This is a genomic window from uncultured Psychrobacter sp. (assembly GCF_947500265.1).
Lineage (GTDB): Bacteria > Pseudomonadota > Gammaproteobacteria > Pseudomonadales > Moraxellaceae > Psychrobacter.
Genome location: NZ_CANMRN010000001.1, coordinates 115,344 through 173,014 on the forward strand (window position 1 = coordinate 115,344; position 57,671 = coordinate 173,014).

The 57,671-nt window shown below is 43.0% G+C and carries 52 protein-coding genes (2 of these 52 cut by a window edge); 24 read left to right on the forward strand and 28 right to left on the reverse strand.

The features are described from left to right. A protein-coding gene (locus Q0788_RS00490; protein ID WP_298807194.1) for an MFS transporter crosses the window boundary here: on the reverse strand, window positions 1–415 show its 5' end (the start). The gene continues 758 nt to the left of window position 1, outside the view; only the first 415 of its 1,173 coding nucleotides appear in the window; it begins with the start codon at window positions 413–415; the stop codon falls past the left edge of the window. 108 nt (window positions 416–523) lie between these two features. Between Q0788_RS00490 and Q0788_RS00495 the strand changes: the two genes are divergently transcribed. The 4 genes from Q0788_RS00495 to Q0788_RS00510 all read left to right on the forward strand — a co-directional run bounded on the left by Q0788_RS00495 (window position 524) and on the right by Q0788_RS00510 (window position 3,864). Then, window positions 524–1,426, forward strand: a complete 903-nt coding sequence (locus Q0788_RS00495; protein WP_298807195.1) for a LysR family transcriptional regulator — start codon at window positions 524–526, stop codon at window positions 1,424–1,426. A 39-nt stretch (window positions 1,427–1,465) separates the two neighbouring features. Next, the gene (locus Q0788_RS00500) at window positions 1,466–1,876 is read left to right on the forward strand and encodes a DUF2177 family protein (RefSeq protein WP_057760908.1); all 411 of its coding nucleotides are present in this window, start codon (window positions 1,466–1,468) and stop codon (window positions 1,874–1,876) included. A gap of 151 nt (window positions 1,877–2,027) precedes the next feature. After that, window positions 2,028–2,588, forward strand: a complete 561-nt coding sequence (locus tag Q0788_RS00505; protein WP_057760906.1) for an acyl-CoA thioesterase — start codon at window positions 2,028–2,030, stop codon at window positions 2,586–2,588. A 187-nt stretch (window positions 2,589–2,775) separates the two neighbouring features. Further along, a complete protein-coding gene (locus Q0788_RS00510) occupies window positions 2,776–3,864 on the forward strand; it encodes a cation diffusion facilitator family transporter (RefSeq protein ID WP_298807196.1) in 1,089 nt (362 codons plus the stop codon). 158 nt (window positions 3,865–4,022) lie between these two features. On the opposite strand, the gene dps is transcribed toward Q0788_RS00510, so the two are convergent. Then, window positions 4,023–4,505 (reverse strand): DNA starvation/stationary phase protection protein Dps, encoded by a 483-nt coding sequence (gene dps / locus Q0788_RS00515; protein WP_114700342.1) that lies wholly within the window; start codon window positions 4,503–4,505, stop codon window positions 4,023–4,025. A 482-nt stretch (window positions 4,506–4,987) separates the two neighbouring features. On the opposite strand from dps, the gene uvrB reads away from it, so the two are divergent. The 3 genes from uvrB to Q0788_RS00530 all read left to right on the forward strand — a co-directional run bounded on the left by uvrB (window position 4,988) and on the right by Q0788_RS00530 (window position 9,139). Beyond that, on the forward strand, window positions 4,988–7,099 hold the full coding sequence (gene uvrB / locus Q0788_RS00520; RefSeq protein WP_298807197.1) for an excinuclease ABC subunit UvrB: 2,112 nt from the start codon (window positions 4,988–4,990) through the stop codon (window positions 7,097–7,099). Window positions 7,100–7,405: 306 nt separating this feature from the next. Further along, window positions 7,406–8,458 (forward strand): histidinol-phosphate transaminase, encoded by a 1,053-nt coding sequence (locus Q0788_RS00525; protein ID WP_298807198.1) that lies wholly within the window; start codon window positions 7,406–7,408, stop codon window positions 8,456–8,458. 303 nt (window positions 8,459–8,761) lie between these two features. Next, a complete protein-coding gene (locus tag Q0788_RS00530; RefSeq protein ID WP_101206413.1) occupies window positions 8,762–9,139 on the forward strand; it encodes a hypothetical protein in 378 nt (125 codons plus the stop codon). Window positions 9,140–9,237: 98 nt separating this feature from the next. Here the strand turns inward: Q0788_RS00530 and Q0788_RS00535 are convergent, their stop codons facing one another. Both Q0788_RS00535 and Q0788_RS00540 read right to left on the reverse strand, forming a co-directional pair. Beyond that, on the reverse strand, window positions 9,238–9,627 hold the full coding sequence (locus Q0788_RS00535; protein WP_298807199.1) for a hypothetical protein: 390 nt from the start codon (window positions 9,625–9,627) through the stop codon (window positions 9,238–9,240). Window positions 9,628–9,811: 184 nt separating this feature from the next. Continuing rightward, the gene (locus Q0788_RS00540; RefSeq protein ID WP_057760892.1) at window positions 9,812–10,327 is read right to left on the reverse strand and encodes a hypothetical protein; all 516 of its coding nucleotides are present in this window, start codon (window positions 10,325–10,327) and stop codon (window positions 9,812–9,814) included. Between the two features lie 332 nt (window positions 10,328–10,659). Between Q0788_RS00540 and recJ the strand changes: the two genes are divergently transcribed. Then, on the forward strand, window positions 10,660–12,498 hold the full coding sequence (recJ, locus tag Q0788_RS00545; RefSeq protein ID WP_298807201.1) for a single-stranded-DNA-specific exonuclease RecJ: 1,839 nt from the start codon (window positions 10,660–10,662) through the stop codon (window positions 12,496–12,498). Between the two features lie 89 nt (window positions 12,499–12,587). Here the strand turns inward: recJ and Q0788_RS00550 are convergent, their stop codons facing one another. The 6 genes from Q0788_RS00550 to Q0788_RS00575 form a co-directional block, all read right to left on the reverse strand. Beyond that, window positions 12,588–13,253, reverse strand: a complete 666-nt coding sequence (locus Q0788_RS00550; RefSeq protein WP_057760888.1) for a trimeric intracellular cation channel family protein — start codon at window positions 13,251–13,253, stop codon at window positions 12,588–12,590. Window positions 13,254–13,324: 71 nt separating this feature from the next. Beyond that, on the reverse strand, window positions 13,325–13,960 hold the full coding sequence (locus Q0788_RS00555; protein WP_298807202.1) for a trimeric intracellular cation channel family protein: 636 nt from the start codon (window positions 13,958–13,960) through the stop codon (window positions 13,325–13,327). A gap of 96 nt (window positions 13,961–14,056) precedes the next feature. Then, window positions 14,057–15,214: a multidrug resistance efflux transporter family protein gene (locus tag Q0788_RS00560; RefSeq protein ID WP_298807203.1), complete on the reverse strand. Its 1,158-nt coding sequence runs from the start codon at window positions 15,212–15,214 to the stop codon at window positions 14,057–14,059. Between the two features lie 61 nt (window positions 15,215–15,275). After that, a complete protein-coding gene (gene queE / locus Q0788_RS00565) occupies window positions 15,276–16,007 on the reverse strand; it encodes a 7-carboxy-7-deazaguanine synthase QueE (protein ID WP_298807204.1) in 732 nt (243 codons plus the stop codon). Window positions 16,008–16,232: 225 nt separating this feature from the next. After that, window positions 16,233–17,054 (reverse strand): 2,3,4,5-tetrahydropyridine-2,6-dicarboxylate N-succinyltransferase, encoded by an 822-nt coding sequence (dapD, locus tag Q0788_RS00570; RefSeq protein ID WP_298807205.1) that lies wholly within the window; start codon window positions 17,052–17,054, stop codon window positions 16,233–16,235. A 224-nt stretch (window positions 17,055–17,278) separates the two neighbouring features. Next, on the reverse strand, window positions 17,279–18,235 hold the full coding sequence (locus Q0788_RS00575; RefSeq protein ID WP_298807206.1) for an alpha/beta fold hydrolase: 957 nt from the start codon (window positions 18,233–18,235) through the stop codon (window positions 17,279–17,281). Window positions 18,236–18,594: 359 nt separating this feature from the next. Between Q0788_RS00575 and Q0788_RS00580 the strand changes: the two genes are divergently transcribed. The 6 genes from Q0788_RS00580 (at window position 18,595) to Q0788_RS00605 (ending at window position 24,793) form a co-directional block, all read left to right on the forward strand. Then, a complete protein-coding gene (locus Q0788_RS00580; RefSeq protein WP_298807207.1) occupies window positions 18,595–19,791 on the forward strand; it encodes an FAD-dependent oxidoreductase in 1,197 nt (398 codons plus the stop codon). A 231-nt stretch (window positions 19,792–20,022) separates the two neighbouring features. Beyond that, window positions 20,023–21,015: an arsenosugar biosynthesis radical SAM (seleno)protein ArsS gene (gene arsS, locus Q0788_RS00585; RefSeq protein ID WP_298807208.1), complete on the forward strand. Its 993-nt coding sequence runs from the start codon at window positions 20,023–20,025 to the stop codon at window positions 21,013–21,015. Window positions 21,016–21,150: 135 nt separating this feature from the next. Then, window positions 21,151–21,972, forward strand: coding sequence for a DUF547 domain-containing protein (locus Q0788_RS00590; RefSeq protein ID WP_298807209.1), 822 nt, complete (start codon window positions 21,151–21,153; stop codon window positions 21,970–21,972). A 36-nt stretch (window positions 21,973–22,008) separates the two neighbouring features. Next, window positions 22,009–22,722 carry a TIGR04283 family arsenosugar biosynthesis glycosyltransferase gene (locus tag Q0788_RS00595; RefSeq protein ID WP_298807659.1) on the forward strand — a complete coding sequence of 238 codons (714 nt, stop codon included), beginning with the start codon at window positions 22,009–22,011 and terminating at the stop codon, window positions 22,720–22,722. An 84-nt stretch (window positions 22,723–22,806) separates the two neighbouring features. After that, entirely contained in the window at window positions 22,807–23,469 is a 663-nt protein-coding gene (locus Q0788_RS00600; RefSeq protein ID WP_298807210.1) for a TIGR04282 family arsenosugar biosynthesis glycosyltransferase, read from the forward strand. A gap of 280 nt (window positions 23,470–23,749) precedes the next feature. Then, a complete protein-coding gene (locus Q0788_RS00605; RefSeq protein ID WP_298807211.1) occupies window positions 23,750–24,793 on the forward strand; it encodes a methyltransferase domain-containing protein in 1,044 nt (347 codons plus the stop codon). Window positions 24,794–24,954: 161 nt separating this feature from the next. Here the strand turns inward: Q0788_RS00605 and mtnP are convergent, their stop codons facing one another. Further along, a complete protein-coding gene (gene mtnP, locus Q0788_RS00610; protein WP_298807213.1) occupies window positions 24,955–25,848 on the reverse strand; it encodes an S-methyl-5'-thioadenosine phosphorylase in 894 nt (297 codons plus the stop codon). A 467-nt stretch (window positions 25,849–26,315) separates the two neighbouring features. Between mtnP and Q0788_RS00615 the strand changes: the two genes are divergently transcribed. From Q0788_RS00615 to Q0788_RS00625, 3 genes are read left to right on the forward strand one after another with little or no spacing between them, the layout of a single operon-like run. After that, window positions 26,316–27,335, forward strand: coding sequence for a TAXI family TRAP transporter solute-binding subunit (locus Q0788_RS00615; protein ID WP_057760864.1), 1,020 nt, complete (start codon window positions 26,316–26,318; stop codon window positions 27,333–27,335). Further along, window positions 27,313–27,876: a DUF1850 domain-containing protein gene (locus Q0788_RS00620; protein ID WP_102092890.1), complete on the forward strand. Its 564-nt coding sequence runs from the start codon at window positions 27,313–27,315 to the stop codon at window positions 27,874–27,876. Before Q0788_RS00615 ends, Q0788_RS00620 begins: the two co-directional genes overlap by 23 nt. A 10-nt stretch (window positions 27,877–27,886) precedes the next feature. Next, the gene (locus Q0788_RS00625; RefSeq protein WP_298807661.1) at window positions 27,887–29,890 is read left to right on the forward strand and encodes a TRAP transporter permease; all 2,004 of its coding nucleotides are present in this window, start codon (window positions 27,887–27,889) and stop codon (window positions 29,888–29,890) included. A 143-nt stretch (window positions 29,891–30,033) separates the two neighbouring features. Here Q0788_RS00625 and lipA read toward each other — a convergent pair whose 3' ends face one another. Together lipA and Q0788_RS00635 are read right to left on the reverse strand one after the other, a co-directional pair. Next, window positions 30,034–31,077 (reverse strand): lipoyl synthase, encoded by a 1,044-nt coding sequence (lipA, locus tag Q0788_RS00630; protein ID WP_298807214.1) that lies wholly within the window; start codon window positions 31,075–31,077, stop codon window positions 30,034–30,036. 148 nt (window positions 31,078–31,225) lie between these two features. Then, window positions 31,226–31,636 (reverse strand): carboxymuconolactone decarboxylase family protein, encoded by a 411-nt coding sequence (locus Q0788_RS00635; RefSeq protein WP_057760859.1) that lies wholly within the window; start codon window positions 31,634–31,636, stop codon window positions 31,226–31,228. A 419-nt stretch (window positions 31,637–32,055) separates the two neighbouring features. Here Q0788_RS00635 and acnB point away from each other — a divergent pair, with 419 nt between their 5' ends. The 3 genes from acnB (at window position 32,056) to Q0788_RS00650 (ending at window position 35,957) form a co-directional block, all read left to right on the forward strand. Continuing rightward, a complete protein-coding gene (acnB, locus tag Q0788_RS00640) occupies window positions 32,056–34,659 on the forward strand; it encodes a bifunctional aconitate hydratase 2/2-methylisocitrate dehydratase (protein ID WP_298807215.1) in 2,604 nt (867 codons plus the stop codon). A gap of 219 nt (window positions 34,660–34,878) precedes the next feature. Beyond that, window positions 34,879–35,322, forward strand: a complete 444-nt coding sequence (locus Q0788_RS00645; protein WP_227676897.1) for a DUF805 domain-containing protein — start codon at window positions 34,879–34,881, stop codon at window positions 35,320–35,322. Window positions 35,323–35,513: 191 nt separating this feature from the next. Then, window positions 35,514–35,957 (forward strand): PACE efflux transporter, encoded by a 444-nt coding sequence (locus tag Q0788_RS00650; protein ID WP_298807216.1) that lies wholly within the window; start codon window positions 35,514–35,516, stop codon window positions 35,955–35,957. 69 nt (window positions 35,958–36,026) lie between these two features. On the opposite strand, the gene Q0788_RS00655 is transcribed toward Q0788_RS00650, so the two are convergent. Further along, window positions 36,027–36,824, reverse strand: a complete 798-nt coding sequence (locus Q0788_RS00655) for an enoyl-CoA hydratase-related protein (protein ID WP_298807218.1) — start codon at window positions 36,822–36,824, stop codon at window positions 36,027–36,029. Between the two features lie 338 nt (window positions 36,825–37,162). Between Q0788_RS00655 and Q0788_RS00660 the strand changes: the two genes are divergently transcribed. Continuing rightward, window positions 37,163–37,975, forward strand: a complete 813-nt coding sequence (locus tag Q0788_RS00660; RefSeq protein ID WP_298807219.1) for an alpha/beta fold hydrolase — start codon at window positions 37,163–37,165, stop codon at window positions 37,973–37,975. A 154-nt stretch (window positions 37,976–38,129) separates the two neighbouring features. Here Q0788_RS00660 and Q0788_RS00665 read toward each other — a convergent pair whose 3' ends face one another. The 5 genes from Q0788_RS00665 to Q0788_RS00685 form a co-directional block, all read right to left on the reverse strand. Further along, window positions 38,130–39,194: an HpcH/HpaI aldolase/citrate lyase family protein gene (locus Q0788_RS00665; RefSeq protein WP_298807220.1), complete on the reverse strand. Its 1,065-nt coding sequence runs from the start codon at window positions 39,192–39,194 to the stop codon at window positions 38,130–38,132. A gap of 65 nt (window positions 39,195–39,259) precedes the next feature. Then, a complete protein-coding gene (locus tag Q0788_RS00670; protein ID WP_298807663.1) occupies window positions 39,260–40,441 on the reverse strand; it encodes a cysteine protease StiP domain-containing protein in 1,182 nt (393 codons plus the stop codon). A gap of 52 nt (window positions 40,442–40,493) precedes the next feature. Further along, window positions 40,494–41,324, reverse strand: a complete 831-nt coding sequence (locus Q0788_RS00675) for an HAD hydrolase family protein (RefSeq protein WP_298807222.1) — start codon at window positions 41,322–41,324, stop codon at window positions 40,494–40,496. A 42-nt stretch (window positions 41,325–41,366) separates the two neighbouring features. Next, entirely contained in the window at window positions 41,367–42,683 is a 1,317-nt protein-coding gene (locus tag Q0788_RS00680; RefSeq protein ID WP_298807223.1) for a phosphoribosyltransferase domain-containing protein, read from the reverse strand. A gap of 42 nt (window positions 42,684–42,725) precedes the next feature. Further along, a complete protein-coding gene (locus Q0788_RS00685; RefSeq protein WP_298807224.1) occupies window positions 42,726–43,952 on the reverse strand; it encodes a trypsin-like peptidase domain-containing protein in 1,227 nt (408 codons plus the stop codon). 722 nt (window positions 43,953–44,674) lie between these two features. Between Q0788_RS00685 and Q0788_RS00690 the strand changes: the two genes are divergently transcribed. Both Q0788_RS00690 and Q0788_RS00695 read left to right on the forward strand, forming a co-directional pair. Further along, window positions 44,675–45,382 (forward strand): hypothetical protein, encoded by a 708-nt coding sequence (locus tag Q0788_RS00690; RefSeq protein WP_298807225.1) that lies wholly within the window; start codon window positions 44,675–44,677, stop codon window positions 45,380–45,382. Between the two features lie 122 nt (window positions 45,383–45,504). Further along, entirely contained in the window at window positions 45,505–46,245 is a 741-nt protein-coding gene (locus Q0788_RS00695) for an MHYT domain-containing protein (RefSeq protein ID WP_165596807.1), read from the forward strand. Window positions 46,246–46,372: 127 nt separating this feature from the next. Here Q0788_RS00695 and Q0788_RS00700 read toward each other — a convergent pair whose 3' ends face one another. Next, complete coding sequence (locus tag Q0788_RS00700; protein WP_298807229.1) at window positions 46,373–47,512, reverse strand: ATP-grasp domain-containing protein; 1,140 nt, start codon at window positions 47,510–47,512, stop codon at window positions 46,373–46,375. A 288-nt stretch (window positions 47,513–47,800) separates the two neighbouring features. On the opposite strand from Q0788_RS00700, the gene Q0788_RS00705 reads away from it, so the two are divergent. Next, complete coding sequence (locus tag Q0788_RS00705; RefSeq protein ID WP_298807230.1) at window positions 47,801–49,075, forward strand: TerD family protein; 1,275 nt, start codon at window positions 47,801–47,803, stop codon at window positions 49,073–49,075. 122 nt (window positions 49,076–49,197) lie between these two features. Here Q0788_RS00705 and Q0788_RS00710 read toward each other — a convergent pair whose 3' ends face one another. The 8 genes from Q0788_RS00710 to Q0788_RS00745 all read right to left on the reverse strand — a co-directional run. Then, a complete protein-coding gene (locus Q0788_RS00710) occupies window positions 49,198–49,806 on the reverse strand; it encodes a TerD family protein (RefSeq protein WP_057760836.1) in 609 nt (202 codons plus the stop codon). A gap of 76 nt (window positions 49,807–49,882) precedes the next feature. After that, window positions 49,883–50,635: a TIGR00266 family protein gene (locus Q0788_RS00715; protein ID WP_057760834.1), complete on the reverse strand. Its 753-nt coding sequence runs from the start codon at window positions 50,633–50,635 to the stop codon at window positions 49,883–49,885. Window positions 50,636–50,841: 206 nt separating this feature from the next. Beyond that, a complete protein-coding gene (locus Q0788_RS00720) occupies window positions 50,842–51,417 on the reverse strand; it encodes a TerD family protein (protein WP_057760832.1) in 576 nt (191 codons plus the stop codon). Between the two features lie 454 nt (window positions 51,418–51,871). Then, window positions 51,872–52,792, reverse strand: coding sequence for a glutaminase (locus tag Q0788_RS00725; protein WP_298807231.1), 921 nt, complete (start codon window positions 52,790–52,792; stop codon window positions 51,872–51,874). A gap of 249 nt (window positions 52,793–53,041) precedes the next feature. Then, window positions 53,042–54,109 carry a DUF475 domain-containing protein gene (locus Q0788_RS00730; RefSeq protein ID WP_057760827.1) on the reverse strand — a complete coding sequence of 356 codons (1,068 nt, stop codon included), beginning with the start codon at window positions 54,107–54,109 and terminating at the stop codon, window positions 53,042–53,044. Window positions 54,110–54,336: 227 nt separating this feature from the next. Beyond that, complete coding sequence (locus Q0788_RS00735; protein WP_057760825.1) at window positions 54,337–54,912, reverse strand: TerD family protein; 576 nt, start codon at window positions 54,910–54,912, stop codon at window positions 54,337–54,339. Between the two features lie 279 nt (window positions 54,913–55,191). After that, window positions 55,192–57,498 carry a bifunctional 23S rRNA (guanine(2069)-N(7))-methyltransferase RlmK/23S rRNA (guanine(2445)-N(2))-methyltransferase RlmL gene (gene rlmKL, locus Q0788_RS00740; protein ID WP_298807233.1) on the reverse strand — a complete coding sequence of 769 codons (2,307 nt, stop codon included), beginning with the start codon at window positions 57,496–57,498 and terminating at the stop codon, window positions 55,192–55,194. A gap of 150 nt (window positions 57,499–57,648) precedes the next feature. Further along, window positions 57,649–57,671: the 3' end of a mechanosensitive ion channel family protein gene (locus Q0788_RS00745; protein ID WP_298807234.1), read on the reverse strand. Its footprint extends 1,162 nt past the window's final position; only the last 23 of its 1,185 coding nucleotides appear in the window; its start codon lies off the right edge, out of view — the gene reads right to left on this strand; it ends in the stop codon at window positions 57,649–57,651.

Sequence of the window (57,671 nt, forward strand, 5' to 3'; positions counted from 1 at the left end):
CCACGGTAAGTCCTGTAAACATAATGGCAATCGCGCTGGCTTCTTTTTCTTTACTGACAAGGCTAGTAGCAATCATGGAACCAATAGAGAAAAACACACCATGCGCCAGACCGGTCAGGATACGGGCAATTATTAAGGTTTCATAGCTGGGTGCTTGCCAAGCCAGCAAGTTGCCGATGACAAACAGACCCATTAGGCTCATCAGTACGATTTTGCGGTTCCAGCGGCCAGTGAGTGCGGTAAGTATAGGGGCACCGATAGCGACACCGACGGCATATAGACTAACGAGCAACCCTGCTGAAGGTAAGCTAACGCCCAGATCGGCGGCAATAGTTGGTACCAATCCAACGATGACAAATTCGGTTGTCCCAATTGCAAATGCGCTTAGAGTAAGCGCCCATAAAGCGAGTGGCATAACGACATCCTAATAATTAAATGATGCGCGTAGTTTGACCGATTTATAGTTTGCAAAAAACAGCACAAATGACAAAATACCTTTGTCAATTTTGTAAAGGTAATCATGATGATGGGACATGCTAAAACAGAAGACATAGAGATATTTTTGACAGTAGTAGACACGGGCAGCTTTACTGGCGCTGCCAACCTACTGAATCAGCAAGTAGCTAAGGTATCTCGTGCTGTGTCCAGACTCGAAGATACGCTGCAGTGCACGCTGCTAAATAGAACGACACGGCGCTTGGAGCTGACGGAGGAGGGGCATGTCTTTATAAGATATGCGCGTGAGAGTTTAAATACGTTATATACCGGTGAAGAGGCGATTAAGCTGTTAAAACAAGCGCCGAGCGGGCATCTACGGATTGACGCTGCCAGCCCGTTTGTGTTGCATCAACTGGCGCCTTTAGTTGGTGATTTTGTGGCGCAATATCCACACATTACGCTCGACCTTACCTCGCATGACAGTATTATTGATTTGCTTGAGCACAAAACGGATCTGGCTATCAGAATTGGCGATTTAAAAGACTCAAATCTGCATGCACGTCTATTAGGTAACAGTAAGCTGCGGCTAGTAGCCAGTCCTGAATACTTACACCAGTATAATGAAGTGACTCATATTGATGATTTGAATGTTGATGATTTGAGTACTCATAAATTGATTGGTTTTAATGATGCCTCCAAGTTGAATAAGTGGCCTTTGACAAAGTCTGTCATGCTTGATTTCCACATGACAGCCAGTAGCGGCGAGACGTTACGCCAGCTATGTTTAAAACATCAGGGTATCGCTTTACTGTCACATTTTATGATTGGTGAAGATTTGGAGTCTGGACGGCTCATTGAGGTGTTGCCTGAAGCGATAGTCAGACCAAATAACCGTGAATCAATACAGGCGGTATATTACAAAAACAGCGCCGTATCATCACGCATTCTGGCATTTTTAGACTTTATCCAACCAAGACTAACACTATAAATTTTATCCGTTTTTATTCATTTTATAAGAGGTAATATCATGGGTTACGTTTTTATTTATCTCGCTGCTGTGGTTATCTTTTTGGGTGTCGATGCTGTATGGCTAACGACTATGAAAGGCGCCTTTTATGAGTCGCGTATCGGGCATCTATTGGCTGATGAGCCAAACATGATGGCCGCTGGCGTGTTTTATATGTTTTATATATTGGCACTTTGTATTTTGGTTTTATATCCGCAAATCAAAGCTGGCGCATCCGTTGGTCATATCTTCTTACTCGGCGGGCTGATTGGCTTGATGGCTTACGGGACATATGACTTTACCAATTTGGCACTGTATAAAGGCTTTACGCTAGATACAGCGTTGGTTGACTTTGTATGGGGTGGTATTTTGACCGGTTCAGTGAGTGCGATAGTGGCATGGCTTGCGTATCGCTTTCATTGGTTAAGCTAATGCTTATATCTTGGCCTATATAACGCTGTTTAAATAGCCCTGATTTACACAATTTAGACTGTCCAATGACAGAGGTCTGTTTGTGCTATACGGCGACCTGCTGTATAAATGGTAGACATAATAAATAAGTGTCAAACCATTAAGGAATATTATGCCGCAATACAATACCAGCTCCACTGCCAAAAAAGCCCCGTTAAACCACGAGCTATACATGTCAGTACTGATGACGCCTGATATGGCGAATTTCATTGGCAATGTGCATGGTGGGGATTTGCTCAAGATGCTTGATCAGGTCGCTTATGCTTGTGCCAGTCGCTATAGTGGTAATTATGTGGTGACACTGTCTGTCGATCAGGTGATGTTCCGTGAGCCGATATATGTAGGTGAGTTGGTTACTTTTGCAGCCAGTGTCAATTATGTTGGTAATACTTCAATGGAAGTAGGTATCCGCGTCGAAGCAGAAGATGTACGTGGTCGTACCGTCCGTCATACCAACAGTTGTTACTTTACGATGGTGGCTATCGATGACAATGGCAAACCAACCTCCGCACCGCCACTCGATATCAAAAATAAGATGCAGCAATGTCGAGCCGATGCAGCTAAAGAGCGAAAGAAGCTGCGTATGGAAAGCTCGCATCGTCCTAGTTGCGACTTCGAAGAGATTAACAAGCAGTTTGGCGAGAACGAAGAAAATGCTGAGGTAGAAAAATAGCCTAAGTTATTCAAAGCTATCTAAAGTTATTTAAAGCTATTTAGTTTTATTGAATTAATAATTCATACAACGACTCACTAAAAAGACACTGAGATTGTAGAGCGCTTATTTTAAGCTGATGTATGTTTCAAGCCATTTATCTACGGCAAAAATTCTACTATCAATACGTTATTTCAGTGAGTCTAGCATGAATCTAAAGCCATCTATTGCTAATCCCCAGCGCCATTTGCCAGCCTCTCCTAAATCGCAAACACCTCGCGCGCGTGGGGCAGGTAATCCTAAAATTTCAAATGACCCTGAACTAAAACATACCCTTAATCAAAGCCCTGAAACCAATGATGAGCATTCAGGATCACTTATCACTGTGTTAATTGCAGTTGGAGCCAATCTGGTTATTGCAATCGCAAAAACTGTTGCCGCCTTTATGACAGGCTCAGCCTCTATGATTGCGGAAGCAGCTCATTCATGGGCGGATGCTGGTAATGGTACATTGCTAATCGTCGCAGAAAAGAAATCTATCAAACCTGCTGACAAAAGCCATCCGTTAGGCTACGGCAAAGAGTCTTATGTTTGGTCGATGATTGCGGCTTTCGGTGTATTTACGGCAGGCTCGATTGTCTCTATCTATACCGGTATTAAGGAATGGAACGCTACTGAGTCTGAGGCTAATTATACGATTGGCTTTATCGTATTGGCAGTGGCGTTTGTGCTTGAAGGGATCTCATTGGTTCAGGCATACAGACAAAGTAAGAAGCATGGCGAAGCACTTGATATCAGTGCGCTTGGCTATGTCGTAGATACGTCTAACCCAACGTTGCGCGGTGTATTCTTTGAAGATTTAGCAGCGGTTATCGGCTTGGTGATTGCCGCTGCTGCTATGGGTATGCACGCTTATACGGGTGAACCGTATTGGGATGCGTTAGGGTCTATCATTGTCGGTCTATTATTGGGCGTCGTCGCCATATTCTTGATTAGTCGTAACCGAGATTTCTTGGTCGGGCATAGAGTTACTGACCGTATGCATGAATACGTTTTGAGTGAGCTGCTAAATCATCCAGATATCGACAGTGTGTCCTATCTGCACCTAGAGTGGGTTGGCCCAAAAAAGATATTTATGGTAGCGGCAGTAGATATCGCCGGCAATCAAAAAGAAGAGCATATCGCTCAGAAATTTGAAGAGATTGAAAATTTATTTAGAGGTAACCCAGTCTTTCAAGAGGCTATCTTAACGCTGTCAGAACCTAACGCTGAGCTACTAAGTTTAGAGAATATTTAATTTAACGGTTTAATAGATTAAGTATGCGGTAGAGAAATCCTATTGAATGCTTTTAAGTACGCTTTCTAAATCCAAAAACGCCAAACACAAAAAAGCCGTCAATTATGACGGCTTTTTCTATAGTTCTAGTACTTAATAACTAGTCAAATTAAATGCTATTATTTCTTTGGTGCGTTTGCGCCGATAAACCATGCATCTTTATCGATGATACGGCTAGCTTCTGTAAATAAGTCAGCAGTGTCTTCATCACCTGCGTCACCAGCAGTAGCAATTGCTTCACGTAATGTCTCTGCAACTTTTTTATAGCGACTAGTTAACTCACGCACATGCTGATCTACTTCAGTGATGTCAGTTGGATAATCATCTAAGATAGACTCTTTGACTACGCGACTTGCCAAACCGTTTGGTTGACCCCCTAAAATCACAATGCGCTCTGCGATAGTATCTGATACTTCGAGGATACGATCTGATGTCTCATCTAATAATTGATGCACACCGATAAAACCAGTGCCTTGTAGATTCCAATGGCACTGTTTGCCATCTAAGGTTAAATCAATAACGTTTGCTAGGTTAGCGTTTAGCAAATCAATCATTTTTTTCGCAGTTTCGTCTGAAATACCACTTGCGTAACGTTCTCTCATATTTTACTCCGTCATTTATTTAAAATTATTATATTGAATGAAAGTTCAATGTATTTTTATTGGTCTTCTATTCGATGACAATCAAGTTAAAGCTAATGATACGAATTGCTATAAAGCTATTTATTCACTAGTACTGCTCACTAATACTCAAAAGTCATCAACTTGTTAATTCAAGAACGATAATAACAGCTTAGATCAGTGTTGGAACCCTTGAGTGTTAGGCTTTGTTGAGTGGTCGTGTAACGAGTCTGTTAACCGTGAAAAGCTTTGTAAATTTATCGAATACTGTGTGCGTTTTTTATAACGATGTAAGTTTTATCCGCTACTATTAAGCCTTAACTTTTAATAAATCTTACCTTTATATACTCATATTTTGGGCAACGAGAGAGCGTTTCGACTATAGGATAAGACTCCTTATTCTCCTTTAAAAACCGCTGCTCAGACCCCATATTGTTATAAACCTTAAGAAGAAGAAAGCCATTATGCGAATGCCTGAACCGCGCTCATCGCGTCAGTTAAATCAATTGGCCACTCAGCTCCAAGGCGAAGCTGAAATTAGTGGTGTTAATGCGTCAGGGACGCAAATATCAAGTCGTGCCTTTGAGATGGTTACTGACTTTGAGCCAGCAGGCGACCAGCCGCAAGCCATCAAAAAGCTAGTCAACGGTATCAATTCGGACATGGACGAGCAGTTGCTATTAGGTGTGACTGGTTCTGGTAAGACCTATACCATGGCGAAGGTCATCGCTGAAACTCAGCGTCCAACCATTATTATGGCGCACAATAAAACGCTAGCCGCTCAGCTATATGGTGAGTTTAAATCGTTCTTCCCTAATAACGCTGTCGAATATTTTGTCAGCTATTATGATTACTATCAGCCAGAAGCGTATGTCGCTGCTAGTGATACCTTTATCGAAAAAGACAGTGCCATCAACGATCATATTGATCAGATGCGCCTGTCAGCCACGCGTGCCTTATTAGAGCGTCGTGATGCGATTATCGTCGCTTCGGTATCTTGTATCTACGGCTTGGGTGATCCAGAAAGCTATCTAAAAATGCTATTGCATGTCGTTGTGGGCGATAACATCGACCGTACGGCGACTATCAAGCGTTTGGTTGAGATGCAGTACACACGTAACGAGCTAGATTTTGGCCGTGGTACGTATCGCTTGCGTGGAGAGCTGTTAGATATCTATCCTGCTGAGTCTGAGCAGCTAGCCGTACGTGTGCATTTATTTGATAACGAAGTTGAGAAGATTACGTGGTTTGATCCCTTAACGGGTAAGACGGTACGCAGCGTGCCACGTATTACCATTTATCCAAAGTCGCACTATGTGACGCCGCGCAATAAGCTAGAAGCCGCCAGCCATACGATTCGTGCTGAGCTAGAGCCGCGTTTAGAGTACTTCCGTGACAACAACAAATTGATTGAAGCACAGCGTCTCAAAGAGCGTACTCAGTATGACTTGGAGATGATTCAGCAGCTTGGTTACTGTAACGGTATCGAAAACTACTCGCAGCATCTCTCTGGCCGTCCATCAGGAGAAGCGCCGCCAACGTTGTTTGATTATATTCCAGAAGATGCCTTGTTATTCCTTGATGAATCACATGTGACGGTTTCGCAGATTGGTGCCATGTATAAAGGCGATAGATCACGCAAAGAAAACTTGGTCAATTATGGTTTTAGATTACCAAGTGCGATGAATAACCGCCCGATGAAGTTTGAAGAGTGGGAGCGTATCAAGCCCAAAACCATTTATGTCAGTGCCACGCCAGCATTGTATGAGCTTGAGCACAGCGAGCAAGTCGTAGAGCAGGTCGTCCGTCCGACTGGTCTGATTGATCCTGAGATTGAGATACGTCCTGTCTTGACGCAAGTTGACGATGTATTATCAGAGATTACCAAACGCCGTGAAAAGGACGAGCGTGTACTGATTACCACATTGACCAAGCGTATGTCAGAAGATCTGACCAGTTACCTCAAAGAGTATGATGTAAAGGTCGCCTATCTACATTCGGACATCGATACTGTTGAGCGTATGCAGATTATCCATGAGCTCCGTACTGGCGTGCATGATGTGTTGGTCGGTATCAACTTATTACGCGAAGGCTTGGATATGCCAGAGGTATCATTGGTAGCGATATTTGATGCTGATAAAGAAGGCTTCCTGCGTTCAGAGCGTTCACTTATTCAGACCATTGGTCGTGCAGCGCGTCACTTAAACGGTAAAGCCATTCTCTATGCCGATCGTATTACGCCAAGTATGCAAAAGGCAATAGACGAGACGGATCGTCGCCGTGATAAGCAGATTGCCTTTAACCTTGAGCATAACATTACGCCAAAAGGTGCTCGTCGTAGTATCACGGACAAGATTGATACGGGTGAAAGCTTGGATGCTAATGACAATCAATCTATCCCAGTTAAGAGTAACTTACCAGATGTGGATATCAATATCTTGCGTAGCCCTGATCTGCTTGCTAAAGAAATCAAACGATTAGAGAAGCAAATGCAGCAAATGTCGCGCGATTTGAAGTTTGAAGAAGCAGCAAAAACGCGTGACAAAGTGCTGGAGTTAAAAGCGCATTTAATCTGATAGCGTGGGTTAAATACTGAGGTTAAAAAGAGGCTAAATAATAGTGAAGGTGAGGTACTTTTTGAGTACCTCACTTTTTTATGGGTTATTCAATATGGGAATGTGCAGAATACTTGTAATACACCGCATTGCCACTTACCATATCCGCATAAACCTCACCATCCATATAATATTTCAAAAATTTAAGTCATAAGCGAACAAGCCGAGAGTGAGTAACGCTCTAGCTAGGCTTGCTTTTCTTATAGATCACACTGTCAACACAGACTAAATTTTTGGAATGGACATAATCTAGGCGTATTATTCACTGTGCTTACCAACAACTTAATAGAATTAAACTCTAACGAAAATTCACTCGGCATGTCAGATGCGGCCAAACAAGCCGTTATCGACTCTCTGGACATCGGTTTTCGTTATCCCGATGACCAACGTGCGGCGCTGATTACCAAAGTCGCTGAGATAAATAGTGTGACAGAGAGTCAAATTTCTCTAGGCAGTGGCTCTAGTGAAAATATTCGTACTGTCGTCCAAATGCTACAAAATCAAGCATTAGTAGAAGGCAAGAAGTTCCAAGTTATCGTGCCGCATCCAACCTTTGCCTATGCTGAGTTATATGCGACATCTATCAATGTACCTGTGGTAAAAGTACCGCTGACGACTGAAAATTATGCCTTTGATTTGCAAAGTATGCAAAAAGTCGCTGATGGCTTTGACGGTATTAGTTTGTTTTATCTGTGCAATCCAAACAACCCAACGTCGACTATTACTGACACAGTAAAGCTCAAAGAATGGGTAGGGCATGCACCAAGTAACCGTTACTTTTTATTAGATGAAGCTTATTCAGAGTATGTGACTGATCCAAGTTTTGAGAGTGGTGTTACATGGATACGAGAGGAATACTCAGAAAATATCGTTGTGGTGCGTACCTTTTCAAAACTATGCGCACTCGCGGGCATGCGTGTCGGCTATGCAGTTGCTAGCCCGCAAATGATTGCTAGATTAGAAGCATTTATCTCGATTGATAATACTAACTTGGCAGGTGCTGTGGCTGCATTAGCGACCCTTGATGATGAAGATTTTCTGGCATTAAGCTTACGTACGGCCAATCAATCGCGTCAGCTGGTTGAGCGAACATTAGATGAGCTTGGCTTACGCTACCTGCCATCACAAGCAAGCTTTATATTTCATGAAATAAAAGGCGATGTGCAAACCTATATCGACAGAATGCGTGAGCATGGTATTGCTGTCGGGCGTGAGTTTGCGCCAATCACTGGCTTTAATCGCTTAACACTTGGCAGACCTGATGAGATGGCAGTATTTGTAGAGGTACTCAAATCATTTCGTGAGAAGGGCTGGGTCTAGCTAACTGCATTAACTAACTGAGTTAATGCAGTTCGATAATATAAAAGGGAAGTTGCTTATTGGTAGCTTCCTTTTTTGTTGTGTTTATTTCGGTTGTTGGAACTGTATTGAAGCCATAATTAAGCGCACATTTTTACCAACATCAAACGCAGTTTTACATATCGCACCTTAACTAATCTAACGCTATCTTATAGGATAACTGAGTAAAGCATGACCCGTTAATCACGCAGATGAATACTGGGTAACAGTCACAGTGCTCGGCATGCTCACGTATCTTATAATTATAAAGTTAGGGATGTACCTATGTTCGATATCAAATCATTTTTTAAACGAGAAGTAGAAAAAAAGCTTATCAATGTAGATGACTATATTTTTATGCCAGAACGCGTAGAGATGGAAATTGAAGGTGGACTATTAAATTGTGTGTTGAATAGTGATGGTCGCGTAGATATTTTTTATAGTAAAGACGGTGTCACTGAGGTGGGTTCAGCGTCGCGCAAGCACCCATTTACAGCATTTGAAAAAGAGCTATATCATGGTATTTATGATGATGTGATTAATGATTTGATTAAGGAAGTAGATAAAATTATTGATAGCACCTCGAAGTATTTCCGTCGTAGCCAATCATTACCTTTTACGGCTTCTATAACGTCTCAAGCATCTGATACAAATAAATTTTAGGCTAATTAATTAAACCAATACATTAGCAATAAAAAGGGTGCGTTATGTATAACGCACCCTTTTTATTATTTTTTATTCTAACGAATTATTTGATTGTTTTATTGAACAAAGCTTGTATAGCAGCTCTGTAGAGATTTGGCGACGACTTGTGCAACTAACTGAGTACGGTACTGAGAGTCAATCGCGGCATTGCCCAACTCAACGATCGTCACTTGCTGCGGTGCTTGCTCACTGACACAGCCACAAACCTTGGTTTTAACAGATTCTTGCTGTGCTTCTGTCATGGCGACGCTTGCAACACGCCACGCGTTTTGTTTTTCAATTTGGCTACGGCATTGGTTGTCGATCGCAGCTCTAAAAACATTCATGCCGATCTCGTTTGCGGTACCGATTGCTGTACTTGTACCGCTGTTTGTAGCACCTGTTGTGGTACATCCTGCCAAGGCAAAAGTTGCTAGCATCATCGTTGAAGCCAAGATTTTTTTCATAAGTTAGTCCTTTAAGGTGTCTGTCATAAATAAAGCTGTATATTATCAGTAAAACCTAGCAATGACATCATCAACCACAGGCGCATTTTATTTTAGAACTCTATAACCTATATGTATTAACCACAAAAAAGCAAGCTAAGTGAACACTTAACTGGCTTGATATAGATTAAGCTATTCGGCATATTTATACGTTTTTGCCGTGTTCTTTTTGCTGAATATCTTTTGCCAATTTATAGCATTCGTTGATATGGTCATTAGCAATTTTCTTAAAAATCGTATAGCCCATTGTTGCAGCAACCAATTGACCGCCAAGTGGAATAAACTTGGTCACTTGTTTGGCAGCGATACGACCACCGAAACCTTGGATGGTTTTTTTAACGATGCCACGTGTTGCCATTAGACCAGCGAAATCTACAGTACGGTCTTTTACTGCGCTCCAATGCACTTCGCGAGATTCCAAGTTAATGGCTGATTGGCGATCTTCAATGAGACCAAAACGCTCACTAATTTCTGGAATCAACTGCGTCAACATGCCCGCATCAACTGCCACATCAAAAAATGGTACTGGCACAACCGCTACACCAGCAGAAACTCTAGCGCGTCTTTTTACCATTCCCTGACATTCTTTTTTAACTTTATCAAGGTCTAGGTTAGGGTCGATAGTATTTGGAAGTTTTTCAGCAAGTGGCGTGGTTTTCATAAAGTGTCCTTATAAATAATTAAAATATAAATGATAAAAATATAAATGATAAAAAGTTCAATGAATAGCAAATCCTTCAGTTGCTTACTATTTTATGGATTTATGCGTGGCTTACAATCATTGCTTTGTAGCAAAATGAATGAAATTACTCACACTGTGCACCTTTTTTGTAAGTGATTAAACGAAGGCGGTTTGTATAAGCTATAAAAAAGGCAGTATCAATTATTGCTAGTTTACAGGCATTATTCATCAGGTTGCACAATGCCTAATGATATACAGAGGTAGTATAAATTGTCATTGTGACCCTCTACTAAAGCCAGTAGAATACCCTCATGCTAAATTTAACCCCCCGTTATACCAGCACTCGCATCGACGAGTTGCCCGCCGCGCTGCAACCATTTGCCGCTCAATCATTTACGCTTGCCCGTCTGTATGCAGGGCGAGGTATCACTGCGCCTGATGAGCTGGAGACTAGCCTATCAGGTCTATTGCCTGCTGAGGCACTGCACGGTGTCACTGAAGCCGTGCGCTTATTAGATGTGGCGATTGATGAGCGTCAGCGCATCCTGATCGTTGGTGACTTTGACTGTGACGGTGCCACCAGTACGGCATTAATGATGCGTGCGCTCACAAAGATGGGTGCGGTCGTTGATTTCCTAGTACCAGATCGTTTTAAGTACGGTTATGGCCTGACGCCAGAGATTGTCGAGTTAGGTATTGAGACTTTTCAGCCAGATATGATAGTGACGGTTGATAATGGTATCTCAAGTCATGAAGGGGTGGCACGCGCCCAAGCTGATGGTATCACGGTGATTATCACTGACCATCATCTCACGACCAAAGAGACGCCACCTGCGGAAGCAGTGGTTAATCCCAATCAGCTAGGTTGTAACTTTGCTAGTAAAGCATTGGTCGGAGTTGGAGTTGCGTTCTATGTGCTCGGACGCTTAGCAAAGCTACGCCGCGAAGCTGGCAAGTCTACGGTACAGGTGAGCCAATATTTAGATTTAGTCGCACTTGGGACGATTGCAGACGTCGGGGTACTCGATAAAAACAACCGCATTTTGGTACATCATGGATTGTCAGCTATTCGTCAAGGCCGCTGCTGTATGGGAATATTGGCATTGCTTGAGCAAGCGGGCCGTGATCCCAAGCAGCTTCATGCGCAGGATTTCGGTTTTGTATTAGGCCCACGTATCAATGCAGCTGGGCGTATGGATAATATGCGCATCGGTATCGAGTGCTTATTGACTGAGGACTGGAGTACCGCACAACGTTTGGCACAAGAGCTTGAGCAGCTGAACCGTACGCGTCGTCATGTAGAGGGCGAGATGCGGGCACAAGCTGATAGTATCGTACAAGCATTGGCTAATGAAGATAATAGCGATGAGAGTGTAAGTGGTGATGGCAATAATAATGCCAGCAACGATGACATAATTACTCAAGCTGTCTCTACTGCTAAAGCCAGCAATTCAGGTGCGCGTAGTATTATTCTATACCAAGATGACTGGCATCAAGGAGTCATTGGCATTGTCGCTGGTCGCCTGAAAGAAAGCCATTATTTGCCCAGTATCGTATTTGCACCAGCAGACACTGAACAAACAGATGAAGATAGCGCTATTAAAGGCTCTGCACGTTCTATCTCTGGCGTACATATTCGTGATGCGATTGAACAGGTTGCTGAGCGTTATCCTGAATTAATCAGTCATTTCGGCGGGCATGCGATGGCAGCAGGTCTGACTCTCAAGCGCTGTAACTTTGAGGCATTTGTCACAGCTTTTAATGAAGTGATGGCTCAGATGGATGATGAGGTATTTGCAGAGCAAAAATTCACCGATGGACCTTTGCAAGCGAGCGACTTTAGCCTATGGTTTGCCGAGCATTTAGCCGATGCCAGTATCTGGGGTCATGGATTTGCACCGCCAATATTTGATGGTGTGTTTGAGGTACTGAGCTTCAAGATTTTAAAAGACAAACATCTTAAGTTATCGCTGCGCTATCCAGACGTTCAATATCCGATAGAGGCCATTTGCTTTAACTTCGATAATGACGCTTGGGATTACCGTGCCAAGCAAGTCCATTTATTATTTCAGCTAGACATCAATGAATGGAATGGCAAACAAAGTTTACAGCTGATGGTCAAGGATTTGGCTGTGGTAGAGCAAGGGTAAAGCGACAATGTCAAACCGATAATACTAAATGCGCTCAAATATGGGCGCGTTGGTATTTTTGAAATGAAGCCACGCCCTAGCATCTAGTATCAGTATTTCCATTCTAGTGTGGGGAACTGCCAATCGTAACGAATAGCAAGCATACGCAAAGTAAAAATCGTACTCATCGTAGAGATATCAGCTACCCAATCTGTCACACCTAAGTTCTTTAGAGCAAAGTACAGAACCCCACCCGTCAACGCTGCGGTGATATAAATCTCTTGCTGTAGTACCAATGGAATCTCATTGCAAATCATATCGCGAATGATGCCACCAACCACGATGGTAATCACACCTAATAATAGCGCCACAGGCACATTGGCTCCCATACTATCAGCAACTTTGATACCGATCAGCGTAAATGCTGACAAGCCAATGGTGTCGGAAAGTTTAAGGAACTTATCCACTCGTCTGGAGTTTGGATGAAAAAATATCTGCATCGCTAGCGATGAAATCGTAATAAGGGTCAGATAGCTCATATCTACCATCCAAAATAACGGATGGCGATCCAGAATGACATCACGTACCGTGCCGCCGCCGATAGCAGTGACAATAGACACGAGCAGACAGCCGAAGACGTCGAAGTTTTTGTGCTTAGCAAGTATCGTCCCTGAGACGCTACAGGCGATGATGCCAATCATATCAAAGAAATATATCAAAGAGCGCGGGTCAAAAGTAGTGATCAGTACGGTAGGATCCAATACGATAGCCAACATGGGCAGTTCTCACTATTTTCAATTATTGTCAGTCAAACAAAGGCTATCTACGTAGAGTCTTGCTCAATTAATCAATCCACGAGACGAATAGAAGGCAAGTGCCAGTCGAATCTAAGCGCGAGCATACGTACTGCAAAGATGACAAACAGCATAATAAATTCGTTGAGACTGGCGCCCACTCCGAAATACTGTAAACATAAATAGGTCACAGACCCTGCGATACTGGCAGTAATATAAATCTCACGCTGTAGCACCAGCGGAATCTCATTACAAATGATATCACGGAGCAAACCACCGATAATGGCAGTCCAGACACCCATCATAATAGCAATCAGGGGAGACATGTCTAGGGTCAAGGCCACCTTAAAGCCAATGACACTAAAAGCGGCCAACCCGATGGCATCAAAGAGCTTTAACGCATTATCAATCTTATGATAAAGGTGAAAGAAGATTTGTAAGATAAGGGAGGTTACCGTGATAACGATCACGTAATTAAGATCAGTCATCCAAAATAGAGGATGACGGTCGAGAGCCATATCACGTAATGTACCACCGCCGATGGCATTGACCATCGCCACCAAGATACACCCAGCGATATCGAAGCCTTTATGCTGCGCAAGCAAAGTCCCTGCAATCGCGCAGGCAACAATGCCAATCATGTCCAATAAATATAATAGAATATCAGGAAAAATCAAAGCATTACCCATGGTTATAGTGCCAAATCGTGATCATCAAAGGAATAGGTTTTAGGCGGTTATTCAATGCATGACTTTGACGAAATGGGCGTAGTGTTATAGTGCCATTTAGCCATCTTTTGCAAAGAATATCAGCCCTACAATAATAAGCCCTATACCGACCAGTCCCATCGCCGAAGGTATGGCACTATCTAACAGTAATATACCCCCAATCAAAGCAAAGATAACTTCACTGGCTTGGGTTGAGTCAACCCCTGCAACTTCGCTTGAAGTAACAGCTTGCTCGCGCGCATACAGAAATATAGTGGTCGCTGCCACGCCTGCCAATAGAGCAACGAGCAACGTATTGATTATTTGTGAGGGGTGGGGCTGGTCAGGGCGCACTATAATGCCCAAAAACAGCCAAAATGGCAAACACCCAAGAGTCATTAGCCACACTTTGTTAAAGGCATTTTGCAGTAGCGTGGTTTCGATAGAAGGAATACGAGCAATTAGATTTTGTAGGGAGGAGGTGGCCGAAGTGTTGTTACTTTGAAGTACGCTATCCAGGTCGGTAGCATCATATGTCGTAGCTGGCAAATCATAAGCTTCAGATATGAGTGGTTCATTCTGATCGTTAATATCACTACCAATACTGATGCCAGCTCGTTGAGTGTTCAACTCTGCTGCCTTTTGTAACTCGGTATTGCGCTGGCGGGCATTATGAGAAGCCTGCCAAACCAGCTGGTTACCAATTGGGTAGCTAAAAGCAGCGATAAGAGCAGGTAGCGCACCGTAAAGCAGCATGTCAGACATGGGGACGGCGTCAGTTATAGAGGCAGCATGCAGACCTTCACTGATATTGACGAGCGCCACACCGATAAAAACAATGACAGCATATACGATGAATTTTTTATCAAAACGTTGACCAAATGCCAATAGTACAAGCAAACTGGCGACGACGGTAAACATAAAGGTAGCCGCTACCACCCATCCTGCAACATGATCTGCGGCATAGCAAATACCGGTATAAAACAGCCCAAATCCGATACTGCCAGTAATACACCAAAAGCCCCAATGCTGTAGAAAAATTCTCATTAGCGCTTTAATACGACTAAAGCCATGTTGCATCGTAATAATAGCGGTAATAATCAACAGCATAAAGACATAGCGTAGACTCGCTGACCAAAACCAATGTCCACCTGCGCTACTCATAAGCTCATTTAAGATAAATGTTGAGCTAAAAAATGCACCTGCTAGCAAGCCCAATAAAATGAGTTTAACCATACCGCTACCTTATCCATGGCACTCAACGTGTTCACACTTTTTGTTTGTTACTTGCTGATAGTTACTTGCCTTTGGCATCAGCCCAAATGATTTTGTGCAATTGCAATTGGAAACGAACAGGCAAGGCATCAGCCAATATCCATTCTGCCAGCTCTCGCGCCAATACAGGTACTTCAGGGCTGAGCTGTTCATCGACATCATCTGCGACATTAAACATCGGAGAGAACCACACCGTACCGACCAATTCGTTTAGCTTATACTCGGTCAATTTAGCTTTTGCCCAGTCGTAATCTGTACGATTCATAATGACAAACTTGATTTGGTCATGCTGAGTGAGGTAGTCGAGGTTTGACCATAGATTTTTATCGACTTCGCCTGAGCTGGGTGTTTTGAGATCCATTACCTTGCTGACTGCTGTTGGCACGTTTTCTACCGTGAGCGCGCCTGCGGTCTCAAGGGATATCTCATAACCGTCGCTCAACAAACGTTTCATCAATTCAATGGCATTTGGCTGTGCTAGCGGCTCACCGCCCGTCAGACAGATGCGCTTGCACGGATAACCTTTGATGGTTTCTATGATGGTTTCTAATGATTGACGTTCGCCGCCAGTAAAAGCATATTCAGTATCACAATAGACACAGCGCAGCGGACAGCCCGTTAGACGCACAAATATCGTCGGCAAGCCTGAAGTGATTGCTTCACCTTGTAAAGAATAAAAAATCTCAGTCAGACGTAATCCTGCTTCAGGGTCAGTGACAGGGATAGCGGCGGTGCGTAATGATGATTCACTCATAATATTTCAAATACAGTTAAAGGTCGATAAGGCGATGAAGCGCTTATCAATCGTAATAAAAAGGCAGGGGATGGTACGAATGATTTTGTGTTTGTATAAAGACAAACTAAAAGAGGATTATAACGTAACGCGTTATATTAAGCTGCAAAAAAGATGCTGGAGTCATCCTCCAGCATCTTCATATAAAACAATATTATGTACCAAATAATGGTACTTGCCAAATATTTAGGCTAGGCGTAATAGCTCGTTTACTGATGTTTTTGCACGAGTTTGCGCATCAACTTTTTTCACGATGATAGCAGCGTACAAGCTGTGCGTGCCATCTTCTGAAGGTAGGCTACCTGGTACAACAACAGAACCTGCTGGTACACGACCACGATGAATCTCGCCAGTTTCACGATCATAGATGCGCGTCGATTGACCGATGTAGACACCCATAGAGATGACAGCACCTTCTTCAACGATAACGCCTTCAACGATTTCAGAGCGTGCACCGATGAAGCAGTTGTCTTCGATGATAGTAGGGTTTGCTTGCAATGGCTCTAATACGCCGCCGATGCCAACGCCGCCTGATAGATGTACGTTTTTACCGATTTGAGCACATGAACCAACAGTCGCCCATGTATCAACCATCGCGCCTTGATCGACATAGGCGCCGATGTTGACGTATGACGGCATCAATACTGCGCCTGCTGCGATGAATGAACCTCTACGCGCGACAGCTGGTGGTACAACGCGTACGCCTGCTTCTTTAAACTGTGCTTCAGTCCAGTTAGCAAACTTAGTCGGTACTTTGTCATAGAACTGTACGTGTTCGCCAGCGGCTTGGACGTAGTTGTCGTTTAGACGGAAAGACAATAGTACGGCTTTTTTGGCCCACTGATTAACGACCCATTCGCCATCTTTCTTTTCTGCTACACGCAGGCTACCGTTATCTAGTTGCCCAAGTACTTGATTGATAGCATCGCGCACGTCTTGTGGCATATTGGCTGGGCTGTATTCGTTGCGATTTTCAAAAGCTTGTTCGATGGTTTGTTGTAATGACATAAAGGTTCCTAAAATGAATGAAAGGGAGGGTGATCTTAATGTTATGGTTAAAGACTTATATGACCCAGCCTAAAGAAAATTCAAGGTATGGCTTGGTCCAAAAACTTGCTTGCCGTATTGTCGCTAATTTGACCACTTTTAGCAAACGCGTTGAGGGTCTTATTATGACAATATTAAATGAGTTGTTTTCAGATATTCCTTCAAAACAACTCATTTATCATGATTTAATCATCTGTCGTGTTGGTCTCTATCCACTCTAAAATATCTTGATAAACGGTCTGTTTATCCTTTTCGTGCAGCACTTCATGACGCATATTAGGATACAGTTGAATATCGACATGACTGAAATGACGCTTATCCAGACGCGTGACAACCCTACGTATACCGCGACCCATTTCACCAATCGGATCATCTTCACCGCTGATAAACAGCATCGGGAAGTTTTTGGCAATAGTGGTAGCCCAATTTTTATTTAGTCCAGTATCCATGAGCGTAAACAATGTCATAAAGCCATTATTGGTAAAGTCAAAACCAGTCTTAGGATCAGCTTCATAGGCTTCGATGTTTGCGGTATTTTCACTGAGCCACGCAAACTGTGAGGACGAATTGCGATCAGGTAGTTGGCTGTTAAGGACTTTATTCATCACCTTGGCAAAAACTGTATTCGGTTGTCTTGGGGCGACTCTGGCCAGTAGCTTGTTAATAGGTAATAAAACCTTGGCCAGTGGGTTAGCGTCTGCGGAACCCATTAGGATGGCGCCTGTGAAATTATGCGCATGATGCTTGAGTACATTACGCACGATAAACGACCCCATCGAGTGACCCATCACAAAATGCGGAACGTCTGGATGACGGTCTTTTAGGCTATCGGCCATCACAATCACGTCTTTCAAAAGTGACTGTACCGGATGCTCCTCACCAAAAAACCCAAGATCGGCCTCAGTCTTGATAGTCTGTCCATGACCCAAATGATCGTAAGTCGCCACAGCGATACCATTGTCTGCCAAAAACTGTGCAAAATCACTATAGCGACCGCTGTATTCTGCCATGCCATGCACAATCAGTAAAGTCGCGCTAATGTCGACGTCTTTGCTACTTGGTTCAAAAAAATCATGGTGCAAGTAGTGAATATTGTCAGAAGACAAAATGTGATCGTTACTGGTATCGATATTGGTACTCATGTAATGTTCCTTGATTACTTATAATTTTCATTAATGGTTTTGACGATGTTTCTCAAATAATGGGTTAAGCAACGCAATTTATCATGCGGCTCTTATAATGTCCTATTGTACTGGGCGATGATAAGTAATTTCATCTTATTTTATGATTTTAATTCAGTTATACAAAATATCATTCTACTAATAACGGTTAACGCAGTGACTATCGCTGAATCCGTATAAGCCATTTACGCTCTTACTGTTCGCCCGCAACAGACTGGTCTTATTTATATGATACTTTTAAATGAGTTTTTAAAGTCATTTATATCAATCAACATTCGATCAAATACTAACAGCAACTAACCGCCTTGATAAAATCATCTATGACAAAATTTTTACCGAAAAAGACACTACTATTGGCAGGCGCAGGTCATGCTCACATTGGCATGTTGCGCCAACTTAGCGCAGCGCGTTTAAAAGACGCTGATACGACAGAGGCAGACATTCACTTAATTAGTGAGCAACCGCAAACCATCTATTCTGGCATGTTACCGGGTTGGATGGCAGGGCATTATCAGCTGCATGATATCAGTATCGATATCAAATCGCTTTGTGTGCGAGCAGGCGTGCGCTTTATTCAGCAGTCGCTTGTAAAAGTAAACGCAGCGTCAAACAAGGTGGTTACGATTGGCGATGAACAAACGGATTTTGACTACGATGTCTTGTCTCTAAATACGGGCGCAGATACAGACATGCGTTGGCTACCTGACCACAATAGCTACAACGAGCACAGAAGCGACAGTAACGATAACAATACTGGCGCTACCAATAATGATACTGACGTGATTGCCATACGACCGTTATCAACATTTATCACCCAATGGCAGCGGATTTTGAAGGATGCCCAGTCATCTGAAAAGTATCAATTGGCTATTATTGGGGCAGGTGCAGCGGCCATAGAGTTGGTCATGGCAGCCCAAGTCGCGCTACGGAACATCAATCGTCACCATCAAGTGATATTGATATGCGGTGAGAACCTTTTGTCAGGGTTTAATTCGGGCTTTCGACAGCGGGTTATTAAGCAGTTACATCGTCATGACATTACGATAATTCGAGAACGAGCGAGCGATTATCGTGATGGTAAATTATCAACTACGAATAAATTATTGCCCATAAATGCTGTCATCGCTGCGACTGGCGTCATAGGGTCGGCATGGACGGCTTCTACAGATTTGGATATAGAAGGTGATGGGTTTGTCGCGGTAAACGATAAGCAACAGAGCATCTCTCATTCTAATGTGTTTGCGGTTGGTGATGTGGCGACACGAGTCGATAAATATGTGGCGCACTCGGGGGTTCACTCGGTGCACGGCGGTGCTGTCGAAGCCGATAACTTATTGGCCTATTTGAAAGATAGCGTAATGAAGAGCTATCAGCCAAAGTCACGCACGCTATACCTGCTATCGTGCGGCGATAAATATGCCATTGGTAGTTGGGGTAATGTAAATCTACAAGGTCGCTGGGTATGGCATCTCAAGAAGTATATCGATAAGCAATTCATCGAAGCTGATAAGAACTAACGAAGGTTAATGCTCATTTGGAATAAACCATAAAATCCATATGATTAGTTGTCAATGCTTATTGATAATCAGGTATGATTGATTAGATAAACCGTAAAGTGAGCAATCAGGTTTTACGTTGTAAATCTTAAAAATAAACAGTAAAAGCAATGCGCTATCTGTGTTTTCTGATCTTTGATGTCACGTTGCTATCCTTTTTTAGTTGTACTGCTAACAGGATTTTAGACTACCATGAAATCAACTATCGAGTTACTTGAGCATACTGATTTTCCAGCGATAAAACGACGTCAATTGACGATATTACAAGTCAATATGGGCTACTTATGCAATATGTCTTGCGTGCACTGTCATGTGGCTGCCAGCCCTTATCGTACTGAAATGATGTCACGTGAGTTGGTTGAGCTGATACCGGAGGTATTACAAGCACAAAACATCGATACGCTTGATTTGACCGGCGGTGCGCCTGAAATGCATGAGGATTTTAAGTATTTGGTCAAGGCTGCTCGGGCATTAGGTGTCAAAGTGATAGACCGCTGTAATCTGACCATTCTGATGGAAGAGGGTTATGAGGATATGGCGCAGTTTTTAGCAGACAACCAAGTTGAAGTGGTAGCATCTTTGCCTTGTTACTCCTTAGAAAACGTAGACAAACAGCGCGGCAAAGGTGCGTTTGACGACAGTATATTGGGATTACAGAAGCTCAATCAGTTGGGCTATGGCAAGTCTGATTCAGATTTAACATTAAACTTGGTCTTCAATCCGCAAGGTGCGACCCTGCCACCCAATCAACAACAGCTTGAAGCCGACTATAAGCGTGAGTTAAAAGCACACTTTGATATTGAGTTTAATCATCTATTTGCCCTAACAAATATGCCCATTCAGCGTTTTGGGGCGGTGCTATTGGCAAAAGACCAGTTCCACCCGTATATGGATTTGCTCAAAGCTAATTATATGGCTGCTAATCTGGCCGAGGTTATGTGCCGTTCGACCATTAGTATCAATTGGTTAGGTGAGCTATTTGATTGTGATTTCAATCAGCAGTTAGAGATACCTGTCCCCAACAAGTTACGGCGACACCTAAGTGATTTGTTAACGCAAAACCCGTCTGGTGATGACATTGCCATTGCTGACCACTGCTATGGCTGTACAGCAGGACAGGGCAGTAGTTGTGGCGGCGCGTTAGAAGAAGAGACAGTAGAATCAGTGCTAGCAGGCACGCCTTAGTAGTCCTAATATAAGTAATTCTAATGTAAGTACTTTTAATATAAGCACTTTAAGCCTAAGCACTTTAAACATAGGTGCTTTTAGCATACATAAAAATTTAGATAAAAAACAACCAGTGTAAACGGAGTAAGCCTTATGTCGGTATTTAATTTTTCAGCGAAAACGTTGTTCGCCCAACCAGTGATTGCCACGACTATTTTATTAGCAAGCGTGGCTGCTCATGCTGACTTCAACCATCAGAGCTGGGATAGCTTATTAAATAAGCATGTGACCATGACCAACGGTGGCAAAGCTTCAGTGGTCAATTATGCTGGCATGAAAGCAGATCAAAGTAAGCTGACAAGCTATCTGGAAGCGACAAGCAAGGTATCTCAATCAGAGTTCAATCGTTGGAGTAAAAATGAGCAGTTGGCATTTTTAATCAACGTTTATAACGCTGGTACGGTTGATTTGGTATTGACGAAATATCCAAACGTCAAATCTATCAAAGATATTGGCGGACTGTTTGGGTCACCATGGAAGCAAGAGTTTGTTTCGCTACTTGGTAAGACGCACTCACTTGATGATATCGAGCACAACCTGATTCGTGGTTCTAAACGCTACAACGATCCGCGCATTCATTTTGCGGTCAATTGTGCCAGTATCGGTTGCCCTGCACTGCAAGATGATGCCTTTACCGGCAAGCGTTTAGTCAGTCAGTTAGAGCAGGCAACGTCTAAGTTTTTAGCAGACAGTAGCCGCAATAGTCTCAAAGGCGATACGCTAAGAGTGTCACCAATTTTTAAATGGTATAAAGAAGATTTTGCAACCAATTGGCGTGGCACAAAAGATTTAGCAGGGTTTTTGGGTCGTTATAGCTCGTCACTAGGATTGAGTAAAGCTCAGACAGCGGATCTCAAACAAGGCAAGATAAAAATCAGCTATACCGATTACAACTGGAATTTGAATAAAAAATAAGCCAGTTTTTAATGTTATTAGCTGATTCATGTGACGGTGTATCCATTGAACCTATCAATTATTGTTCCTTTATTAAATGAAGCGGATAACTTGCCTGAGCTTATTGCTCATATTGGCCGTCTCGATCCAGCACCGCAGCAAGTAATATTGGTCGATGGTGGTTCAGTAGATGGTTCGGTTGCTATCGCCAAAAGTGTGCTCGAAAGTATAGAGATTGTTCAATCAATCATTGATTGGCATATTATCGAATCTACCGTAGGACGCGCTCAGCAAATGAATGCGGGCGCTATGTTAGCAACAGGTGATGTGTTGCTATTTTTACATGCCGATACTGAGCTGCCAGCTGACGCGATAGATAACGTTCAGCAGGCAATAGCTCAGTATGACTGGGGACGATTTGATGTGCGCTTAGACAGCTGTGAGCCATTGTTAAAAATCGTCGGGTTCATGATAAATAAGCGCTCACGCTTAGTGAGTATCGCCACTGGTGATCAAGCAATTTTTATCAAAAAGTCTTTGTTTGGGCGAATGCATGGCTATCCTGATCAGCCATTGATGGAAGATATCGAGCTGTGTAAGCGGCTAAAGAAAATTGCTCGACCAGCTTGTCTAAAAAGTAAAGTCATAACATCCGCGCGGCGTTGGCAGCAACATGGTACATGGCAGACAATTTTTTTGATGTGGCAGTTGCGCTTTGATTATTGGCGCGGCGTATCGCCTAATGTTTTAAAGCAACGCTACTATAATTAGTGAAGCTGTTTGATTTATCAACATGATAGACAAGATAAGAAAGAGTTCATCCTCGTGCATTTGACTAATTGAGAGACCGTTATAGTGACAGCTGATTTATCTGCAAGACAGCAAGATACCTGTATCATTCTGTTTGCAAAATATCCAGCGCCTAATAAGGCAAAGACTCGTTTGCAACCAGCGTTAGGGGTAGATGGTGCTGCACGTATGGCGAGGCAACTATTACTGCATAGTATTGAGCAGGCTATTGATACGGGCTTTTCCGTTGAGTTATGTATGAGTCCAGCACCAACAGATCCATGCTGGCATGCGCTTGATTTGCCCAACTCGTTGCGCTGGTCTGCTCAGGCCGATGGTGATTTGGGTTTGCGTATGTTGATAGCCAGTCAGCAAGCATTAGAATGTTTTCAAAAGGTTGTGTTAATTGGTACGGACTGTCCTAGTCTTACGTCAGCATGTATTCAGACAGCGGTACATCAGCTAGATCAACATGATGCGGTCATGATTCCAGCGACCGACGGTGGTTATGTACTGTTAGGATTTAGAGAGGTTGATGCAAGCTTGTTTTCGGACATTATCTGGAGTACGGCTAGCGTGGCGACTGTGACCCAGCAGCGTATGGCGGATTTGGGTTGGACATTGGCACTGTTAACACCGTTACATGACATTGATGAGCCTAAAGATCTAGTACATTTGCCGTCAGGCTGGTTAGATTCTCACGTCAATATTAAGGTCGATAATAGCTGATAACGCTTCATTGAAAAATGGATTAATAAACTCACTAACGTAGTTGTATATTCTAAGATGATTTACTAGGGCGTGTCCTCAATTCAATCGATAGTTATCTAAATGGGTTAAAAATGGCTAAATCTTGCCAAACGGCGTCAAATAGCTGACTAATATCTCGATATTATCTGCGCTATTTTCCTTGTTTGACTGCAATTTATCTCATTTTTATCACCATTTTTAAAATGAGGACACGCCCTAATACTTTTAACCGGATGGTACATTTAATAAGGATATTGTTATGCATGACGTCGTGCAAAATTACTATGGAAAAGAGTTACAGAGTACCGATGATTTAAAGACTTCGGCTTGTTGTGATATCAGCAATATGCCTGAGTGGCTCAAGCCATTACTCGCAAATATTCACGATGAAGTATTGAATCGCTATTACGGCTGTGGTCTGGTATGTCCAGCACTGCTTGAAGGCTGCCGAATTTTAGACTTGGGTAGTGGCTCAGGCCGAGATGTCTATGCACTAGCACAATTGGTTGGTGAGAGTGGGCACGTAGTCGGTGTTGATATGACCGATGAGCAGCTAGCCGTGGCCAGACAGCATAAAGCCTACCATGTCGATAAGTTCGGCTATGACAATGTGACATTTTTGCACGGCTATATCGAGAAACTAGATGAACTAGACCTTGAGGCTAATAGCTTCGATATTATCGTCTCAAACTGCGTTATCAATCTATCACCAGATAAAGCCGCGGTTATGGCCAGTGTGCAGCGTTTACTGAAACCTGGTGGGGAGTTTTATTTTTCTGACGTCTATGCCGATCGCCGTATCCCGCAACACTTAACCGATGACCCAGTCTTATATGGTGAATGTTTGAGCGGCGCATTGTATTGGAAGGACTTTACCCGTTTGTCACGAGATGCAGGATTCTTAGACGTACGTTTGGTTGAAGATCGCCCACTTGAGATTACAGATCCCGCTTTGGCAGCTAAAATTGGTGATATTCAGTTTTTCTCTGCGACTTACCGTTTGTTTAAGATAGCGTCGCTTGAGGATGCTTGCGAAGATCACGGACAAGCGGTGATATATAAAGGAACTATCGAGCAGTCCCCGCATCGGTTTGATTTAGATAAACATCATGCTATCGAAGTTGGTCGGGTATTTCCAGTATGTGGCAATACATTTAGAATGCTACAAGAATCACGCTTTGCGCCGCACTTTGAGTTTATCGGTGATGAAAGTCGCCACTACGGTATTTTTGCAGGTTGCGGTGAATTAATGCCATTTAATCAACCTATGATGCTGGCATCTGGTACAGGTGGTTGTTGCTAACATTAAAGTAATGTATTTAGCATAAATTTAAATATACATGCTCAATTATAAAAAAGGCCATTATTTTAGATAATGGCCTTTTGTGATTCAATGGGAAACAGCACGATTAAAATTAGACCGATTAGCAGTAGTCAGTCCAAAATGGAGAGTACGTATTAAGATTACGTTAGCAAGGCGGCCAGTCTAATCTTGGTATGCTCGTCCATCGCATCTATAGGTGTGACCAATGCTTGCGCGAGGGCATTGTGGGCGATTGAGTCAGGCAGTTCAGCGGCAATTAAAGCAACGGCTTCTTTAATCACTTTTTGAGCATTGTCCGCATTTTTCATTAGGTTCTGTATAGCATAGTCGGCACTGACGGCTTCTTCCGTTGGATGCCAACAGTCGAAGTCTGTCACCAGAGCTAACGTGGCATAAGCAATACTGGCTTCACGTGCCAATTTGGCTTCTGGCATATTGGTCATGCCAATAATATCTGCCTGCATCTGACGATACCATTCTGACTCTGCCCGAGTTGAGAATTGAGGCCCTTCGATACAGACATAAGTTGCCTTAAAATGACTGCTACCTTCTACAATATTTGCTTGGTCATAAGCGCGCGTCAAGAGTTCTGCTAGGGCAGGGCATAGTGGGTCTGCCATCGACACATGGGCGACGGCACCCTCACCAAAAAAGGTACTCACTCGCTGCTTGGTCATATCAATCATTTGATCAGGCACGACCATATCTAATGGCTTAAGATGCGCTTGCAATGAGCCAACTGCTGATACGGATACGATATAGCGTACCCCAAGCGTTTTTAGCGCATAGATATTGGCACGATAAGGCACTTCAGACGGGGTCAGTCTGTGGCCCTGACCATGCCGTGTTAGAAATGCGACTGTCACTCCCTCAAGCTCACCTAAGACAATATCATCAGATGGACTGCCATAAGGCGTCTGTATCGTTACACTGCGTTTGTTGGTCAGCGATGACATTTGGTAGAGACCGCTACCACCAATGATAGCAATATCAGCAGATAACGTTGCCAGTACTTCCGTGTGGGGTATTGTCATAAGGACTATCCGAGTAGATTAATAAAAGAGAGACACAGACTAGTGCCATGTAATATCCTGAACCAAAAAATAGCTCAGATAAAATATAGCAGAACTTTTGTCCTTATAGTTATAAATCGAGAATTCTCATTAATTTGCTATATCTAAAAATTCCTAAGAAATAATGCGATATGGCAATATTTTTCAGATATCGATAAAGGTTTACAATAGCGACAATTTTTGTTTTAATATTTATTAAATGAAACTTTGTTTCGCATAGCAAAACATACATATATATTAGCTCAATTAATGAATGGCCTATATTTTCTCTAATAGCTTTAAATATAAGGTATTGAAAGAAAAAGAGAAAGTAAGCTAAGGTTTATTTATTGGTAGAATTACTATATTATTACTCGTCTGTAACGTATTTATGTATAAATACGGATATTGTTAAACGTATAAAACCGATTACTTCAAGGATGAATTCAATGCTTAATTCTTTAAAATCCCCATTACTTTTGTCAGCTATGTTGAGTGCTGCGTTAGGTTTAACTGCATGCTCATCTCCAAGCTCAGAGGGCAGTGATACTGCATCTGCAGATAGCGCGGCAACAGATACTGCAGCAGATAAGCTTGATACTAAGTTTTTGACCATCGCTACTGGCGGTGCGTCTGGCCCTTACAACATTATTGGTACTTCATTGTCTGAAGTCTATGTCAAAACTTTTGGCGTAAACTCAAAAACTCAAACCACTGGCGCATCAGTCGAAAACGTCAATCTATTGACCCAAGGCAAGGTCGACATGGTCTTAGCACTAAGTGACGTAGTGACGGATGCTGTCGAAGGTAAAAACAACTTTGAGCAGCCAATCACTAACATTCAACAGATTGCTGTTTTGTACCCTAATGTGGTGCAAATCGTAACTTCAAAAAAATCTGGTATCAAAAACATTGAAGATTTACGAGGCAAGCGTATTGCGGTAGGCGATCAAGGTTCTGGTACAGAAGTCAATGCTCGTACTTTACTGGAAGGGTTTGGTATCACATATGATGATGTCACCGTTGATTATCTAGGCTTTGCTGAAGCTGCTGATGGTATGAAAGCAGGTAAGATCGAAGCGGCATTCTTTAGTAGTGGCCTACCAAATTCATCTTTGATGGAGTTAGAGCAAGGCTTAGATTTACAGATTGTCACTATCAACCAAGACAAGCTAAAAGAAATCATCGCGACCAAGCCTTACTTCAAAACCTTTGAGATTCCTGCTGGCACTTATGGCAACGAAACAGCCGTACCAACTGCTGCAATCATGAATGCATTATTGGTTAGCTCTGATCTATCTGAAGCGGATGGTTATAAACTAACCAAAGCATTGTTCGATAATTTAGATGGTCTAAAAACAGCTCACCAAGCGGCCAATGATATCAGTCTAGAAACTGCTCGTGATGGCATGGTAGCCCCAATCCATCCTGGAGCTAAAAAGTACTATGACGAACAAGCAGCCAAGTAATTCATTATGGTTATCAACTGGCGCGGCATTTATTGCAGCGCTGGTTTTTTTTACGCTATGGTTAGGCTCTACGCTTCAGTCTGTCGTTGAAGTGCGAGTCGCAGGCGTAGACGGTGCTGATGATAAGGTTTGTTACTTCACTGAGCCTGATTTTCAGCTACGTTGGATACATTCTGTAGAAAAACAGTGGTGGGAAGAGCAGTATCAACGCATAGACGGCAGCAGTACAGAAGGTGCGGAGCTGTTACTGACCACGACCTATTTTGAAGCGTTCGGTGCAGGGACACCCTCCACCGAAATGCTCGCTCCTATACAAAAGCCTGGCTATCTGGGTTATCAAATCAACGAAAAACTGCCTCGCCTTAATTGGGTCGTATCTAGACTGACCAAAGGGGAAATGGATTATGGTGGTCATCGTTTCTTGATTCACCAGTGGGTGCCAGACTATTCTGAAGTGGTGATCATGCCTAAGACGTATGATTTAATTGATAGATTTAAAAAGGACTTTTGTCATGAACTCCCAAGTGACGGATCAAGGTAGTGTGACTACCATGCCAGATGCTCAAGTTGATAACGATGCTGAGGCGGATGCGGTCAACCGAGCAGTATTGGAAAAATATGACCGAGAGTCAATCACGCGTCATATCACTCAAGGACCAGTGAAGTATTTTATCGCTGGCATTTGTATACTCTATTCACTGTTTCATTTATATATCACTTTTAATCCAATGCCAGCACTGTTACAGCGCTCTGTACACGTGGGTGTTGGTTTTGCATTGATATTCCTAATTTTTCCAGCCAGCAAAAAAAGCAGTCGCAAACGAGTGGCATGGTATGACTGGATTTGGTTTGCCTTGTCTTTATCTGGTATGGGCTATCTCATCTATGAATATCAAGATATCGTCACCTCGCGTGGCGGTATGGCCAATCAGGTCGATGTGATATTTTCCTTGATTACGGTAGTCTGCGTACTAGAAGGCAGTCGCCGTATCACTGGTTGGATTTTGCCAATCTTGGCCGGCATATTTTTGGCGTATCCATTTGTTAGTCATTTAGATTTTATGCCTGATAGGCTTTTGACTCGCCCTTATGATATGGGTGATATCTTTGGTCAATTATTCTTAAAAACAGAGGGTCTATACTCTGTTGCGATTGGTGCATCGGTCACCTTTATCTTCTTATTCATTCTGTTCGGTGCATTCTTAGCACGTTCGGGAATGGGGCAGTTATTTAATGACTTGGCATTGGCCATCGCTGGTCATAAAAAGGGCGGGCCTGCAAAAGTAGCGGTTATCTCTAGTGGCTTTATGGGCAGTATCAATGGCTCAGCTTTATCAAATGTGGTTAGTACGGGTGCTTTTACCATTCCGCTGATGAAAAAGGTCGGCTATCATAAAGATTTCGCAGGTGCAGTTGAAGCCAGTGCTTCAGTTGGTGGACAGATCTTGCCACCGATTATGGGTGCCAGTGCCTTTATCATGGCTGAGACAACAGGCTTGCCGTATAGCACGATTGCCTTAGCAGCATTATTGCCAGCGATATTGTACTATTTAGGCGTCATTGCGCAGGTGCATTTCCGCGCTGGACGTCGCGATCTAAAAGGTATTGCTAAAGAAAATTTACCAGCGGTCAAAGAGGTACTAAAAGCCCGCGGTCACATGCTATTGCCGATTGTCTTCTTGATTTTCTTATTAATCAGAAACGTACCTGTGGGATATGCAGCAGCTTATACCATTGGCTTTACCGTTGTGATCAGTATGCTACGTGCCGAAACGCGCATGAGCTTTTCTGATATTTTGGGTGCATTAGAAGATGGTGCGCGCCAGTCACTAGCGGTCATGGCTGCTTGTGCGGTAGTCGGTATTATCATTGGGGTTGTGAGCCTGACCAGTTTTGGTACGGTGATGACATCCTCTATCGTGACCTTAGGTGCAGGATCGCTATTCTTTACGCTTATCTTGACGATGTTGGCATCAATGGTTTTGGGCATGGGGCTACCCTCTATTCCTGCCTATATCATTACGGCGACGATGGCTGCACCAGCATTGGCTGGTTTTGATATTCCAATCTTGTCAGCGCACATGTTTGTTTTCTATTTTGGTATCTTTGCCAATATTACACCGCCTGTGTGTCTTGCAGCCTTTGCGGGTGCAGGTATATCCGGTGGTGATCCGATGAAAACAGGGTTCTTATCTCTCAAACTTGCCCTCGCGGGATTCATCGTGCCGTTCATGTTTATCTATAATCCAACGATGTTGATGATAGATCCAACTGGTTTAGCAGTCACGGCAAAAGATTTCCCGCTGCCACCTATTGTAGATATCATTACAGTGGTAGTGACTTCGGTAACTGGTGTTATTGCGCTGAGCTCGGCACTTGAAGGCTACTTCAGAGGCAGTATGAATACGGTAACTCGTGTTATCTTAGCTATTGGTGCTTTACTATTGATTTATCCTGAGATTACGACTGGTATTGCAGGTGGTATTATTGTTCTTGGTATTGCTGCATTCAATATAAAAACAGCTGGAAAGCCAACGCCAACTTTAACCGTGTAAAGCGTTAGGTTTAATCATTCTTAAATCTAACAAAGCTCAAAAAAAGGGTGAATAACAAATTTGTTATTCACCCTTTTAATATTTTTAAGAGATGTTTTAGCGACTGCTGTTCGCAACTATTCTCACATCACTTTATTGCTAAATTAGCAGCCAAGTTTACCTTCAGCTTCTAATGCTTTTTTGCTACGGATAGGTGCTGGGCAGTCTTCGCCATAGTACTGACGATCGGCAAAGTAGCTTGAGCGTACCATTGGACCTGCCCAAATGCTAAAGAAGCCAATCTTTTTACCGTAGTCCATATAGCGTTGGAACTCGTCTGGATGGACATAACGATCAACAGGCGCATGGTTTTTGCTAGGCTGTAGATACTGACCAATAGTAATCATATCTACATCATGAGCTTTTAGATCATCGAGTAGGGCATAGATCTCTTCTTCCGTCTCGCCAAGACCAACCATAAAGCCGCACTTGGTGGCGATATCAGGACGACGCTCTTTATAAATCTTAAGCAAATCTAGCGAATGCTGATAGTCAGAACCTGGACGGAAGGCTTTGTATAGACGTGGCACCGTTTCGATATTATGGTTAAACACATCTGGTGCAGTCTCTGTCAATAAATCCAACGCAATATCCATACGACCACGAAAATCTGGTACTAGGATTTCAATCAAGCAATTTGGGCTAAGCGCTCTTGATTCGTTTAGCACTTCTACAAAATGTCCAGCACCGCCGTCTTTTAGATCGTCACGATCAACAGAGGTGATTACGGCATATTTAAGCTGTAGACCTTGAATCGTCTCAGCAGTATGACGCGGCTCATCCTTGTCTAGCTCATTAGGACGACCATGACCTACATCACAGAACGGGCAGCGACGCGTACAGATATCACCCATGATCATAAAGGTGGCTGTACCATCAGCGAAGCACTGTGGCAGGTTAGGGCAGGCCGCTTCTTCACAAACGGTATAAAGCTTTTGCTCACGTAAGGTTGCTTTGATACGAGCGACTTCAGCAGGCGAGGACATTTTTACCCGAATCCAATCAGGCTTTTTCTTTGCCTCGACAGTCGGAATCACCTTAATTGGGATACGGGCAACTTTGTCATAGCCACGTAGCTTTTCGCCTTGGATGGCTTTTTTTGGTTTGACCTTAGCAGCAGGTACATGTGTTTGTACGGCAGTTGTCATAATGGAGTTATCTCTTAACCCTTTATATTATAAGGGTTTATGGAATTATCAGAATGTTTTATGAGTGCAGATATTATAGCAGAAATTTGGTCGTCAATTTTTAAACAATATTGTTAAGATTACTATGATTGCTCGGACGACCATAGTTTTAAATATCTATATCGATTTCTAACTCATTCAGTATATCTATGGCAGCGCGAAACGCTTCTTGAGTAGCAGGTGCACCGCAGTACGGCAAGCTGTGCATGAGCACTTCTCTAATCTCAGCGACACTAGCCCCGTTGTTAATGGCACCGCGTATATGTCCTTTCAACTCATTTGGGCTTTTTTGGGCAATTAAAAAGGCAATAGTGATTAATGAGCGATACTTGCGCGGTAATACTGAGTCGTCTTGCCAAGTACTGCCCCAAGCGTGTTCGATAATCCAGTCTTGCAGTGGTTGGGTAAATCCTGTGGCAGCATCAAGCGAGCGTTTGACATGCTGCTCACCCATGACCTCAGTGCGTACCTTGAGACCATTGTCATAGTTAGGATTGTTGTCCGTATTGCTATCAGTCATATTATCGTCCTTAATGTTTTACCAAAATGTTTTTACCAAATCGACTGTTAATCAATCGACTGTTAATAAATCGATATTGCTACATTTTTTTAAGCGAGACTTTATCGAAGTTGTTTCTTACAAAAGCGTATATCAGTCATATGGTGTCTGCTCAGTCATAAAGCAAGTACTTATTGATAAGCGTAATCAGGCAAATGCCAGTTATAATGAGCGCTACAATCATATTATTGATGGCACTATTTTTATAATAAATGTTCAATATGGCCTTACTATGCGCCTTTTCAGAGCTGAGCCATTAACATTTAAAGCGTTTTAAGCTATGATTGCACGGATAATTATTTCATATAGTATATAGACGCAGGCAGTCATGCTGACTACCCACGTAATGTGCTACACCCCAACTGACGAGGACGACTATTGTGTTAGAAGCTTATCGTAAACATGTCGAAGAACGTGCTGAGCTAGGAACTGTACCCCTACCACTAAATGAAAAACAAGTAGTAGAGTTGGTTGAATTATTAAAGAACCCGCCTGCAGGCGAAGATGCGTTCTTAATGAACCTATTAGAAAACCGTATTCCTGCTGGTGTTGACCAAGCAGCATACGTTAAAGCGGCATTTTTGGCTGCTATCTTAAAGGGTGAAACATCATCACCACTTATCAGCAAGCAAAAAGCTGTTGAAATTCTAGGCACTATGCAAGGTGGCTACAACGTTCAGCCATTAGTTGCTGCACTAGATGATAGCGAAGTTGCACAAGACGCTGCTGAAGCATTAAAGAAAACTTTGCTAGTATTTGACGCGTTCAATGACGTGACTGAAAAAGCAGAAGCTGGCAACACTATTGCGAAAGAAGTGATTCAGTCTTGGGCTGACGCAGAATGGTTCTTGAACCGTGCTGAAGTACCAAAGAAAACCACTTACACGACGTTTAAAGTAACTGGTGAGACCAACACGGATGACTTATCACCTGCGCAAGACGCATGGAGCCGTCCTGATATCCCATTACATTCACTAGCCATGCACAAAAACTCTCGCGACGGCATCAATGCTGACGAAGAGGGCGTTGTTGGCCCAATGAAGCAAATCGAAGCGCTTAAAGAAAAAGGCCATCCGCTAGCCTATGTTGGTGATGTTGTTGGTACTGGTTCTAGCCGTAAGTCTGCAACCAACTCAGTACTTTGGTTGATGGGTGAAGATATCCCTAACGTGCCAAACAAGCGTGGCGGCGGTCTAGTACTTGGTAACAATATCGCTCCTATCTTCTTCAACACGATGGAAGATTCTGGCGCATTGCCAATCGAAAAAGTGGCAGTTGATAACCTAAACATGGGTGATGTATTTGACATCTATCCGTATGAAGGCAAAATCACTAAGCATGACTCTGACGAAGTACTATCAACGTTCTCACTAAACTCACCAACATTGCTTGATGAAGTTCGTGCTGGCGGCCGTATTCCATTAATCGTTGGTCGTGGTTTGACCAATCGTGCTCGTGAATACATGGGTCTTGGTCATTCAGACATCTTTGCTAAGCCAGAAGAGCCAGCTGATACCGGTAAAGGCTTTACGCTTGCACAGAAAATGGTTGGTAAAGCTTGTGGCCTGTCAGGCGTACGTCCAGGTATGTACTGTGAGCCTAAGATGACGACTGTCGGCTCTCAGGATACGACTGGTCCGATGACACGTGATGAGCTAAAAGACTTGGCATGTTTGGGCTTCCAAGCAGACCTAGTGATGCAGTCATTCTGTCATACTGCTGCTTATCCAAAGCCAGTTGACGTTGAGACTCAGCACACACTACCTGACTTTATCATGAACCGTGGCGGCGTAAGCTTACGTCCAGGTGATGGTATCATTCACTCATGGTTGAACCGTATGCTACTTCCAGATACCGTTGGTACTGGTGGTGACTCGCATACTCGTTTCCCAATGGGTATCTCGTTCCCAGCGGGTTCTGGTCTAGTTGCTTTCGCAGCGGCAACTGGTGTGATGCCACTTGATATGCCTGAATCTGTCCGTGTTCGTTTTGTTGGTGAGCGTCAAGCTGGTATCACCCTACGTGACCTAGTACATGCTATCCCTTATCAAGCAATTAAAGAAGGTTACCTGACGGTTGATAAGAAAGGTAAAATCAACGAGTTCAACGGCCGTATTCTTGAAATCGAAGGTCTAGAAGATTTGACCGCTGAGCAAGCGTTTGAATTGTCTGATGCCTCAGCTGAGCGTAGTGCTGCTGGTTGTACCATTACTTTATCTGAAGCATCAGTGACTGAGTACCTAAACTCAAATATCACGCTGCTTAAGTGGATGATCTCAGAAGGCTATGGCGATGCACGTACGATCAGCCGCCGTGTTGAGCAAATGCAAGAGTGGTTGGCTAACCCAAGCCTCATGCGTGCTGACGACGATGCTGAATACGCTATCGACATCACTATCGATATGAGCGAAATCAAAGAGCCGATCCTTTGCTGCCCGAACGATCCAGATGATGCAAAAACGCTAGCAGACGTGGCTGGTGATACGATTGATGAAGTATTCATTGGCTCATGTATGACTAACATCGGTCACTTCCGTGCCGCTGGTAAATTGCTACAAGACGTGCCAGCAGGTAGCTTGAAGACTCGTCTATGGATTGCACCACCTACTAAGATGGATGCACGCCAGTTGATGGAAGAAGGTTACTACAACATCTATGCACAAGCCGGTGCTCGTACTGAAATGCCAGGTTGTTCACTATGTATGGGTAACCAAGCACGTATCGCACCGAAATCTACTGCGGTATCGACTTCAACTCGTAACTTCCCGAACCGTCTAGGTCAAGGCGCTAACGTATACCTAGCTTCTGCAGAGCTTGCAGCAGTCGCAGCGGTACTTGGTAAATTGCCGACTAACGATGAGTATCAGCAGTATGCTGGCATGCTAAACAGCATGGGTGATGAAGTCTATCAATACATGAACTTCGACCGTATGGAAGACTATACTGAAGAAGCAGACAAGATTAACGTCGCTCAGTTAACCTAATTTTGGTTGCAGCTTAAGCAAAACGTTTTTAGGTTTTAATAGTTTTTAAGTTTTAATAATAGAATAACCCCGTATCGTCATGATGCGGGGTTTTTTATTGATAACTCTAAGAAAACTAGTATTCATTTACAAACTTTTATTGAGTATCTATAATCAAAACCAATGGTTGATAATTTTCACTGACGATTTCTACTTTTTACGACTGAGATAAAAAGCCCTATGGAAAATAATATTAAGCTTGATAAAGCGACTCCGCCGCCACTGCCCAGATCTACGATGGCTAACAATCATAGCGCTGAAGCAAATTATGGCATCATTGATTGGTTCAAAAAGGGCATGAGAAATTACACGAATTTTTCTGGCCGTGCGCGCCGTAAAGAGTATTGGTATTTTTTTCTAGTGCAAATGGGTGTGATGATCGTTGCAATGCTACTGGATGCGATAATATTTAGCTCAGAGACAGGTTTATTTTACATAGTAGCGGCACTTGGTTTATTTCTGCCTGGTCTTGCCGTGACTATCCGTCGCTTACATGATACTAGCCGCTCAGGATGGTGGTTTTTGATAGGGATAGTGCCACTGATAGGCTCTATTATATTGCTAGTATTTCTAGCGAGTGATACCAAGCCTGAAACCAATAAATGGGGTCTACCGGCAAAATAGTCCGGTTAAAACAGGCGATAATCGTTAATAAAACGGCTTACGCCTGTTTACAAATGTCCTCACTGATTTTTGAGTTTAGTTTCTGTATAATATAAATGCAGGCGGAAACCGTGGCTCTGCACTTTATTTATCTTTTCTAACTCGGGACGGACCGATACTTTGATATGCACTTATGTGCTTTGGAGTCTTGGTTGATAACCTTATCCCCAGTTAAACGCCGAATTGTCTATGTGATTGTGTTTGAGATTCTGGCAATCATCTCCTCTACCTTTGTACTAATGAAGCTTAGCAATAGTGATGCATCAGAATCGCTGCCCGCTGCTATGATGATATCGCTCGCTGCCATTATTTGGAACTTCGTCTACAACACCGCTTTTGAGACTTGGGAGCAGCGCAGGCATATAGCTGAGCGTACGCTGCTTATTCGTAGTGCGCATGCGCTAATTTTTGAAATCGGTCTGGTATTGATCTGCTTGCCAATATATATCGTCTGGTACGATGTTGGCTTGATCGAAGCATTTATGATGGAAGCGGCTTTGATGGTTTTCTTCTTAATATACAACTTCGTTTTTACCTTTATTTTCGACAAAATATTTACTTTGCCTTATCATTATAACTCCGCGACTGCCTCTTGATTAAAAGTACAGATAGAAAAGGGCTACCATATTGGTAGCCCTTTTTTGATAGCATCGTTGTTTATCTTTTTATTTACCTTGATATACAGGTTTACGCTTTTCGATAAAGGCGCTAACCCCTTCGATAAAGTCATCAGTTTTTGCCATTACGGTCTGCTGTTCTACTTCCGTATCTAACGCCGCGCTCAAACCAGCGAAGGCGTGTACGTTGAAGCTCTCTTTCATAGCGGCCAACGCTTTGCCTGGTAGTTGGTTCAATCGTAGCGCCAATGCTTGTACGGTGGCTTCTAGCTCGTCAATACTTACCACGTTGTTCACTAGATTTAAACGTGCCATGTCTTCAGCTTTCAACTTATCACCTAGCATTACAAGCTCAGTGGCTTTTGCTGCACCAACCAATTGGTTTAATAAGTAAATACCACCTGCATCTGGAACTAGGCCAATATTAACGAACGCTTGTACAAACTTCGCATTGTCTGCGGCAATTCGGAAGTCACAAGTAAGCGCCAAGTTCATGCCAGCACCTGCCACGGCACCTTCTAATTTAGCAATAATCGGCTTATGTATATGACGTAATTTTAAGCTGACTTCGCCTGCGCCTTCTACCATGCCTCTTAATTTGTTTGAAACAATATCCTTGTCTAATCCTTCAGACAACATCTCTTTAATATCGCCACCGCTTGAGAAGTTACCACCAGCCCCTTGTAAAATAATCACTCGTACTTGATCATCTGCAGCCGCTTTATCTAGCGCTATCAAGACTTGGTTTTTTAAGGGTGTGCCAAAAGCGTTTAAGCTTTTTGGATCGTTAAATGTAATGGTAGCAATGTGCTCTGCAACTTGATAATCGACGAGAGACTGTGACATTTGAGATTTCCTTATTTTAAATGACTGTTTTAATATTCTGTATCAATGACAATGGTACGAAATAAAGGTAAAAATGGTTCAATGCTGATTACTATAGCAGCTTGCTATGATTATAAAAGCGTGTTTTGTGGGCGCTTAAGACACATCTACATACTGGTAAACTTTCCTATTCTATCGTAAAAGCTGATGCTAACTAATGGGACAAAACGACTGGCTCGTAAAAAGGCTATGACCTAAGAGGCTAATGGATTATGCTAATATGCCAGGTTGAGCGTAAAAGAGTCGTAAAAGACACAAGGGTACGCTCGAACTTTCATTGATCAAACAAGGATGTGGTTATGCCAACTATCACTGTAAATAACGCTGATATTTATTACGAAGACAGCGCACCGAATGACACACAAAAGCCCGTTATCGTATTTGCTCACGGTCTACTGTGGAGCTCTCAGATGTATGACAAGCAAGTGGAGCACTTTCAAACAGACTATCGTTGTATTGCTTTTGATTTTCGCGGGCAAGGTCAGTCTCAGGTTACCAAATCTGGCTATGATATGGAGACGCTGACTGACGATACGCTTGGCTTACTTGCAGCGCTTGGTATTGATAAGTGTCACTTTGTTGGGCTATCTATGGGCGGGTTCGTGGCTCAACGTATTGCGCTCAAACGCCCTGAGTTGCTGTTGTCATTAACGCTGTTAGAAACCTCTGCTGACCCTGAAGATCCAAAAAATATACCTCAGTATCGCAAGCTGGTTAAAGCGATTCGCTGGTTAGGTATGAAGCGTGTGAGTAATAAAGTGATGCCAATCATGTTTGGCAGTACGTTTTTGGCAGATAAGCTGCGTAAATCTGACCGTAAGCAGTGGCTAACAATGCTACAAAGCAATCGCAAGGGCGGTGTGGTCAAAGCAACAATGGGTGTGATTGAGCGTACAGGTACTTATGAGCAGTTGGGTGAAATTAAAACGCCGACACTGATTGTGGTAGGTGATGAAGATGCCGCCACGCCTTATGCCAAGTCTGAACGCATGCACTTTGCTATTACTGGTTCTAAGCTTGCTATTATCAAAGGTGCTGGTCATACATCGACAGTAGAAGAGCCTGAGCAAGTGAACCAAGTACTCCGTCAGTTTTTGGAAAGTTGTGCTTAATGTAGCTACTGTTCGAGAGCTTTAAAGCCTCATATCTATAAAAAAACCTAAGCAAATATCTATATAAAAAAGCCGCTACCTGTTATTTGATAGCGGCTTTTTGCATGGTGCAAGTTGTTAAATGGCAGACAGTTATCTGTATCAGCGGTGACAGCTACATTCGTGAGCTGTACTGGCTATGTCCGTCATCAATGGTTCCAAAGGCTTCTGCGCGATTAACAATTTCAGTCGCCCAAGCACGGTGCGTCGCAGGCTCTAGCATCGTATTATTGTACTTAAACACCGCTTTGGCCTCAGAGTGAAGGATCGCTTGTGCTTCATCCAATGTACTCAATGGCACACAGTAAGCTTGCTGTACTAGGGCAATTTGGCTTGGATGAATGACAGTTTTGCCTACCATCCCTAAGCTGACGTCTCGGTTCAGCTCTTGCATAAACAGCGTCGGCTGATCCAAGTACTCAAATACTGGCGCGGTAAGATAAAAACCATGCGGCACAAAACAGCCAAGCATTTGATAAGCCAACGTACCGATAGGCGAGTCATATACAATACTGTTTTTTGGGCGACGTAAGCGCAGTGCTGCAAATAAGTCATTGCCACCGATACGTAATGCAAAAACTGGCTGACTAAACGCTTCTTTAAAAGCGATGGCAAGCTCCTGATTGTGATGCGGATTAAACAGCGCTGCGGTTTCGAGCGTCGGCATAAGTAGTTGATCTACTTTTAGGTTCTGACAAGCCATGCGCCAGTTAGATAAGCTATACATATCGACTTTCGGCATGACGAAACCATCGATGAGGTCAATATGAGTATAGTCAGACAGTTGCTGTAGCATCATCGGGCTACGTGGACGTATAAAAACCAATGGACGTGTCGGATGCTGGGCATGAATCGTCGCTGATTTAGATGGCGCATTGATGCTATTCACATGCTCTGCCCAAGTATTCAGGAGGGTTCGCAAACGCTCAAGCGCCAACTCTACATCCTGCTGACTGACCGCATCCTCTAGACAGATAATAATACTATTAATCGTCGGTAGTTTATCTCGCTTGATGACTTGCCAAATATCTTGGCGAGTCGCAGGCATGTATAAGCTAGCACCGAGCTGATATGGATGGTGCGTGTGCGGTTTGACCATCGCATGACGCTCAGTGATCAGATGCGCATAAGATTGGGTATCATTGTAAAGGTCTGACTCGGTTTTTAGCATATCTGACATAATTGGCATCATAAGTAGAGAGTATAAGAGAACGAAAAAGAAAGTATTTAATACTGGTAAATGTATTAAGTGTCTTGGGAGCGCTGCTTGATAAGCGTGATGGCTTGATAAGGCAGTATTTTATCACCTAATACACTGATAGTGATATTTCGTTGCGCACATAAATGGCGTAGCAGTACGGTATCAGGGTGCTCAGCGGTGGCGAGCAATATACGCTCTGGATCACGGCGCAATATGGCACGTGTTGCCTCAGCAATAGTCGGCTTAATACGGTTACGATTGACAATATGATAATCTGCTGCCAACGTCTCTATCAACGCAGCCGTCTGGTAGCGTGGCTGCTGGTAAGTCGGTAAACGCGCTGGAGTAGTAGCCGATGATCGTCTCGTTGCATCTATATGCTCGATAAATGCCAAGCTGTGATCTACCTCAATTAAATCATCATAAAAGACACTGCGATGCAGGCCTGATGACGGCTCCGTGTATAAGCTGCGTGAAATTAATCCCGATACGGTGCTATTCAATAAACCCGATGGGATCAACCAGTCTTCTTCACTTGCCGCCAGCCAAGCAACGCCAGCCGGATCGGCAAGAGTCAGTAGTGGAATGACGTCAGCGCCTTGATGGAAAATGTTGGCAAAATTAACATGAGTAGAATCGCTAAACGTCTCTAGACTACGAGCCAACTCTTGATAGATGGCACCTTTACCTGTCCAGCCATCGACGAATACAATCGGACTGTTTGGATAAGCTTCCAGTAGCATTTGCAGGGCCACTGGGTCAAGACCACGATCCCGAATGATACTGATGCCATAATGTACACTTGGCAAGCGATAGCTACTGTCTGTATCCGACAGCGCACGTTGCAATAACACGCCAATCGGCAAACCTGCTCGTACCAAACTGACCAAAACCAGTGGATGCTCATCACTCACATTCTGCTGAAAAACATGATATAGCGTATGAGATAAATGAGCGATATCGGTCGCGGTTCTTGTTGACCCTTGCTCTAATGCCTGCTTGTATAGCTGCTCATGCATTGCAGTAGGTGCTTGCTCTAAAGTCAGCATGTCAGAGTAATGGCGTTGGCCGCTTTGGATAAGGGCTTCTTTTTGACTGACGGGCACATCGGCAACCGCGTCTTTATCCACCATATCGAGTAGGACAGTCACATCGCTTGCAAGATAGCTGCCTGAGCCATAGTTTTTTAAATCGGCTCTTTTGGTCTGTATATTAGGAAAAGTCATAGTATGAATAATAGCACTCGGAATGATAACAGTGGATTTGCGTGGCTGCAGTTTAGCCTGACGATTTAGACGGGTATTGCTCATGCAATTGGCCATGATTGGGCATACCGTACCAGTCCAATAACTGTAAGAAAGGCAGGTCAGCTAAGCTATCACCAAAACCAAAACTGGGACGCTGATGGTCTAAATGATGCTCTAATAAAAACTGTACCGCATGACGCTTATGAACGACATGGGGCAATATCGCTAGGTTATTGGCATTCACATGTACATAGAAATCTTGATCAAAATCACGTATCAGAGTGGGCAGTTTTTCAGCTAAATCTACGAGCGCTTGATGATCTTTTTGCGCATGTTTGATAGCCAGATAAATGGTTAGCTCTTCATCAACGGAACCATTGTTAAAGCTATCGATATGCGGTGTAAATACTAAATGACTTTGCTCGCTTTGACTATGATTGGCAAATAACTGGCTTAACTTAGTAAGCTTAACTTGCAATGGCGCAAGCTTACTATACATATGCTGCTGCCAACTGCTCAGCAGCGCTCCGTCAGACATTAAAATAACCGCTCCATGGGTTAATACTTGCCAACTATCAAAAGGCAGCTTCACACGTTTTATTTCACTACGATCCCTTGCCGTCACTACAATTAATTCAGTACTAGCAAGCAACCAATTAAAAAAGGTTGCTTGGCGCTGGCTCATAAAACTCAAAGGCTCGTCTTGTTTATTGACCGTCGCACAAACCAAAGTTTCACGCTCAGTAGTGGGTAAGTCCCATGCATCAATTTTACGCTGGGTTTGGAATAACGTATCGTCTAAATCCATCAAGGCATAAGGCTTGATGATATCTGGGTTGGCTTTAAAAAATGAGGTAGTCATGGTGTCGTCCGTAAATAATAGGTTTGAAAGTTAGAGAGCAATTTAAAGACTAGGGCCCACCACCAGCACGTTATCTAAACCTCGCCACATAGCATCCACACTATCAGCTGATGTTTCTATACACAACACAATCAAATCCCAATCACTAGGCTCAACGTTATAAGCAAAGTTGGTCATACCAAGCCCGTAATTATCGCTAAAGCTCAGCATCGTGGTAATCGCTCCACCAAGCGCAATCGGTGAACGGGTTAATGCACTAAAATTAACCATGGACGCTGTATCTCCGCTCAGTTTTTTAGACTCTATTTCAAGCCATTCAGCCAATAAAAATGGCAACCAAACAAACTCATTGCTACCCAAGACTAAGATTTTTCTTGGTAGCTGAGTAACATCAAAGTTTTCTTGGCCATCGAAGCGCGTAAATGCAGCTTGAAAACTCGAAAGATAGTTAGCAAAACCCTCTGTACTGTCTAGTGTTGGAAAACGCCCCCAATTACCCGTATCACCGAGCGCCTGACTACCAGCGGCAGTAGTATCAACAGATGGCATTGTAATAGGTTCAGGATTGGGTGCATCAGTCCATTGCCATGCGCCAGACAGTAAATGATGACGATGAAACTCAATACCAGCGAGACGATCGGCCATACGTGTAGGCTTAGCATCTGACTGTGGATTAGATGTTTCTTGATCTAATGACCAGTCTACCAATGTTGTTAGATGCACTTGCTCTAACTGGCTCAGTCCTGCTTCACGTAAGGCAGTGACGACATTCACACAGGTATTGCCCGTTGAGGCTTCATCATCGACCATAATCAGTGTTTTACTGGCCAGTAGCTGCGCTTGAGTAACGCTATCTTTGCTCTGATAAATCAAATGCTGGCTCGCATGACTGTGGTCTTCACAAAATGTCGTCAGCAAGGATTTGGTACCATTCGGATCACTACTTTCATCGTGCTGTGCATGACGCGTAGAGTTTAATAGCAGAGCTGGAGGATAGCGCGTTTGCAATGCTTGATGGACGCCAGCAGATAGACCAACAGCGGTCTCTGCCATACCAATGACTAGCACTGGCTCGGCCAAGTCACTAGGCACTAAGTCAGCTAAATCAGTAAATGCCTCTCGCATAGTGCTTGGCGCAACGGGAATATGACGACCTAGTACTTTTGAGACAAACAAAAACGCACGCTTTGGATTAATACGCTGGGCAAATCCTAGCAAATCTTCTAACTGATAATGGGCGTGTTGTTCTGCGCCATTTTTATTAGTGACTGATTTATTAGTGGCTGAGTTGGTTTGATAAGTTAGATCTAGCGTACCACGGGGTAGGGTGATGGTCGTACTGTGTTGCTCATTTAACATTCATATTCCTTGGCGCTTTTAATTATATGTCGTCGTAGATTTTTAACCCTGACAGCCAACCAGCCATAAGGCACTGCGACTTTGCTTGCTTAGCTGAGGTGTGGTAAGAGGCGTAGCACTGGTCAAATCAGACGTGTTCTCCAAACTTATACCAGCGCTCGCCAGTAGGGCAGATAATAACTGAAATTTCACCGCATAGTTCATATTTTGTGCATGTTCATGAACCAGACTTGATGTGACCATACCGACCACCTCTCCAGTCGGCAATAATAAAGGACTACCACTAGATCCAGGCTGAATGGGTGCGGTGAATTGCGTATGACGGATATCGTTATTTAAACCTGTCAGTCCTGATATACAGCCTTGAGTGACTTGCAGTTGGCTACTCAGTCCTGATAACGGAAACCCCAGTGTGGTAATAGTCTCACCCAATATATCAACACATTGCTGCGCCAGTGGGAGGTAGCTAGGCAAAGGATCGCTAACTCTAATAATAGCTGAGTCGCTTCCGATATCGCTGAGTACGACTTGTGCCTCGCGATCAGGCTGACCTTGCTGACGTATGCCAACCATCGCTGCTGACTCAATTACATGATAGCAGGTCAACAGATGATAGGGATCAATAGCAAACGCTGTTCCTGTCCAAGTCTCGCCTGCTTGTACATGACGGGGAGGGCGAGCTTCGTTATTTAGTTGAATACGCTGCTGCTGTTGCGCTTCTTGAATAAGCGTATGTGTGCTAGGCGGACGAACATTCAGACTAACCTGTACATGATGCTCAAGGCTTGCTAAGCCTTGCGTTGATGCCTCACCAAGCGCCCGACATTTGAACTGTCCATTACGCTGATATATTTCTAATATAATCGCCGCTTTGACATGCCGCTCGTTCGTTGTGAAGTTATAGCGAATATCTCCGTTGTTGAGCGTGAGGCTTACGTCGTTCAACTCTACCGCTGGCAAGTTTAGGCTTGGCTCATGATAAACATAAGCAATCAGTTGTAAGAAACTAACGCCAAGCGTATCAAATAGCTGGGGTAAATCTAACTGCCATGTACTTGGATTATCCTTGTTATCGAGCTGAGCCCAGTCTTTAGACTCATGTAAATAAGCAGGACTACAAACCGCTTTACGATGGGCATCTAATGGCAACCACAATAGTCCAAGCTGCTGTCCAAACTCTAATGGTTTAGTAGTAGAAAATGCGATCGCACACTTTGTATTTTCGATAACCGTATTGGCTCCTAGCACTAATTCGACTTGCTTCGACATCACATTTCCTTAGTTTATTTGCGCGATTATAATTATTTTTATTGTTTAATGATTTTATCTTTGAGACTAAAGTCTGACTATATAAAGGGTTTTGATTTTGTTTTAAACCTACCATTCCAAAAAGAAAAAACGCTAATGGATGTTTTAATAAACAATTAAGATTAATTGCATAATAGATATATCAAGATATATAGGTTTAAATAGTTTCAAAATCCCTTTTAATAATTAATTCCTTTTAGAAAATAATGATGAGGTTTTATAGTCTAGCCATTTGTCGGTTAATGTAGCCACTTATCGGACAAAGCCATGTAGTGTATTGCTACAAAACCAAATTCCAGTGATAATACAATCAAAATCTATTGCTATTTAGTAACTCTACTGTGACCAAGTGTTATCTGTAAAGTTTAAAAATAGTATTTGATTTAAACCTATTAATTCTAATCTTATTTTCAAGCTTATTGCTGTTTCTCGATTAATGAATTTCTAGTAGTTAGAGCACTTGTATGCTTAATAACTATAAAAATCGAAGTTTCATCTACTGAATATAGTTCATTTCTTATAATATAAAAGATATATAAAAACTGTCACATGGTTGATGTCTGCATATCTTTTATATTGTGAGAAAGCCAGTTGGTCGGACCTTTGAAACGTTATTCACATCAGTTTATCTAAATGGCTTGATATAAGAAAGCGTAGCAGTATTTTAAGAAAAGGAGTGCTCTGTGAAATTCTCTTGTGCATTAGAAACGTCTTCTGAACGTATTCGTCTGGTCAATGTTATTTCGCCGCTTATCAAAGCAGGTTATCAGCTGGTTTCCCAAAGACAAGAGGCTTCAGAGAATGGTGGTAATATCATTCATGTAATCGCAAGAAGCCTAGGCTCTAAAACGCAAGCAGATCTAATCGATGACTTGTCTTCAATTGAAGGCTGTACGCTTTTTAATCTAGAAATAGATGAAGAGGGCGGCTCGTCAGCTGCCCCTGCAAAAAAGACATTGGATGAAAAAAGCGTCTTATCAGCCATCGGTGCTTATTACCCTAAAATAGCAGATATTGTCAGCCAGTATGAGGATAGTTTACCTATTGAGCGACGTGTGACTGCATTGCAAGAGTTGGGTCGTAAGGTTGGCGGCGGTATTTACCAGCGTGATTATTCACTTGGTAGCCCACTAAAGATGCCTACTACGATCACTCGTGAGCTTGTGCCAGCACTAAAAGGTCTGTCTAAAGTTAAAGCAAAGAATAATGTGATCTATTTAATCAAATGTCCATTCTGTAAGTCGTCAGATCATACTCACTCAGGATGCCATTTTATTGTGGGCTATATAGAAGGCTTTTTGGCAAGCAACCCTGCTATAGATGTGGTTCAAGTTAAAGAGACTAACTGCGGCGCAGGCAGTACCAATATTTGTGAATTTACCATTGGGTAAGAAAAACTGCGTGTAGATAATTTCATGTCTATGCAAAAAAATCAACGAGCGAATGACGCACCATGTTGCAATAAAAGTAACGTTATTTGACTCAATTCTTATGATAGATAAAAGGCAAAAAAATGATGGAAGTTGAATATAACTTACTTTTGGTGTTGGTCTCATACGCCATTGCAGTATTTGGTTCTTATGTTGGCTTAAACCTTGCCATTCGAGTACCTTCTGCTAAGCCAGGAACGGATTTGTATTTTTGGGTAGCGCTATCATCGATTGCTATCGGTGGTGCGATTTGGTCTATGCATTATATCGGTATGATGGCTGTAGATATGAAGATGCCTGTGACTTATGACTTAGGGCTAACAATTGTCTCAATGCTACTCGCGATTTGTTTCGTTGCAGTTGGTATTGTTATCGTAGGTCGTGGTGAACCAAGCGTTGCTAAGTTAATCGGTGGCGGCGTACTTACTGGACTGGGTGTTGCAGCTATGCATTATACCGGTATGGCCTCTATGCAGATGGACGCTACCATGTCATACAATATACCGCTGCTTATCTTATCGATTGTGATTGCTATTGCAGCTGCTATCGCTGCGCTATGGTTGGCATTCAATCTACGTGGTACATTACAGCGTTTTGGTAGTGCCTTCATCATGGGTCTGGCAGTTTGTGGTATGCATTACACTGGGATAGCCGCGATGGAAATGACGATGACTGATCACTCAATGTCTATGGATTATACGCATGCAGGTGCCATATCTTCATCAATTATGATCTTCATCGGTTCAGCAATCGTATTGAGCTTACTATGGGTCATTGCTTCTAAAAACGCACCTAAGCAAGCAACACTAGCATTTGGCGAGTAATTTTAAACGCTCATTTTTAATATCAATTAAAAATGAAAATAAACAAGGGTTTTTAGATATTAATCTAAAAACCTTTTTTGTGTCTGTTCAAATCATCTGCTAACCACGTGTATGCGTAGCGGATTATTTATTCATCATCCTTTTCAATTTTGACACTCATCATAATAGAGCGTACTTGGCATGGTTTAATATGCTGAATATTGGTCTCTAAGTTAGGTCTCTCTGATAGCCCCAACCAATAAGAAAATCCAGCTTGAGTCAAATCAATCCCACTATGAGAGGTATACCCAATGCCACCTGATGGACGGCTATTAATTTCAAGAACTCGGTGCTGACCGCTATCATCAGCTTTGGTCTGTACACTGACGATACCATCACAGCCAAAAGCCCTAATCAATGGGATTACGACATCCATGACAGACTGCTCATAACCAACGTGTTGTATCTTTCCTGTTTTATGACGAGTGACAGCAGCTAGGACTTCGCCATATTCACAGACTACATCGATAGAGTACTCTTGCCCTGACAGATAAGGCATTAGCAGCATTGGAATAGGGCGCTCGTGTACCATTTGGCTGTTGGTATAGGCATTCACAAACTGAGCTGTGTTGATTTTTTTCTCTTCAGTAAAATATAAGTGCTCAAAGCTATCATATTGCTCGCCATATTCTTTACCAGAGTCCAGTCGCCAAAACCCTTGGGCAAAAATACCGACAACAGGTTTAACACATAGAGGCTGGTCACCATGCTCGGCTAATAAAGCCTCAAGCTCCGCCGTATTGTCAAAACGCCATGCGTCTGCCACTGGAATGTTATGAGTGTGACAATGCTGCATAAAAGCAAATTTATCATCGATTGATTCTAGTGCCGTTACGCTGGTTGCCCCCGTCAATAAGCGAATACCCGCAGCGTCAAATTTTTCACGATGCACTTCATAATCAATACCATTGCGTCCAGTTAGTATTACTTTTACGTTATGCTTCTGAGCTTGCTTCAATACGAACTGCCAGCGTGGTATAGCAGTTTCGGCAGTCGTTTGGATATCAGTATCTACGATCGAGTCAGATGGCTCACGATAAACCATATCGGCGAATTCGAAAATCTCAGGTCTATCATGACGGTGTGAGGCAATAACTTGAAAAGGGTTATTTGATTTGCTCTTTAGACTTTGTAAGCTCTCCAACATATCACGCTGGCTAGATTGACCTTCAGCTAACCACGCCGCTACTGGCATTGAAGGGTTACTATTGTCAGCAAGATTATTCATAATTCTCTCAGCGTTATCATTAGGTGTAGGGGAATGGGCAAGTCAATACTGCTACTGCAAATCTAGTATTAATACTAGCAAAGGTATACGGTTCAATAGGACGTATTATATACAAATGATATGCGTTATAAACGCCTCTAATAAAATAGTCATAGGGATTTGTAAGGATGACTTTAGCGCTTATATCGTGATTGTCTGGTTCAAAAAATTCATAATATCCATGCTACTATATGATGATAGTCAGCATGACAATGACAACAGCATAATAAATAATCTAAAGGACATATGATGAGTCAAAACCAACCTCAAAAATTAATTGCAGGTGCCAATGCGCCACTACCAACTGAAAATATTAGCATTCGTATTTTAAGCCAAAATGCTATTGATTGTGCTGCTTACCGTCTGACTACTGACGGCAAAGTACGCGGTGATGGAGACATGATATTTTATGGTCAGACACGTAGCGATGATGGTAGTGTTAGCTTTCGCGGTCATGACAGTGATGGGTTTTTTGATATCAATTTGTCTGCACAGCCTGCAAGTATTGAGAAAATTGCCCTAGCGTTCTCTAGTGCGCAAACACTGTCGCAAGTTGGCGATGTGGATATTCAAGTATTACAGGGCAGTCAAGTGCTGATGACCTGTCAGCTGAGTAGTGCAGGCCGTAACGAAAAAGCCATTATATTAGCTGAATGCTATCGCAGACAAGGAAGCTGGAAGTTCCGTTTTATCGCACAAGGATTTGAGGGAGGGTTAAAACCTTTGTCTGAGCATTTCGGTGTGGAAATCGCTGATGACGTACCTGCCCAAAATCATAACCCTGTACAAAGCCAACCTCAACCTATCAACACGCAGCGACCAATCAATACGCAGAAAGCAGGCAACACGTCTCAAACTAACAACCCACCACCAATTCCTGCTAACCCTTCGATTAACTTAAGTAAAATCACCTTAACTAAAAACCAATCTAGCATCAATCTTAAGAAACGTGATGATTTCGGCAAAATTTCGGTCAATTTAGACTGGAACCAACGCCCCCAAAGTGATAAAGCAGCGCCTAAGAAAGGGATACTGGGAGATCTGTTTAAGCAGCATCAATCAAACGGTATCGATTTAGATGTCGGCGCTATGATCCATCTAAAAAATGGTGAAAAAACCCTGATTCAAGCGTTGGGAAATCGCTTTGGTAGCTTGCAATCAGCGCCTTATGTTTGTTTACGTGCGGATGATAGAACGGGGCAGGTAAGCGGCGGTGAATGGCTGGATATCAATGGTCAGCAATGGTCGCAGATTGAAGAGGTGTTTATCTTTGCATTTATTTACGAAGGCGCACCTAACTGGGAAAAAACTGATGGGGTTGTGACTATCCATGTGCCAGAGCAATCACCGATTGAGACACGTTTGACCGAAGGTGCGGGTAATCTACCAATGTGTGCCATTGCCCGTTTGGTTAATCAGCAAGGCAGTATCAATGTTGAGCGTATCAACCAATACTTCAAAGGTCACCAAGAAATGGACAAAGCATTTAGCTGGGGCTTTAGCTGGAAGCGTGGACGTAAATAGTGTTTTTTAAGATATACACAATAAACATAAAAGAGCGGCCCAACTATTGATAGATGGGCCGCTCTTTTTGAAATAAACTGTTTAACTAGATTGGTAATAATCCAGTTAAAGTCTCAAGTCAATTATGCATGCGGTGTGATAGCAGGCATTAGATCGTGGAAGGTGCGACCAGAGGCTGTCTCGCCAATCGCATGCATTTTCCATTCATTATTATGACGATAAACTTTTGCCATTACCATCGCTGTATGTCCACCTTGCGCAGACAAGTTATAACGTGCTACTTCGCTATTGTTATTGGCATTAACGATACGGCAAAACGCATTTTCTACTGTCTCAAACGTTTGACCAGTAAAGCTATTGACCGTAAATACCAATGAGACCACATTAGCAGGTACTCTTGAGAGATCGACATTGATGACTTCATCATCACCATCACCGTCGCCAGTACGGTTATCACCAGTATGTACGATACTGCCGTCTTTCGATTTTAGCTGACTGAACCAAATGGCATCGACCGCTTGCTTGTTAGCATCAAACATAATGCATGAAGCATCTAAGTCGATAGAGTCACCACCAGAACCGCCGCCGAATAATTTTCCTAAGAAGCCACCTTTTTTATCTTGTGGCCCTTGCGCAACATCCCAGCCTAGACCTAGTTTAACTTGAGTCAGCTCGCCACCAGCTTCTTTGCTTAGGGAGATTTTTTGACCTTTTTGAAGACTAACTGCCATGTGAGTATCCTTATAATAATTGTGAGTAAAACCGTTTAAAAATAAAGTTAGAAATTGGTATAAATTGCGAAAAGTGCTATAAGATATTGTCTAAAAAGCCGCCACCGCCGCCACGTCCGCCTGAGCTACTACCTAGGACGCTTTGTATCCAACCTTGATAACTGTCACGATTGCGCGAGCAAATAATGACTTTGCCACTTCCTGAAAAGTTCAGAACCATGCCTTCGCCACTGGTGACGGAGTTAATAATATTGCTCATGATGCCTTTTTTCTTACTGGTCGAAACTGACAATTTGTATTCAAGATTTGAGTCCCAGCAGACCACATGACCATTATCAATGATGACGTCTTTGTCTGGTGTGACATCAATCTCAAACAACGAGCCAAAACCAGATACCACGACTTGACCTTGGCCTTGGGTCTGCATCACCATGAAGCCGCCTGTATCACCGAATACTGCACCGCCTAAGTTGCGCTGAATATTTGCTCTGATATCGACGCCAGTTTGAGCCGCGACAAACGCACCATCACTCAATGTATACTGCTGCTTACCAACTTCTATGATTTGCATATCACCATCGAGCGTAGGCGCAAGCAAACAGTCGCCCTCACCATTAACTGCCTCAATCTGCTGTTGGAACAACGATTCATCGTTTGCAAAGCGGCGCATCAGTGACTGCATCAGCCCACCTTGTAGCTTACCTTTCAGCTCAAGATTGGACTCCATCATTACCATCGCGTTGGCTTCACAATAAATTGAATCACCTTTTTTAAGATTACAATGCAAAAAAGGTTCAATAGTACCGATTAAACTGAATGTTGCGGCCATGGCTTGCAAATCCTTATTCTAATATCTTTGTTAAATGCTCTTAATGTGTGTGTGTGCTTTTAGGTGCTCTATAGCTTTTAATGATAAGCCAATTAAATTTAAAGCCATCAAATGCGTTAAAGGGGCACACTTGATGGCTCATTGGATCATAACCAGGCATCTGATTATGATAATTGGCTTGCTAAACGTTTACGTTGGTTTTAACGTTAAACATTTACGCCATAAGAGGCTGCTAATGGTCCTAGACCACCGCTGAAACCTTGACCGACCGCACGGAATTTCCAATCACCGCTGTGACGATATAATTCACCGAAAATCATCGCTGTTTCAGTGCTGCCGTCTTCTGATAGGTCATAACGAGCGATTTCAGATTCGCCATTGTCGTTTACAACGCGAATATAAGCATCACCAACTTGACCGAAGTTTTGGTTACGTGCTTGGCCTTCATAAATGATTGCACAGATAGCTACTTTGTTGACGTCAGCTGGGATGCTTGCAAGATTGATTTTGATTTTCTCATCATCGCCATCGCCTTCGCCAGTACGGTTATCACCAGTATGCTCAACAGCGCCGTTGTCTGATTTTAGGTTGTTGAAAAAGATAAAGTCTTGGTCGTTACGGACTTTGCCTGCTTCGTTAATCAAGAAACCGATTGCATCTAAATCAAACTCTTGGCCGTCAGTGGCACGTGGATCCCAGCCTAGACCGACTGTAATGTTAGTTAAACCTGGCGCTTCTTTTGATAAGTTTACGTTGCCGCCTTTTGTTAAGCTAATAGCCATACAAATATCCTTTGGATTAATAGTTAAGTGGATTGAGTGATAAAAAATAAACTAAAAGTTGTGCAGTGACTGATACCTCAGAGCAAACAATAAAAACTTACCTGTACGCTATGCCCTGCATATCATTACGTTTTACTATACTAAGCGTTTGCTCACTAAGCAAGGCGTATTTTGTGCGCTTACTATATGCTTACTAAGGGACATAATACTTCTGTATCTTTGATAATTTCTAATCAACTTAGCAATAGTCGTTAAGATATTGTTATGAAAAGTAATGTTTCATACAAAAGGGGTTTAGCGCAAAGGTAGCTTAGATAAAACAATCGCTTTAAAAAGCACCAACTGACTATATAGGCTTAGAACAAACTAACTCATGGCTTAGGTATGCTTCGCAGCTAGTATGAGAGCATGGCATTATATAAAAAACCTATTTAAATAAATATACATGTATCTCTTATTCTGCAAAAACCGACCAGCCAGTTTTTTGTACGAAGCGCTCTAGTGCTTTTAGTCCAAGCTTAGAGTTACCTACATGATCAAGCCCTGGTGACCAAACCGCGATAGACCCTTTACCAGGTGCTATCGTCAAAATACCGCCACCAACACCACTTTTGCCTGGCAAACCCACGCGGTAAGCAAATTCCCCAGAGCCATCATAATGACCACACATCATCATCAACGAGTTAATACGGCGTGCTCGTTTTTCATTGATTACACGTACTCCTGAGTGCTTATCAACTCCGTTAGACACTAAATAAAGACCAGCACTGGCCAACTGTTGGCAGTTCATTGCAATTGAGCACTGATGAAAATACGTACCCAATACATTATCCACATCGTGTCTTAAACGACCAAAGGATTTCATAAAGTGCGCCAGAGAGGCATTTCGATCCTTGTGCGCCATCTCAGAAGCCGCTACTTTATGATCAAAGCGAATGGACTCATCATCTGCAATGAGGTGAACAAACTGCAGGATTTCACCTAGTGTCTCTTTTGGCTCATGTCCCATCATGATGGCGTCGACAACTGCAATGGCACCAGCATTGATAAATGGGTTGCGCGGTCGGCCAGATTCATGTTCTAGCATCACAATTGAATTAAAAGGATCGCCAGATGGTTCGCGTCCGACGTGTGTCCAAAGTGTATCGCCTAGCTTGCCAAGACCAATGGTTAAGGTAAATACCTTAGAGATACTTTGGATGGAAAACAGAGTGCTTGCATCACCTGCTGCATACATATGCCCATCAGGAGTCGCTACGGCTATACCGAACTGATTAGGATCAATATGGGCCAATTGCGGAATATAATCTGCCACTTTGCCGCGGTCAGTTTCACTTGCCATCTCTGCGGCAATATCATCAAGAATTTTTTGCATATCGTTTATAGGGTCTTATTTCGACAATTTATTTAAGGACGAGGATTTTAACTGAAGATAGGGTAATAGTAACAGGGCAAACGTAATTTTAACCATTGATTGTCTCAATTATTGGTTATTTCGATATTTTTGGGACTTCGATATGACCTGATAGGGTGGCAAAAACAGTATGACAAAAAAACAGGCCATACCTGATGATATGACCTGTTTAGATGTATAACTAGATACAGACTACACTGAGAACATGCCTTAGTTTAGGCTTGCTTTCTCAGCTTTACGATGCTGAAGTGACGCTAGCAGCGCCCAACCAATAAAGGCTATACCAATCAGACCAGTGATAATCTCTGGCACATGGAACTTCACTGACAATAGCATAATCAGTGCCAATGCGCCGATGGCATAATGTGCGCCATGCTCAAGATAGATGAACTCGTCAAGCGTGCCTTTGTCTACCAAGAAGATAGTCATAGAACGTACGAACATCGCACCAATCGCAAGACCTAACATGATAACAATCACGTCATTAGTAATTGCAAATGCGCCAATCACACCATCGAAACTGAATGAGGCATCTAGGACTTCTAAGTATAAGAAACCAATGATACCGCCTTTCATAATGGCACTGGTCGCCGCAGCGCCCGAACCATTTTCTTCGTTTTCTAGGTCTTCTTCCAGATCACCTTCAAGCATACCTGATACAACCTGTACGCCCAGATAAACCAAGATACCCCAAACACCTGCGATTAGAACAGCACTTGACTGCTCTGCATTAGCCCACGATACCGCAATCATCAAGACGATAAGCGCTACAAATACGCTCATGGCATCGACTTTGCCTAGCTTGGCTAAACGGCTTTCAAGCCAATCAAACCAATGTACTTCTTTGTCATCGAAAATAAAGTTCAAGAATACCAATAGTAAGAAAATACCACCAAATGCTGAGATTTCCGCATGGTGTGCCATTAGTCTTGCTGAGTACTCTTCAGGGCTATATAAAGCCAAGTTGATGACTTCCATCATACCAAGGTCTGCAGTAACCGCGACGATGACAATAGGGAAGACCAATCGCATACCGAATACGGCGATTAGGATACCAACGGTTAAAAATATCTTCTTCCAAAATTCGTCCCAGCCCTTAAGGACTGAAGCATTGACCACCGCATTATCAAAAGATAATGAAATCTCCATGACGGCCAAAATAGCGGTAATAGAAAGAGTGGCTATCATGCCACCCATACCGCCATGTGAATATCCCCACCATGCTGCTATTGCCAAAGCAATTGCGGTGAAGATAAAGTCTAAATAAAAATGTCTCATGACACATCCTGTATGGTTGCGTAAAGCTAAGGTCTACCTAGTATAGGCATGAACCGCAAAAAAGCGGTTATTACTAACCACTTTTTATGCATAATTTTAAACGAAACGTAAAGCATTACTAGTCATTTGGCCATTAAAAATTGTGACTATTTGCAACGATGGCGGTTTGCTATTTTGGACGTGATGACAGTGACTAATAACAGACTAAATACCAGTAAATAATGGTTCTAGATATCGACACCGTATTGCTGACACATCGCTTGCAAACCGCCTGAATAGCCTTGACCAACCGCGCGGAATTTCCATTCGCCGTTGTGACGATATACTTCGCCAAACACCATCGCTGTCTCTACAGAGTAGTCTTCTGCTAGATCAAAACGTACCACTTCAGTGCCTGTTTCTTCATTGACGACACGGATAAAGGCGTTTGCGACTTGACCAAAGTTCTGGCTGCGAGCAGCAGCGTCATGAATAGTCACTGTCACGACTACTTTATCTACGTCTGCAGGTACTTGAGTGAGATTTACTTTGATAACTTCATCATCACCGTCGCCTTCGCCAGTACGGTTGTCACCAGTATGCTCAACAGCGCCATTGTCAGACTTCAGCTGATTATAAAAGATAAAGTCATGATCGCCGCGCACTTTACCCGCGCCATTTAACAAAAACACGCTAGCATCAAGATCGAACTCAGCACCAGAAGTGGCACGCTCGTCCCAACCAAGACCGATAAGTAGCTTGGTTAAATTTGGGTCAGTTTTCGTTAGCGATAAATTACCGCCTTTATTAAGTGATAAAGCCATGGTGTTATCCTTTTTATTAGATGTTAGTGGTTTTATAAGATCATCGAAAAAAGGCGATGCTTACGCAATAACTGCGCAAATCCATCGCCTAGTAACGCTCTATCATAGCAACAAAAAATGGCCCAATCAAAGCTGATTGGGCCATTGTTATATTTCATATACATTCGGCAAAAAACAGAAGTTTCAGGTACTTATATTGCCCTTATAAACCTATAGTCTTATTTATCAAAATCCTGTTTACGGACTTTAGATTCTAAACTGTAAATCTAAAACTTCGAATTATAGACTTTGACGATGACGAATCTCAAAGCTTTGATGAATCGGCTTCTTAATATTGAAATCAAAGCCAATGGTTTTTTGAGTGATATCAATGATGTCGTAACGCTGAGTCAACTGCTCATCTAACTCAAAACGCGTAAAGTTGTTAGAAAAGTACAAGACGCCATCAGAGGTGAGGCGGTTCATGGCACGATTAATCAGTGCAGCATGGTCACGTTGCACATCAAAAGTACCTTGAAACTTCTTAGAGTTTGAGAAAGTCGGTGGATCAATAAAGATAACATCGAACTGTTCGGTATTGTCTTTTATCCACTCAAAGATATCGGCAGCAACGAACTGGTACTTATTGCGGCTAACGTCCAAACCGTTCAAGACAAAGTTTTGTTTGCCCCAATCCAGATAGTTCTGTGACAAATCAACGCTAGTGACTTTTTTCGCACCAGCAAGCGCTGCATGCACACTTGCGGTACAAGTATAAGCAAACAGGTTAAGTACTGCTTTACCGCGGCTATTGTCCTTGATACGAGCACGCATATTACGGTGATCGATAAACAGACCAGTATCTAAGTAATCTGTAAAGTTGACATACAGATAGGCACCATCTTCGCGCGCAACGTGAAACTTGCCACGTTTTTCTGTGGTGTTCTGCTTGCTGTATTGGTCGTTACCAGACTGACGGGCACGCGTTTTGATAAAGATCTGTTCACGGTTAATATCAAAGACTTCACGGATACCCATCAATGCCAAGTTAAAGCGTTTCTTTGCAGTCTCAGGTGGGATGGTCTTTGGCGGCGCATATTCTTGCACATGCGCGTAATCACCGTACAAGTCGATCGCGACTTTGAAATCAGGTAAATCAGCATCGTAAACACGAATGTTGCTTACGTTGTCTTTTTTGGCCAACTTCTTAAGTTTAGCAAGGTTTTTTTGCAGACGATTGATAAAGTCTTGACCATCTTCTACTTCAATCTCGCGTTTCTCAAAACGACTAACAAGATTGCCCGTTTGCCCAGCAATAAGTGTTCCGTAGCGGAAATAGACGGTGATAGCACCATTATGACAGCGTAAAGTTTTTGGTTCTTTAATCGGTAGAATATCTACTTGTTCAACATGAGAGGCCAATATGCCAAGCATCGGGTCAATGCCACTACCGGCAAAGCTGTCTTGTAATATCAGCCCAATTGCTTGATACAACGGCTTAATCATTTCTTCATCACCCAAACGCTCACCATACGGTGGGTTGGTAATGACCAAAGGATTGCTCAATCGACCATCATTGACCAATGGCTTGAGCACGTTGCTGAGCTGGTCAAGCGCACGATGTTCGATATCGAGTAGCGGTAAAATGTCCTGTAAACCTGCGGCAATTAAGTTCTTTTCTGTGGCAAGAATCGCACCACTATCAGCATCAAAGCCCAACATAAGTGGCAATGTATCAGGCTGCTCATTGGCAATCTCTAATGCTTCGCGGAAACGCGTTTGAGCATTATCAATCATTTCTTGCCATAACGTCTCGTCATGATGCTGCCACTGGTAAAAGCCAAATTGATTGGCAGCTTTGTCGATACCCACGGCATAGTCGCAATGCATCAATAGCGCTTCGATAAGGAACGTTCCAGAGCCGCACATTGGGTCGATTAACGCATTATAGAAAGGTGCGTCGCCAGCTTCGTTTTTCTTGTGCCAACCAGCACTATAGAGTAGGGCAGCTGCTAAGTTTTCTTTTAATGGTGCTTCTGTCATGGCCACACGGTAACCACGGCGATGCAAACTGGTACCGGATAAATCTAAATACAACTCAGCTTGCTTGTCATTAATGGTTGCAAAAACAGAGAAGTCTGGATTTTTGCTATCGACGTTAGGACGGCTGTCGTAAACTTCGTTAAAGGTATCGGCAATAGCATCTTTGATACGTAGCATAGCAAACTGCTGACTGACAGCGACACGCTTATCGACAGACAGACGAATAGCAAAGGTTTGCTCTAGGCTAAACTGCTCAGTCCAATTGACCGATTTTGCCAAGCCGTATAGCTGCTCCGCAACGTCGTATTCTGCATTGATATTTTTACGTTTAATCAGCATCAATACCCGCGAGGCCACGCGTGACCATAGGCAAATAGTATATAGCTCACGTAAGCCGCCAGTTACGGCTAGTCGACCGGTACTTTTGATTTCGCTGTCAATGCCAAAGCTGGTTAGCTCAGTCTGCAGTGGTGCCTCAAGCCCATCGGCACAGGTAATAATAAGATCAAGCGACAACTCTGGTGAAGCTGCTGTTAGAGATGCGGGCGCGGTTTGTTCGGTCATACGGGTACCTGTGGGCTAAATTGACAAAAAAGCAAATAATAAGATAATCGGTGTAACCGGCAATTTTACCATAATTCACAGTAGGATGGTTCAAAGTAGCCGTGTTTAAGATTTTAAGATGTGATAGCTAAATACGTGACAATAAATTCTCTACTCATCCTTCGTCAGGGGTA

Coding starts and splice junctions, on each gene's coding strand:
- Q0788_RS00555 (WP_298807202.1), bottom strand. CDS start 13,960: ATGGGTAATGCTTTGATTTTTCCTGATATTCTATTATATTTATTGGAC.
- Q0788_RS00510 (WP_298807196.1), top strand. CDS start 2,776: ATGAATCTAAAGCCATCTATTGCTAATCCCCAGCGCCATTTGCCAGCC.
- queE (WP_298807204.1), bottom strand. CDS start 16,007: ATGAGTGAATCATCATTACGCACCGCCGCTATCCCTGTCACTGACCCT.
- Q0788_RS00605 (WP_298807211.1), top strand. CDS start 23,750: ATGCATGACGTCGTGCAAAATTACTATGGAAAAGAGTTACAGAGTACC.
- Q0788_RS00635 (WP_057760859.1), bottom strand. CDS start 31,636: ATGACTGATAGCAATACGGACAACAATCCTAACTATGACAATGGTCTC.
- mtnP (WP_298807213.1), bottom strand. CDS start 25,848: ATGACAATACCCCACACGGAAGTACTGGCAACGTTATCTGCTGATATT.
- Q0788_RS00615 (WP_057760864.1), top strand. CDS start 26,316: ATGCTTAATTCTTTAAAATCCCCATTACTTTTGTCAGCTATGTTGAGT.
- Q0788_RS00495 (WP_298807195.1), top strand. CDS start 524: ATGATGGGACATGCTAAAACAGAAGACATAGAGATATTTTTGACAGTA.
- Q0788_RS00560 (WP_298807203.1), bottom strand. CDS start 15,214: ATGGTTAAACTCATTTTATTGGGCTTGCTAGCAGGTGCATTTTTTAGC.
- Q0788_RS00680 (WP_298807223.1), bottom strand. CDS start 42,683: ATGTTAAATGAGCAACACAGTACGACCATCACCCTACCCCGTGGTACG.
- lipA (WP_298807214.1), bottom strand. CDS start 31,077: ATGACAACTGCCGTACAAACACATGTACCTGCTGCTAAGGTCAAACCA.
- Q0788_RS00550 (WP_057760888.1), bottom strand. CDS start 13,253: ATGTTGGCTATCGTATTGGATCCTACCGTACTGATCACTACTTTTGAC.
- Q0788_RS00590 (WP_298807209.1), top strand. CDS start 21,151: ATGTCGGTATTTAATTTTTCAGCGAAAACGTTGTTCGCCCAACCAGTG.
- Q0788_RS00735 (WP_057760825.1), bottom strand. CDS start 54,912: ATGGCTTTATCACTTAATAAAGGCGGTAATTTATCGCTAACGAAAACT.
- Q0788_RS00720 (WP_057760832.1), bottom strand. CDS start 51,417: ATGGCTATTAGCTTAACAAAAGGCGGCAACGTAAACTTATCAAAAGAA.
- Q0788_RS00645 (WP_227676897.1), top strand. CDS start 34,879: ATGGAAAATAATATTAAGCTTGATAAAGCGACTCCGCCGCCACTGCCC.
- Q0788_RS00660 (WP_298807219.1), top strand. CDS start 37,163: ATGCCAACTATCACTGTAAATAACGCTGATATTTATTACGAAGACAGC.
- Q0788_RS00670 (WP_298807663.1), bottom strand. CDS start 40,441: ATGACTTTTCCTAATATACAGACCAAAAGAGCCGATTTAAAAAACTAT.
- Q0788_RS00580 (WP_298807207.1), top strand. CDS start 18,595: ATGACAAAATTTTTACCGAAAAAGACACTACTATTGGCAGGCGCAGGT.
- rlmKL (WP_298807233.1), bottom strand. CDS start 57,498: ATGACCGAACAAACCGCGCCCGCATCTCTAACAGCAGCTTCACCAGAG.
- Q0788_RS00575 (WP_298807206.1), bottom strand. CDS start 18,235: ATGAGTACCAATATCGATACCAGTAACGATCACATTTTGTCTTCTGAC.
- Q0788_RS00685 (WP_298807224.1), bottom strand. CDS start 43,952: ATGTCGAAGCAAGTCGAATTAGTGCTAGGAGCCAATACGGTTATCGAA.
- Q0788_RS00715 (WP_057760834.1), bottom strand. CDS start 50,635: ATGGCCGCAACATTCAGTTTAATCGGTACTATTGAACCTTTTTTGCAT.
- arsS (WP_298807208.1), top strand. CDS start 20,023: ATGAAATCAACTATCGAGTTACTTGAGCATACTGATTTTCCAGCGATA.
- Q0788_RS00505 (WP_057760906.1), top strand. CDS start 2,028: ATGCCGCAATACAATACCAGCTCCACTGCCAAAAAAGCCCCGTTAAAC.
- Q0788_RS00620 (WP_102092890.1), top strand. CDS start 27,313: ATGACGAACAAGCAGCCAAGTAATTCATTATGGTTATCAACTGGCGCG.
- uvrB (WP_298807197.1), top strand. CDS start 4,988: ATGCGAATGCCTGAACCGCGCTCATCGCGTCAGTTAAATCAATTGGCC.
- dps (WP_114700342.1), bottom strand. CDS start 4,505: ATGAGAGAACGTTACGCAAGTGGTATTTCAGACGAAACTGCGAAAAAA.
- Q0788_RS00695 (WP_165596807.1), top strand. CDS start 45,505: ATGATGGAAGTTGAATATAACTTACTTTTGGTGTTGGTCTCATACGCC.
- Q0788_RS00700 (WP_298807229.1), bottom strand. CDS start 47,512: ATGAATAATCTTGCTGACAATAGTAACCCTTCAATGCCAGTAGCGGCG.
- dapD (WP_298807205.1), bottom strand. CDS start 17,054: ATGTCATTACAACAAACCATCGAACAAGCTTTTGAAAATCGCAACGAA.
- Q0788_RS00725 (WP_298807231.1), bottom strand. CDS start 52,792: ATGCAAAAAATTCTTGATGATATTGCCGCAGAGATGGCAAGTGAAACT.
- Q0788_RS00665 (WP_298807220.1), bottom strand. CDS start 39,194: ATGTCAGATATGCTAAAAACCGAGTCAGACCTTTACAATGATACCCAA.
- Q0788_RS00535 (WP_298807199.1), bottom strand. CDS start 9,627: ATGAAAAAAATCTTGGCTTCAACGATGATGCTAGCAACTTTTGCCTTG.
- Q0788_RS00500 (WP_057760908.1), top strand. CDS start 1,466: ATGGGTTACGTTTTTATTTATCTCGCTGCTGTGGTTATCTTTTTGGGT.
- Q0788_RS00655 (WP_298807218.1), bottom strand. CDS start 36,824: ATGTCACAGTCTCTCGTCGATTATCAAGTTGCAGAGCACATTGCTACC.
- Q0788_RS00530 (WP_101206413.1), top strand. CDS start 8,762: ATGTTCGATATCAAATCATTTTTTAAACGAGAAGTAGAAAAAAAGCTT.
- Q0788_RS00730 (WP_057760827.1), bottom strand. CDS start 54,109: ATGAGACATTTTTATTTAGACTTTATCTTCACCGCAATTGCTTTGGCA.
- Q0788_RS00705 (WP_298807230.1), top strand. CDS start 47,801: ATGAGTCAAAACCAACCTCAAAAATTAATTGCAGGTGCCAATGCGCCA.
- Q0788_RS00625 (WP_298807661.1), top strand. CDS start 27,887: ATGCCAGATGCTCAAGTTGATAACGATGCTGAGGCGGATGCGGTCAAC.
- Q0788_RS00710 (WP_057760836.1), bottom strand. CDS start 49,806: ATGGCAGTTAGTCTTCAAAAAGGTCAAAAAATCTCCCTAAGCAAAGAA.
- Q0788_RS00675 (WP_298807222.1), bottom strand. CDS start 41,324: ATGACTACCTCATTTTTTAAAGCCAACCCAGATATCATCAAGCCTTAT.
- recJ (WP_298807201.1), top strand. CDS start 10,660: ATGCTAAATTTAACCCCCCGTTATACCAGCACTCGCATCGACGAGTTG.
- Q0788_RS00540 (WP_057760892.1), bottom strand. CDS start 10,327: ATGAAAACCACGCCACTTGCTGAAAAACTTCCAAATACTATCGACCCT.